This window comes from Rhizobium sp. SU303 (assembly GCF_021052345.1).
Taxonomy (GTDB): Bacteria; Pseudomonadota; Alphaproteobacteria; order Rhizobiales; family Rhizobiaceae; genus Rhizobium; species Rhizobium laguerreae.
This window is the reverse complement of the sequence record NZ_CP088095.1, coordinates 3862789-3917820: the sequence shown is the minus strand read 5'-3', so window position 1 is coordinate 3917820 and position 55032 is coordinate 3862789. Positions and strand designations below refer to the sequence as shown.

The following is a 55032-nucleotide window of genomic DNA, read 5'->3' as shown; positions in this document are numbered from 1 at the left end:
GTCGCCGGCATTGAGGAGGACGATGTTCTTGCCGGATAGCGCCTGACGGCGCTGGTCGATCGTGGTCTTCAGGCGGGCAGCACCACCGAAGCATTCCTTCTTGCCTTCCTCCTCGGCCGAACAAGTGGAGTCGAACTTGTTGATCGATTCGATGCGCGAATGGAAATCGTTGATATGAAGAATATTGAGTTCGTAATCCGCAAAGGCGGCGCCCGCGCTCAGCGCCAGCATGGACGCGGTCAAAAGACCGAAGCTGAAAGACTTCGTCATCCCTGTTCTCCTGATTGAGGCGAAAGATCCCCCTGATCCTCGCCGATCCCTTTTATTATGCGCCGGGGCGGTTTCCCGGCCTGCGGATGTTCCATCAGACGATGCACGACCGCAAGAGAAAGCTGGGCCAGGTGCGGCGCTTTCCAAGGGGGCAGGGTAAAAAAGCCGGGTTGCTTTATTCCCGGCATTCGCCGTCGGCGGTGTTTCGATAGAGTTCGTGCACGGCCTCCGCAATATTCGGAACCGTGGCGAGCGCGATGATCAAGCAGAGAAGGGAAACGAGGCGATGAAAGCGCCGGCCGGCCCGATAGGCAAGGAGCGCGCCTGCACCATAGATCAGAACCGCCGGTACGACGAAGATCAGCACCTGCAGCGGCCCGTCGCAATCGGGAGCGGCGATGCCCGCATGGTGTGCTCTAGCCTATCGCCCCATCTCTCAGCCGCGGCGGGAAAGCGTGAACTGCGCGCCGGAATCGGAGGTGCAATTGAGCTGGCTCGGGTTGACGAGGGCGCAATTGACCTTGGACTGGGTCTTGCGCACCAGCGAGGTCATGTTGATCTCCACCAGGGTCGGTGAGGTATTGATATAGGTGCCCGAGGCAAGAAGCTGGTTGCTGTCGGTCGTGCGGGTGGTGAAAGTACCGCCTTGGAAGGTGGAAACGATGCCGTTCGGATCGCTCCAGTTGCCTTCGACACCGGTGGCGGCGGGCGAGGTTGCAACCGGCAAACGACGCGGCTCCGATGAAACGCAGGCGGCAAGAGCGGCCGCTGCACCGACAAGAACAAGACCAGTTCTGATTTTCATAAGGCTTCTCCCGGCGAATCGGCGCGGCGGACAGCCGCCAAGTTCGGGCAAAACATGGCGCGCGCCCGGCGCGAAGGCAAGCCTTGGAGGGGTGGCGGGCGCCAATTATACAGCCGGCGTTACAAAAATGCCCGCCTTGCGGCGGGCATTGTCAAAGCCGTGCAGGCGATCTCAGCGAACCAGAATGTTCCTGAACTGCCACGGATCCTTGGTGTCGATATCCTCCGGGAAGAGGCCCGGACGGCCGTCGAGCGGGGTCCAGTCGGTGTAGTGGCCTTCGACCGGGCCGAGATAAGGCATCTGCACTTCGAGGCAGCGCTTGTAATCGATCTCGTCGGCTTCGACGATGCCGGCATTCGGGTTTTCCAGCGCCCAGACCATGCCGGCGAGGACGGCGGATGTGACCTGCAGGCCGGTGGCGTTCTGGTAGGGCGCGATGCGGCGGGTTTCTTCCAGCGACAGGCGTGAGCCATACCAATAGGCATTCTTCTCATGGCCGTAGAGCAGGACGCCGAGTTCGTCGATGCCGTCCTCCAGCTCGTCCTCGTCGAGAACGTGATGGACCGGCTGCGGCGTGCCGCCATTGCCGAACATCTCATGCAGCGAGAGAACGGCGTCGTTGGCCGGGTGGTAGGCATAGTGGCAGGTCGGGCGGAAGGTCACTTCGCCGTCCTTGTCGCGGACCGTGAAAAAGTCGGCGATCGAGATCGACTCGTTGTGGGTGACGAGGAAGCCATATTGCGGACCAGGCGTCGGGCACCAGGTGCGCACGCGGGTGTTGGCGCCCGGCTGTTCCAGGTAGATTGCCGCCTTGTTGCCCTTCTTGTGCTTCTTGGCGTTCTTCGGCATCCATTCTTCATGTGTGCCCCAGCCGAGTTCGGCCGGCTGCAGGCCTTCAGAGATGAAGCCTTCGACGGACCAGGTGTTCCAGAAGACGTTGAGCGGCTTCGGATGCTTGGTGCGCTGGGTGTCGCGCTCGGCGATGTGGACGCCCTTTACCCCGAGCTTCTTCATCAGCTTTGCCCAGCCTTCGCGATCGTGCTGGTCCGGTTCCTCGAACTTGAGGCCGATGTCGTTGGCGAGGTTGACGAGCGCCTGCTTGACGAACCAGGAGACCATGCCGGGATTGGCGCCGCATGTGGAGACGGCGGTGGCGCCGCCCGGATTCTTCGCCTTTTCCTTGCGCATGGTTTCGCGCAGCGCATAGTTGGTGCGGTCGGCATTGCTCATGCTCTTGTCGAAATAGAAGCCGAGCCAAGGCTCGACGACGGTGTCGATATAGGGAACGTCGAGCTTGCGGCAGAGCTTGATGATGTCGAGCGAGGAGGTGTCGACCGAAAGGTTGACGCAGAAACCCTGGCCCTCGCCTTCCGTCAGCAGCGGCTTCAGCAGTTCCTTGTAATTGTCCTTGGTGACATATTCCTTGATGTGGCGAACGCCGTGCTTCTTCAGGATCTCCATGTCGGAGGGTTCTTCACGAGGGTCGATGACGACCATCCGGCTCTTGTCGAATTTGAAATGGCGCTCGATCAGAGGCAGGGTGCCGCGACCAATGGAGCCAAAGCCGATCATCACGATCGGACCGGTAATTTCGGCATATACCGGATAGTTCTGTTCCGTCATTCTTTTCTCCTGTGGAAGAGGACGAAGGCGTTCAGCCCGAAGAATTGTTTTGAAATTGCCGCAGAGAGTGCGAGGTGACCGGCTCTAACCATAAAACGGCGTCACAATAAAGAGCGTTGACGGGGAAAGGCCAAATATCGAGCGGCGATAGAGGCCGGCGAGGCCGTCCTGGGGATCGGCAGCCCGTCTGGATTGGCTTAACCGATGACGGTGCCCTGGTGGAAGAGCATACGCCAGTGCCCGTCCTCTTCCAGCCGCCAGATGGAACTGCGCAGCGTTCGCCTTTCGCTTCCGTCGGTGTCTGTGTAAATGGCGCGGTAGGTGACGAGCGCGATGTGCTCGGCAAGTCTTTGGGTTTCGAAATGCTCGCCGTGGGACGTTCCCGTCCGTTGTTCGGCCAAAAGACTGGGCACAATGACGTCGAAGGTATAGAGCCGTCCGGAACTGCCGATTTCACGGAAATCGCGCGAGAGCAGCGTAGTCAGCATCTCCCGCGAGGCGCGAACGGACGGGTCGAAGAGTTTTTCTTCGAGCTCTTTCAGATGGGCTGCGAGATCATCCATGATCGGCTCCTGCTAATTCAGCGCTTCAGGATTTCCAGTCCTTCGACCGCAGTCGTTACGGCAAGCTCGGTGATATCGTATTCGGCAACGCCATGGATGATGAAGGGATCGGCGGCGACATAGGTCTCGATTGCGGTGCGATCGCCGATTGCGAGGATGACGCCGCCGGTGCGCGGTACCTTGCGGCCTGAGGCGAGGAACCAGCCCTTGGCATAACCCTCCTTCACCCAGGCCATGTGCGGCTCCATGTGCCTGTCGGCTTCATCGTTGGGTTTCACATAGGTGAGCGAGAGAATGAACATGGTCAGCTCCTGACGAGGTTTGCGAGGATAAGACCGCGCAGCGAATTGCCGATATAAAGCGTGCCGGCATCGAGATCGGCAAGCGTGATACGGCCGACGCGGGCCTGTCGCCGGCAGATGAGTTCGGTGCGCAGCACGCCGGCGAGCAGGCCGCAGGAGATCGGCGGGGTGCGCAGGATGCCGGTTCCATCGTCCAGGAAGATCGAGGTGATGGTGCCCTCGCAGACTTCGCCGCACTCGTTCAAAAGCATGACTTCATCGGCTTCATCAGGCCTGTATTCGGCGCGCGCGGCCTCGTAGACGGCGCGGCGCGTGGTCTTGAGGCGCAGCAGTCTGTCGGCGGAATTTAGGCGGGTCTCGGCGAGGCGGACGGTCCAGATGGTATCGGGCGCCAGGGGCACGAAAGCGGCGCGCGTCACCTCGATCCGGCCTTGCGCGTCGAAGGTCAGGCGGATGCGCAGTGGACCGGCAGCACCCGCAACGGCTTCGTCGAGCTTGGCCGCCGCCTCGATCGGTTGTGGGAAGCCAAGGCGACGGGCGGAGCGGGAAAGCCGGGCGAGATGCAGCCGCAGCCGGATGAAGCCCTCGCCGGGCTGCCAGCGCAGCGTCTCGATCAACGAAAAATCGATCATCGCGCAATCCATTGGTCGCCGACAGCGAAGCGGGCCTTGAGCAGGCATTCCTCATATTCGGCCTCGGCGGTCGAATCGAAGACGATGCCGCCGCCGACATTGAAGACGGCCCTGCCGCCGTTAAAAAGCGTGATCGTGCGGATGGCGACGGAAAAACGCATGGCGCCGGTGGGTGAGATCATGCCGATCGCGCCGCAATAGGCGTCGCGCGGGATATCCTCGAGCGCGTGGAGGATTTCCATTGCCCGCATCTTCGGGGCGCCGGTGATCGAACCGCAGGGGAAGAGCGCGGAGAAGATGTCGCGGATCGAAAGATCGGGGCGGAGCCTTGCCTGGACATGGCTCACCATCTGGTGGACGGTCGGATAGGTCTCGATGTCGAAGAGCTTCGGAACGTCGAGCGTGCCGACCTCGGTAATGCGGGAGATATCGTTGCGCAGGAGATCGACGATCATGCGGTTTTCCGCCTGCGTCTTGATATCGCGGCGCATGGCCTTGATGATTTCGGCATCCTCGGCGGTGGTAGCGCCGCGTTTCGCCGTGCCCTTCATCGGATGGGTCTCGATCCAGCCCTCTTCATCGGTGCGGAAGAAAAGTTCGGGCGACCGCGAAAGGATGATCGGGCCGCCGAGATCGACCAGCGCGCCGTATTTGACCGGCTGGCGTTCGATCAGCGACCAGAAGGCGGCACGAGGATCGCCATTCCAGCGAGCCTCGACCGGCATGGTGAGGTTCGCCTGATAGGCGTCGCCGAGCCGCAGGTGCTGGTGGAGACGGTCGAAGCGCTCTTTATATATAGGGAAATCCCAGGCAGCTTTCGGAGCGGTGAGGAATTCCTCGTTTTCGATGCGCTGTTTTGGCTGGGCAAGCGGATGCGTATCGGCCTGCGGAGCGTCGAACACGCCGAAACAGATGAGCGGGGTCTCGCGATGTTCCCCGGCGAAGGGAGCAAGTTTTTCTTCGAAGAGGTATCCGGCCTCATAGGCCATGTAACCGGCAAGCCATTTGCCTGCGGCCTTGGCCTGCTCCATCCGGGCAAGGCCTGCAAAGAACTCGGCGCGCGTCCTGGCAACGATGATCTCCGCCGGCTCGGCAAAGAGCATCACCTGTCCGGTCACGTCGTCGCGGAAGAGAATGTAGGGGTCAGACATGGTTGCGCCGCATCTTGCCTGGTTATCCGATGCTTGCGACGGTTTTGTTCTCTGCAATGGCGGGCGATGCGAAGCTCGTGGTTTCGCTGCAGGCCGAGACCGCAGCAATACCCGCATCCCTCATTCCTGTGCTTGTCACAGGAATCCAGCCACGGCGCGTCCGCGCTGTGAATGACTGATTTCCGACAGATAAAAAGTCTCCGGCACCCAAGGACTTGGGCGCGCTAGATTCCTGTGACAAGCACAGGAATGAGGGAGAGGGGGCTGCCGTCATGGTTCCTCATAGACGTTGCAGAATGCGGTTGGTAAATCAAACCGTTACAATGCCGATCATGACCCCGCTTGTTTCAAGTCTTGGCCGGGCCTAGCCCTTATCCAACGCTTCCAGTTCGTCGATCAGTCCTTCGATCATCGACAGGCCCTGGCTCCAGAACGACGGATCGGTGGCGTCGAGGCCGAAAGGCTTCAGCAGTTCCGAGTGATGCTTGGTGCCGCCGGCCCTCAGCAGTTCGAAATACTTCTCCTGAAAGCCCTTCTCCGCCTTCTGGTAGACGGCATAGAGCGAATTCACCAGGCAATCGCCGAAGGCATAGGCGTAGACATAGAAGGGCGAGTGGATGAAGTGGGGGATATAGGCCCAATAGGTCTCGTATCCCTCGGAAATGCTGATCGCCGGCCCAAGGCTCTCCGACTGGACGGAGAGCCAGAGTTCGCCGATGTCGTCAGCTGTGAGTTCGCCAGCCTTGCGGGCGGTGTGCAGCTTGCGCTCGAATTCGTAGAAGGCGATCTGGCGCACGACCGTGTTGATCATGTCCTCGACCTTCTGGGCGAGCATCGCCTTACGCTCGCGCGTATCGGTGGTCTTTTGCAGAAGCGCGCGGAAGGTCAGCATCTCGCCGAAGACGGAAGCGGTTTCGGCAAGCGTCAGCGGCGTCTGGCACATCAGCGCCCCTTGCGCACCGGCGAGAACCTGATGCACGCCGTGCCCGAGTTCATGGGCAAGGGTCATCACATCGCGCGGCTTGCCCATATAATTGACGAGCACATAGGGATGGGCGGAGGGAACCGTCGGATGGGCGAAGGCGCCGGGCGCCTTGCCGGCACGGACCGGAGCATCGATCCACTGTTCGTCGAAGAAGCGCCTGGCGATATCAGCCATCTCGGGGGCAAAATTGCCATAGGCCGAAAGCACCGTGTCCTTCGCCTCCGGCCAGGAGATGATGGCGCTGGAGGTTTCCGGAAGCGGCGCGTTGCGGTCCCAGAAATTCATCTGCTCCATGCCGAGCCATTTCGCCTTCATCTTGTAATAGCGATGCGAAAGGCGGGGATAGGCTTCGCGGACGGCTGCGGCCAGCGCATCGACGACCTCGCGCTCGACGCGATTTGCTAGGTGGCGGCTGTCGGCGATGTCCTCGAAGCCGCGCCAGCGGTCGGCGATCTCCTTATCCTTGGCAAGCGTGTTGGTGATCAGCGTGAAGATGCGAATATTCGCCTTGAAGGTTTCGGCAAGCGCCATGGCTGCCTTGCGGCGCACTTCCGGATCCTTTTCCTGCAGCTTGTTCAGCGCGACTTCGAGCGGCACTTTCTCGCCATCGATGTCGTAGCGAAGTTCCGCCATGGTTTCGTCGAAGAGGCGGTTAAAGGCGGCGGCCGATGTCATCGACTTCTCGAGGAAGAGCTGTTCCAGCCTGTCGTCGAGCTGATAGGGCTTGTCCTTCCTGAGGTCGAGCAGCCAAGGGCGATAGTGTCCGGCGGCGGGATCATTCGCCATGCAGGCGTCGATCACCGCGTCGTCGATGCGGTTCAGTTCCAGCGCGAAGAACAGGAGATGGCCGGAAAATTCGGTGATCTTGGCCTGTACGTCGCCGTAGAGCTTGCCATTTATCGGATTGGTGGTGTCGGAGAAATAAGTGAGGCCGGCAAAGGAGCCGAGACGGCCGATGATGTCGTCCAGCGCCTCATATTCCTTCAACGCCGCGCCGATGCCCTCAACGCCGGTCTTCGTTGCGGCCTCAGTGAGTGTGCCCTTCCACTTTTCTTCAAAGGCGATCGCTGCCTTGCCGGCCTTTTCCATGTCGGCGACGAAGGCGGTGGAGGTAGCGGAGGGATAAAGATCCTGCAGCTTCCAGACCGGCAGATCGCCGAGCGCCGCATCGGCGGCCCCAGCTGGCACTGCTGCCGATAAAAGAAGGCCGGCATGCGGGAGCTTGATTTTCATGGGCGCAATTCCTCTCCACTTTCATAACAGTCTGCTTGTCTACCGCATCGGCCCGAAAATCGGAATCGATTTTCGGAAGCACGATGCGTAGGTTCAAAGTGTTACAGCGTCCTTTGCGCGCCTGAAAAGACGGCGGCGCTGTAAGCGCGGGAAGGCCCGGCATCAAGGGGCTTTCGGCGCATGAAAGGCCTCGCTTCGGCACGAAAACGACGCGTGGCAATCGTTAAAATGCAATTGTTTCTCAAAACTGGATGTTCAAGCCTTGCTGTCAGAGTGCGCTTTATGGTTTCGCATGAAGTGAGGCGACAATGACCGGTTACAATGAGCTCAAGGGAGCAGGGCAGATCCTCGTGGTCGAAGACGACCCCGTGCAGCGCCGCCTGCTCAAGAACGCAATCGAGCGTCACGGCCATGTCGTGCACCAGGCGGAAAACGGCCGCATCGGCCTGGAAATGGTCAAACGCGACAGCGGCCTTTTCAACGTCATCGTGCTCGACTTGATGATGCCGGAGATGACCGGCCTCGAATTCCTCGACGCGCTTCACGAATTCGGCACGCAGATCCCTGTCATCGTGCAGACGGGGCAGGGCGGCATCGAAACGGTGGTGCAGGCGATGCGCGCCGGCGCCTTCGATTTCGTCGTCAAGCCGGTCTCGCCCGAACGCATCGCCACCTCGATCTCGAACGCGATGAAGCTCGACCAGCGCGAAGTGAAGGCGCGGGCCGGACGCCGGTCGCGCTCAGGCTCGGTCGGCTTCGACGATATCGTCTCGGCAAGCCCGGCGATGCTCCGTGTCATCGATCTCGCCCAGCGGGCGGCTCAGTCCAACATTCCCGTCGTGCTCGAAGGCGAGTCCGGCGTCGGCAAGGAGCTGGTGGCGCGCGCCATCCAGTCCGGCGGCGACCGCTCGAACAAGCCCTTCGTCACCGTCAATTGCGGGGCGATCCCGCATAATCTGGTCGAAAGCATTCTCTTCGGTCACGAGAAGGGCGCGTTTACCGGCGCGACCGAGCGCCATATCGGCAAATTCATGGAAGCCGATGGCGGCACCATCTTTCTCGACGAGATCGGTGACCTGCCGCTTGAGGTGCAGGTGAAGCTGTTGCGTGCCGTGCAGCAGGGCGAGATCGAGACCGTCGGTGCGCGCACCGCGCACAAGGTCAATGTCCGACTGATCTCGGCGACCAACAAGGATCTGATCGAGGAGGTCAAGAACGGCCATTTCCGCGAGGATCTCTACTATCGCCTCAACGTCTTCCCGATCACCATTCCGGCGCTGCGCAAACGCAAGGAAGACATTCCGCATCTGGTGCGCGTCTTTGCCGACCGCTTCTCCAGCGAGCAGAAGAACGGACGCCGCATGACGGTGAATGCCGGCACGCTGGCTTTGCTGACGGCCTATGACTGGCCGGGCAATATCCGCCAGCTCGAAAACGCGATCTTCCGCGCGGTCGTGCTGGCCGAAGGGCCGGAGCTGACCGAGGCTGATTTCCCGCAGATCGCCGCCCAGCTTCCGGAATATGACGTGGTGGATCACCTGGCACTCGTTGCCGACAATACCGGCCTCGATCCCGACAGCGGCTATGGCGAGGACTTCAGGGCGTCGATCTCAGGAGAGGTGCACCACCACCGGCTGTCCGAGGCCCCGGAAAACGCCATCGCCAGCGTCAATCCTGCCGGAGACGTGCGTAGGCTTGCCGATGTCGAGGAGGAACTCATCCGATTCGCACTCAAATTCTATCGCGGGCAGATGAGTCAAGTAGCGCGCAAGCTCGGCATCGGCCGATCCACACTTTATCGCAAGCTCAAGGACTACGGCATAGACCCCGACAATCCCCAGAAAGATGCGGCTTAAGCGCTTTTCATTAAGATTAAGGCAACCACGTTTTGTTACTAGTCATAAACCACTTGTTAGTGGCGCGTTCACTATGTAAAGAAAAGGTTGATCATGTGTGGCATTTTTGCCATCGTGTGACCGCATTTGACAGTCATCTGAGACAGTACGGGACATTGTCTGTCTGACGGGGATCGAGTTGCCGAATCTGAATGGGAATTCCAAGCCTTCGCGCTTGAGCTGGCGTTTGTTGTGCGCCGACATTTGCGGAAAGGCAATAAGGACGGTAGCGGCCGCCCTTCTTGCGCTCGCGGTTTCCTCACCGGTATTCGTTGGTACGCCTTCGCAGGCAGCGGGCGACACCCGCAGCCTCAAGCTCTATTTCATTCATACCGGCGAAAAGGCCGTCATCACCTACAAGCGGAACGGCAAGTTCGACCCCAAGGGTCTGGAGCAGCTGAACCGCTTCCTGCGTGACTGGCGCAAGAACCAGCCGACGAAGATGGACCCGCGCCTGTTCGACCTGATCTGGGAAGTCTATCGCCAGAGCGGTTCGAGGGATTACATCAACGTCGTCTGCGGTTTCCGTTCGCCGGGAACCAACGAGATGCTGCGCGGCCGCTCGCGCAAATCCGGCGTCGCCGAAAAGAGCCAGCATATGCTCGGCAAGGCGATGGATTTCTTCATTCCCGACGTCAAACTGGCGACGCTGCGCGCCATCGGCATGAAGATGCAGGTCGGCGGCGTCGGCTTCTATCCGAAATCGGGCTCGCCCTTCGTGCATATGGATGTCGGCGGCGTTCGCGCTTGGCCGCGCATGAGCCGCGACGAGCTCGTCCGGCTCTTCCCCAACGGCAACACCATCCATATTCCGGCCGATGGCAAGCCATTGCCGGGCTACCAGCAGGCGATGGCCGACTACAAGCGCCGCGGCAGCGGCCCGCAGATCCAGATCGCCAGCGCTTCCGAATCGGCGCCGAAGCACAAGACGCTGTTTGCCGCGCTCTTTGGCGGCGGAGCGGACGAGCAGGAAGACGAGTCGGACGATTCCACGCCTGTCGCCGTCGCCAAGGCGACGCCGCCGAAGGCCGAGCCCGTTCCTGCCGAGCCGCAGCAGGCCGAAGTTGCCGATCTGAACGCGCCGGTGCCGCAGGTTCGCCCGGCATTCAGCAATCAGCCGACGAGCAGCGAAGTGGCGAACGCGCTCGTAGCCCCGCCTTCGGGTAATGCCGCACAGCAGGCCCTTGCTGCGGCCCTTCCGGCCGACCAGGCCCAGCCGCAGCAGTTCGCCGATCTCAGCGCATACAGTATTCCGGTTCCCTCGCTTCTCGGTCAGCGCCGCGCCCCTGGCGACGCCGAGGTTGCATTGGCCGATCCCATGTTGACGGGCGCGAATGCACTGCCGGTTCCGACGCCGATCGAACGCCCCGCCGTTGCCGAGAACCTTCTTGCCGCGGCCGATGCCGATCCGGAAGCAGAGGCCGACGAAGCCGATCAGGACGCGCTGTCTCCTGCCCTTGCCGATGCGCTCGACCAGCAGCGAAACGAAGGGGAAAGCCAGATCGCGTCGAATGCGCCGCCGCAGACGGTCGAGCAGGCGATCAAAGCCGCGATGACGCAAAAGGCGCCTGCCGCAAAGCCGCCGCTCGAACTCGCCGCATTGGCGCCGATGACCAAATCGGCAAGCTTTGGCGACGGCTTCGACGAACCGGCTGTCGAAAGCGCCGTGGCGCAGGGGCTTCCTGCCAAGGGTGGTCGCCCGACGCATAAGGAAGCCGCGGCAGCGGGTGCCAGCCGTACGACGGTGCGCACCGAACCGAAGCTGACGGAAAAGATGATCTCGCAGTGGGCGCTCACCAATGCCCGCCTCGAAATGGCCTCCAAGCAGGTCAAGGCGCCGCGGTTCGTCAGCCAGACGATGCGTGCCCAGCCGATCGCCGTCTATGCCGAGGGCTTCAACGTCAAGACCGCTTCGGTCGACCCGGCCCGCTTCAGCGGCACGGCTGTGAACTTCATGGAAGTGCGCAAGTTCAACACGAACTGAGCCTGCCAATCGAGGAAAAGTCGAAAACCGCCGGAGCGATCCGGCGGTTTTTCTTTTTTATTTCGATCCGGCAAGCTGGCTGTTTAGGCAGTTGTTTCCACAGCAAAAGAAAAGCCGCCGGGAGGCCGGCGGCTTGTCGACATCGGTAATATGCCGGAAGGATCAGCCTTCTGGCGGCGACTCGATCATGCCGAGCGCGAGCAGGTAGGTGTCGAGGATTGCTTCCTCTTCCATGCGTTCCTGCTCGTCCTTCTTGCGCAGCGCCACGACCTTCTTCAGGATCTTGGTATCGAAGCCCATTCCCTTGGCCTCGCCATAGACGTCCTTGATGTCGTCGGCGATGGTCTTCTTTTCTTCTTCCAGCCGTTCAATGCGCTCGATGAAAGCGCGAAGCTGATCGCGGGCGACGCCATGAGCATCAGACATCGTGTTCTCCTGATTTTTCGGTGATCAATTTTGGATGCCAGTGACTGCCGCGAAGCGGCGCCACGGTCAAGCCTGTTCGCGGCCGGGCAGGTTATTTGTGTGGATTGTTCAGGTCAAAAGCAGCCTTTTGCACAGGCGAGGCCTCGTTCTGGTGAAGATTCTTCCAGTCCTCATAGGGCATGCCATAGACCATCTCGCGCGATTCGTCTCTGGTCACCGGGACACCTTCTGCCTCGGCGGCTTCCCGATACCAGTTCGACAGGCAGTTGCGGCAGAAGCCGGCCAGATTCATTAGATCGATGTTCTGAACGTCGCTGCGTTCGCGAAGATGTGCGACGAGGCGGCGGAAGGCGGCAGCTTCGAATTCGGTTTGTTGTTCCTTGCTGAGCGCGGTCATCTCGCTTTCCTCTCGTTAAGTGTAGCCTTCGTTCAATAGGGGCCGGTGCGCGACAGGCGGACATCGTATTCGTGCAAGGCGGGATCGGCATTCATCGCCGCAAAGATCGGCGCCAGGCGTTCGGCCCATGCTGATATGCCGGTCTCGTCTCCGATCAGGTCCTGCCGCACCTCGAGCAGCGCATGCGGAATGCCGGTGATCATGCAATGGCGGTACATGGTATCGCCCTTCAGCGCGCCGTCATAGGGTTCGTTGTCGCCAACGGCGAGATCGGGATCGGCGCGCAGCATGTCGAGCAGCGGGCCGACGGCGCGATGGTCGCTATCCCAGAGCACGGCAGCGTGCCAGGGACGGGGGATGCCTTTCCAGGCTGGCGTGAAGGAGTGCAGCGACAGCACCAGCGGTGCCTTGCCGGTGGCATTCGCCACGCTGTCGATCGTTGCGGCGACAGCGTCGTGATAGGGGCGATGGAAGGTTTCGATCCGGTAGTTCCATTCCTGCGGCGTGATCGGATGATTGCCTGATATGACGGCGCCGTCGGAGATCTTCATGATCAGTGTCGGATCGTCTTCACCGCGATTGGGATCGATCAGCAGACGCGAAAAGCCACCGAGCACGGCGGGAACGCCGAGTTTTTCCGAAAGCTGCCGCGTCAGGCCCTCGATGCCGATGTCATAGGCGATGTGGCGGGCGAAGGCCGCGTCGGGCAGTCCGAGCCGGCCATATCGCGCGGGAAGGCGGTTCATCGCGTGATCTGCGAGGATCACCATGCCTTTGTCATGTTTGCCGGATAGGATTTCGAAGGATTGGAAGTCGTCCATCAGGGAATTGCCGTTCGTCATTGCGCCGTCGGGCGCAGTGATCGCATGCACCTGCGGCAGGTTCAAGCGCGGCAGGGTGGGGAGAGGTTAAGTCGGACCCTCGACGGTGGTTATGAAAGGAAATATAATCGATTAGCATTGCGTTGACTTTCGCTTGACGGCGGCGCAAGAAGACACGGATACGAATAACCGTGGAGCTATTTGGGAGCCGTGTTGATCCAAGCCGCGCCAAGTTTCCTCACGCGGTCCAGACCTCTGGTCCGTCTCGCTCTGTTCGCTCTTGCAGCCGCCATGCCATTTTTCATCGCAGATGCCGCACGCGCCGATTTTCGCGTCTGCAACGGAACACAGAATCTCGTCGGCGTTGCGATCGGATACCGGGCCAAGGATGGCTGGGTGACGGAGGGCTGGTGGCAGGTGCCGGCAACGACCTGCGCCACGCTGATCGAGGGAGAATTGCAGTCGCGTTATTATTACCTCTACGCAGAGGACGCCGCCCGGGGAGGACGATGGACGGGTGACGTGCAGATGTGCGTGGCGGAAAATGAATTCAAGATCTCGGGTGTGCAGGATTGTTATGCCCGCGGTTACCAGAAGATGGGATTCAAGGAATATGATACGGGCCGCCAGGGTAGCTGGATGGTTCAACTCTCCGACACCCCAGGGACGCAAGAAAGCCAGAATTGATGAAGCGTAATCGCAAAGTTAAAATCCTCGCCACCCTCGGGCCAGCCTCCTCCGAGGAATCGATGATCGAGAAGCTGCACCAGGCTGGTGCCGATGTCTTCCGCATCAATATGAGCCATGCGAGCCACGACATGATGCGTATGCTCATCCAGCGCATCCGCTCGGTCGAGGCGCGCTCCGGCCGGCCGATCGGCATTCTCGCCGACCTGCAGGGACCGAAACTGCGTGTCGGCAAGTTCGTCGACGGCAAGGTGGATCTGAGGCCCGGCCAGACCTTCACGCTGGACAACAACGAAGCCCTCGGCGACCAGAACCGCGTCTATCTGCCGCACCCCGAGATCCTGGAGTCGGTACAGCCCGGCCACCGTCTGCTGATCGATGACGGCAAGCTCGCCCTGCGCGCAGAAAAATGCGACGGCAAGAGCATCGTCACGACTGTTATTTCGGGCACGCGCATCTCCGACCGCAAGGGCGTCAGCCTTCCCGACACGCTGCTCGGCGTCGGCGCACTGACGGACAAGGATCGCGCCGACCTCGACGCCGTGCTTGCCACCGACGATGTCGACTGGGTGGCGCTTTCCTTCGTCCAGCGTCCCGACGACCTTGCCGAAGTGCGCAAGATCGCCCGTGGCCGCGTCGGCCTGATGTCGAAGATCGAAAAACCGCAGGCTCTCGAGCGCATCGAGGAAATCATCGAACTGTCCGACGCATTGATGGTCGCCCGCGGCGATCTCGGCGTGGAAATGCCGCTCGAATCGGTTCCCGGCATCCAGAAGCAGCTGATCCGCGCCTGCCGCCGTTCGGGCAAGCCGGTGGTCGTTGCCACGCAGATGCTGGAATCGATGATCTCCGCGCCGGTGCCGACACGCGCCGAAGTTTCCGACGTCGCGACCGCCGTGTTCGAAGGTGCGGATGCCGTCATGCTCTCGGCGGAATCGGCCTCGGGCGACTATCCCGTTGAAGCCGTGACGACGATGGCGTCGATTGCCACCGCCATCGAGCGCGAGCCGCATTATCCCGGCATCATCTATGCCCAGCGTGCCCAGCCGGAAGCGACCGGTGCCGATGCGATCTCGCTGGCCGCCCGTCAGATCGCCGAAACGCTGAAGCTGTCGGCGATCGTCTGTTACACCTCGTCGGGCACGACAGGCCTTCGTGCCTCGCGCGAGCGTCCGCAGGTGCCGATCCTGGCGCTGTCGCCGATCATCAAGACGGCGCGCCGTCTTGCCGTCGTCTGGGGCCTGCATTGCGTCGTCACCCATGACGCGACCGATCTCGATGACATGGTCAACCGCGCCTGCCGCATCGTCGCGGACGAAGGCTTCGGCAAGCCGGGCGATCGCATCATCATCTCGGCCGGTGTGCCGCTCGGCACTCCCGGCGCCACCAACATGATCCGCATCGCCTATATCGGCTCCGACGGCCAGAGCGGCGTCTGATCCGATCGCATCTCTTCGAACGCCCGCTGCCTGAAGAGGCGGCGGGCTTTTTCGTTGATGGGGCGGTATTGCCAAGGGCTGCGGTGCGTGCAAGTTTCGATTCCCTGGGTTCGGAGGAGCATCATGGATATCGTCACGCTTCTGGCTTTTGCGGCCGTTTCCTTCGTTGGTATCGCGACGCCGGGGCCGACAGTGCTGCTGGCGTTGACCAACGGCTCTCGGCATGGTCTGCGCCGGGCAATTGCCGGCATGATCGGCGCGGTGCTGTCCGATTTCGTGCTGATCGGCGCTGTCGCGATCGGGCTTGGTGCGCTGCTCGCTGCATCGGAATTCTGGTTTTCGATGCTGAAATGGGCGGGTGCCGCCTATCTCGCCTTTCTCGGTATCATGCTGCTGCGCTCCAAGGGCACGATCGATGCGGCGTTGAAGTCCGGAGCGCCTGCGGGCGCGACATCATCCTTCTCGATCGGGCTGAAGAGCTTCATGGTCGCGGCGACCAATCCGAAGGGCTACCTGTTCTTCTCGGCCTTCCTGCCGCAGTTCATCGACCCGACCCTGTCGCAGGTAACGCAATACACGTTGCTCGCGCTGGTCTTTGCCGCGCTCGATTTCCTCATCATGTTCGGCTACGCCTTCTTCGGTTCGCAGGCCGTGCGTTTCCTCAAAACCTCCGGCGCCATGTGGCTGGAGCGGGCCTGCGGTGGCGCGCTGCTGGCGCTTGCCGGCTCGCTGGCCTTCTATCGCCGGGCAACCGTCTGAGTTCAGGGTCTAGGCAGGGACAGGTGGCCAACGTGATAAGCCTGCGTATGCTCGCCGATTTCCGGAACCTCGCGCCATAGCTTGAAGCGTATTCGCGTCCATGTCGTCGGTTCGAAGCCGGAGACGGAGGCGAGCGCGCCTGTTGCCATATCGGCATCGGCCTCTGCGCTGTTGGCCCCGCGGAGATCGATGAGCGGCGCATAGGGTTCCGTCTGCTGGATATCGCAGGTGGCGAACTTGGCTGCGGCGATATCAGGCGAGATTTCCGCCTGCCAGACGATCCAGGTTTTGACCTGCGGCCAGCCGAAGGCGCCTGTTAACGCCTCAAACCCAGGACCGCAAAGGAAGTCGCTTACCCCTTCCGGCGTCTGCCAGAGGTAGAAGGGCGCGTAGAGGTTTTCGCGACTGCCGAATTCACCTTTGCGCGCTCTGAGATAGGCCTTGAAACCGAGATTGGGAAAGCCGTCGAGCAACGGTCCCTTGTCGCGGATGCGGCGGTCGATGATCGACATGTCGTAATCGGCTGGCAGGGTGAAGCTGTACTGCATGGCAATCATTGCCGATCTCCGATCGCACGAAGCCGCCAGTCGGGGTCGGTCATCTGGGCAATGCCGTCGCCGAAGGACCAGTCTTCCGGTGCGCTGGTGCTGATGACGATCATTACATCCTCGGGCCGGAGGCCGGTCGATTGCGCCAGGAGATCGGCGAGCCGCCGATAGAGCGCCGCCTTGATCTCGACGGTGCGAGGCCTGCCGATCGTGATCGAGATATAGACGAAGTCGTCCGAGCGCGGGCCGGCGAGATAGCTGCGGTCGAAGATCAATTCGTTGCCGTCATGCTGGTGGATGGCCTGGAAGCGGTCGTTTTCGGGCACGTCGAAGGTCTCGACCAGGGCGCGCTGGATGTTGTCGGCCAGTGCCATGAGGTAGTCCGGCGACTTGCCTTTGCGAAGGGAAATGCGAACGAAGGGCATCGGGATCTCCATGGTTCAGGCCGTCGGTCGGCCTTGACAGCAGAACCATCGCACGGCACGATGATGCTGAAAATCAGAATTTTATGGATGAATTATCCTGAAAAATGGGATTATGCAATGCGACGGACGATCTTTGATCTCGACGTGCTTCGAACCTTTTCGACCGGCATGGAACTCGGCAATTTCGCCAAGGCGGCCGAGCGGCTCGGGCGTTCGACCTCGGCAGTGAGTGCGCAGCTGAAGAAGCTGGAGGAACAGGCGGGCACGCCGATCTTCCGCAAGGCGGGGCGCGGACTGGCGCTGACCGATGCCGGCGAGACGATGCTTGGCTATGCCAGGCGGCTGCTGGAGCTCAACGACGAGGCGGCTGCGGCCGTCAACAGCGTCGAGCTGGAAGGCTGGGTGCGGCTCGGCCTGCAGGAGGACTTCGGCGAGACACTGCTGCCTGATGTGCTCGGCCGCTTCGCGCGAGCACATCCGAAGGTCCGCATCGAAGCCCGGGTGGTGCGCAATGCCGAACTGCTCGAGCGCGTCACATCGGGCAAGCTCGATCTCGCGCTTGCCTGGAGTGACGGCACGCTGACGGCGCATTGTGAGCGGATCGGCGAAGTGCCGATGCGCTGGATCGGACCTTCCGAGGAGCAGCCGGCCTGGCAAGCCGCAAGCGGTGAGCCGATGCCGCTCGCTTCGCTGGAGGCGCCGTGTCTGTTGCGCAGCGCCGCGACCAAGGCGCTGGATGAGGCGGGCATCTCCTGGCGGCTCGCCTTCGTCAGTCCCAGTCTCGGCGGTCTCTGGGCCGCGACCGCGGCAGGCCTCGGTCTCACCATCCGCACGCCGATCGGCCTGCCGGCGAAGGTCCGGCCGTTGGCGCCGGAGACGATCGGCCTGCCGGATTTGCCGAAGCTCGGTCTGGTCCTGCATCGGGCGGAAGCCGAACCGCAGCCGGCTGCCGCCCGGCTTGCCGAGCTCGTGCTTCAGTCGGTGCATGGCGCGCTGCGCGAGGTGTCGGCTTGACATCTCCGGATTGACCCCTCGGGCGCAAGCCTGTAGCCTCGAACTGCTATGAAGATGTTCACCCTCAATATCGCTTCGGTCTTCTTCTTGAGCCTCTAAGGGCTCTGCCTTCGGGCATCAGAAGATGCGGCCGCTGACAGCCTTCGTGGCTGTGCGTTGCCGTGAACTGTAACCACCCTGCATCTGGCCAAGGAAAGAGCCGGCAGGTTTGGCGATAGAGAGATGTTTCATGACAGCAGATGTTTACCCGCCGGCACTGAGTGCCGCGCAGATCGAGCGATTCATCGAGGACGGTTTCGTCAGGATCGACGACGCTTTTCCCCGCGAATTGGCCATGGAAGCTCGTGCCATCATGTGGCGCGATATTCCTTTCGATGCGGATGATCCAAGGACGTGGACGCAGCCAGTCGTGCGGCTTGCCGGTTATGGCGGCGGACCATTCGAGAAAGCCGTCAATACGCCGGTGTTGCATTCGGCCTTCGACCAGCTCGTCGGAAAGGGTCGCTGGGAGCCGCGCAGTGGGCTTGGCAGTTTCCCGGTCCGCTTTCCCCATCCCGATGATCCCGGCGATGCCGGTTGGCATGTCGATCTGAGCTTTCCCGGCGAGGATTCCAATCCGGATGAGCAACGGGACTTTTCCGCCTGGCGGGTGAACATCACCTCGCGCGGCCGGGCGCTGCTGATGCTCTTCCTGTTCTCGGATGTCGGGGAGGAGGATGCGCCGACCCGTATCCGCGTCGGATCGCACAAGGATATCGCCCGCCTCCTGGCGCCAGCGGGTGAGGCGGGGATGGCTCACCTCTGGCTGGAGCATGTCGGGGAGGAGCGGCCGCTGGCCTTGGCGACGGGACGGGCGGGCACGGTCTATTTGTGCCACCCATTCCTCATCCATGCAGCGCAGATGCATCGCGGCAAGCAGCCGCGTTTCATGGCGCAGCCTGGCCTTGCGCCTTCCGAACCTCTTCGGCTCGAACGGGAGGACGGTGCCTATTCAGCGGTCGAGACGGCGATCCGGCGCTCGCTTCAGGAGCAGTAGCGAAGGCAGGATGCATCCGTAGCCGCCGGTGCGTCACGTCTGCAGTTCCTGCAGGGCGGCGCGCCGGATTGCCTGCGGCGGTTGGCCGAAAGCGCGCAGAAAGGCACGGCGCATGCGCTCTCGATCGGCAAAGCCGGTCTCGCGGGCGACCACATCGATGGGGTGGCGGCCCTGTTCCATCATCAGGCGGGCCGCTTCCAGCCGCAGGTTCTCGACGGCCTTGGCCGGCGATTGCCCGGTTTCGGCGCGGAAGGCGCGGCTGAACTGGCGGGGGCTGAGATGGGACGCTTCCGCCAGCTCCTCGACCGAAAGCGCCGCTTTCAGATTGCTGCGGGCATAGGCAAGGGCCTTCTGAATGCGGTCCGATTTGGGCTCCAGCTCCAGCAGGGCGGAAAACTGCGACTGGCCGCCGGCGCGGCGATGATAGACGACGAGCATGCGGGCAACGGCGCGCGCCACCTCGAAGCCGTGATCCTTCTCGACCATAGCCAGCGCCAGATCAGTACCGGCGGTCATGCCCGCGGATGTCCAGACGGAGCCGTCGATGATGAAGATTCGGTCCTCCTCCATCTTTACGCGGGGATATCGGCTTTGCAGTTCGCGGGAGACATACCAGTGCGTCGTCGCCCGGCGACCGTCGAGGACGCCGGCTTCGGCAAGAAAGAAGGCGCCGGTGCAGATCGACGCCAAACGACGTGCGACCGGCAGGGCGGCGCGGATAAAGGCGGCTTCTACGACATTCGGCAGGCGGATGCCTGGGGCTCCTGCCACAATCAGCGTGTCGAGGGCCGGGTCGCCAAAGGCCTCCGTTTCCATCACCATGCCAAGAGAATTGGCAATCGGCCCACCATTCTCGGAAAGATAGCGGATGTCATAAACCTTTTCCTCAAGCTCGATATTGGTGAACTCGAAGGCCGAGACGGCCGCCAGGCTCATGATTTGGAAGCCGGGATAAACAAGAAAGCCGATTTGCTGCATGACCATCGTCCTGGCAAGAGGATGTCCTGAAAGGTGGCATATACGACATTCAGGCCATTCGCAATTGGGAGTAAGACTTTCCTCAAGCGCAAGGCATCGGGCTGGCGCGCATGCAAGGAGACGAATCATGACACAGGACCATAAGGGTACGGCGCTGGTGACCGGCGCATCCTCGGGCATCGGCGCAGTTTATGCCCACAGGCTGGCAAAGCAGGGTTACAATCTCATCCTCGTTGCCCGCAACGGTGAGCGGCTGCAGGCGCTGGCAAGTCGGTTGAGTGATGAGACCGGACGGACGGTCGAGACCGTCGTCGCCGATCTTGGCAACAAGGCCGGCCTTGCTCGCGTCGAAAGCGTGCTGAAGGAAGACCGGAGCATCACGCTTCTGGTCAACAATGCCGGTGTCGGTGGAACGGCGCCGCTGCTTTCCGCCGATGTCGAAAAGATGCAGGAGATGATCGAGCTCAACGTCACGGCGCTGACGCGGCTGACCTATGCCGCCGTGCCGGGGTTCGTCGCACGCGGCGGCGGCACGATCATCAATATTGCGTCCATCGTCGCGATCGCGCCGGAGCTGCTGAACGGCGTTTACGGCGGTACGAAAGCCTTCGTGCTTGCCTTCAGCCAGTCGCTGAAGCACGAACTGGCGGAGAAGAACATTCGCGTGCAGGCCGTGCTGCCCGGCGCCACCGCCACGGAATTCTGGGACATCGCCGGCACGCCGGTCGAACATTTGCCGAATGAGATCGTGATGTCGGCAGAAAATATGGTCGATGCGTCGCTCGCAGGTCTTGAGCAGGGCGAATTTGCAACGATCCCCTCGCTTGAGGATGCAGGCCTGCTTGCCGCCTACGAGCAGGCGCGTCAGGCATTGATGCCGAACCTCTCACGCACCGCGCCGGCGAAACGCTACAAGGTCGCGTAATTATAAAAAGATAGAAACCATCCGCGGCTGCTGCTGCGGATGGTCGATGGCGTTCACTTGCACGATGTTCAGCCGAAACGTTCCAGAGCCATGGCGAAGATATCGGCATCGACATTGCCGCCGGAGGTGACGGCGACGATCGTGTCGCTTTCCAGCGCCTCGCCATGGAAGAGCGCGGCGGCGAGCGCCACGGCGCCGCCGGGCTCGACGACGATCTTCAACCGCGTGAAGGCAAGCGCCATGGCGCGCAGCGCCTCCTCGTCAGTGACGACGATGCCGGCGCCGGCGAGACGCTTGAGGATCGGGAAGGTGATGTTGCCCGGCTGCGGCGTGACGATCGCATCGCAGATCGAGCCTGACACCGCCGCGTTGCGTTCGATCTTGCCAGAGGCGAGCGAGCGGGTGGTGTCGTCGAAATCCTTGGGCTCGCAGGGGCGGACGCGAAAGCCGGGGGCGCTCGCTTCGAGGGCGAGCGCAATGCCAGAGGTCAATCCGCCGCCGCCACAGGGAACGAGGACTTCGGCTGAAGTCACGCCTTCCTCTTCCGCTTGCTCGGAGATTTCGAGACCGGTCGTGCCCTGACCGGCGATGACCAGCGGTTCGTCGAAGGGCTTGATCAGCGTCAGGCCGCGCTCGGCCGAAAGTCTCGCGCCGATCTCGTCGCGATCCTCGTTGACGCGGTCGTAGAGCACCACTTCGGCACCGAAGGCGCGGGTGTTGGCGATCTTCAGCTTCGGCGCATCGCTCGGCATGATGATGACGGAGGGGATATTGTGCAGCTTGGCCGCCAGCGCAACGCCCTGGGCGTGGTTGCCGGAGGAGAAGGCGATGACGCCCTTCGAACGTACCGCAGCATCGAGGCCGGAGACGGCCGACCAGCCGCCGCGAAACTTGAACGAGCCGGAATGCTGCAGACATTCCGCCTTCACGAATAGGCGCCGGCCGGCAATCTCATTCAAAAAAGGAGAGGAGAGAAGCGGCGTGCGCCTTGCATGACCGCGCAGACGGGCGCGGGCTGCGACAATCATTTCAATGCTGGCCATTCGGGAATCTTTCTGCTTGCGGGTTCGCCCATGCATAGGGCGAGGTAAGCCAATTGTGAACGGCGACTTTGTCACGGTGACATGAATGGTGCCACCGCTGCTTCTTGAGCCGCGTTGCGCTTTGCACCGACTGTTTGACCAGGCGATCCCCGAAGCGTCAGTAGCCGCTTGCCGACCCCTCCGTTGCGCGGCTGTCCATGGCGCCGTTATAGCGGGCGCCGCCCCCCTTTTCGATGGCCGCAAGGCTTTTGCCGCCGACGAGGATGCCGGCGGCCTGGCCCCATTGCGGCGTGTCATTGCCGCCATCGAAGCTGTAGCCCATGGCGGCAAGCGTCTTTTCCGTATCCGGCGAAAGTGCATAGGGTTCGAGAAAGACCTTGTCGGGCTGCCATTGATGATGGATGCGCGGAGCATTGACCGCCTGGCTGATGTCCATGCCGAAATCGACGACGTTGAGGATCGCCTCCAGCGTGATGGTGATGATGCGCGAGCCGCCGGGGCTGCCGATCACCATGAAGGGCTTGCCGTCCCGAGTGACGATCGTCGGGCTCATCGAGGAGAGCGGCGTCTTCTTCGGGGCGATGGCATTGGCCTCGCCCTGCACCAGTCCGTAGAGGTTCGGCACGCCGGGCTTGGAAGTGAAATCGTCCATCTCGTTGTTGAGCAGCACACCGGTGCCGGGCGCTACGACGGCGGCACCGAAAGAGCCATTCAGTGTATAGGTGACGGCGACCGCATTGCCCTCGTCGTCGATGATTGAATAATGCGTGGTCTCGGTGCTTTCCTTGCCGCCGAGCGGTTTCAGGTTCGCCGAGGTGCCGGCCTTGTAAGGGTCGATCTTGGCGGCGATCTCCAAAGCATACTTCTTGTCGAGCAGCTTTGTGACCGGGTTCTCGACGAAATCGGGATCGCCGAGTGCAGCATTGCGGTCGACGTAAGCATAGCGCATCGCCTCGGCCATGATGTGCACGGTTTCGGCCGAGTTATAGCCGAGATAAGAGAGCGGATAGCCTTCGAGAACGTTGAGGATCTCGCAGATGATGACGCCGCCGGAAGAAGGCGGCGGCGAGGAGATGATGTCGTATCCGCGGTAATTGCACTCGATTGGCTTCAACTCGCGCACGGCATATTGCTCGAAATCCTCCTTGGCGAGGATACCGCCTTTGGCCTGGCTCGCCTTGACGATCGCCTCGGCGGGCGCGGCCTTGTAGAAGGCGTCGGGGCCTTTTTCGGAGATGGCTGCCAGGACGGTGGCAAGGTCCGGCTGCTGGAGTTTTTCGCCGGAAGCATAGGGTTTGCCGTCCGCTTTCAGGAAGATCTTCGCCGTGGCTTCATCCTTGGCGAGGCGTTTGGAGTTGCTGGCGAAACTTGCGGCGTCGCCCTGTTCCAGCGTGAAACCTTCCTTGGCGAAGCGGAGTGCCGGCGCGATCAGTTCTTCGCGCGACTTGGTGCCGTATTTCTCGCGCGCGGTCTCGAAGCCCATGACGGAGCCCGGCACGCCGACGGCAAGATAACCGTCGAGGCTGGCACGCGGCACGATATCGCCATTGGCGTCCAGATACATGGCTTTGGTGGCGGCAAGCGGTGCGCGTTCGCGGAAATCGAGGAAGGTCTTGGTGCCATCCTTCAGGCGGATGGTCATGAAGCCGCCACCGCCGAGATTGCCGGCCGAGGGATAGACAACCGCCAGCGCATAACCGACGGCGACCGCCGCATCGACAGCATTGCCGCCGCCTTTCAGCACCTCGACGCCGACATCGGTCGCCAGATGCTGGGCGGTGACGACCATGCCGTGCTCGGCTTCGACGGGCGCAGGCGAGGCGGCAAAAACCGAGGTCAGGCTCAGCGACAATGCTGATATGACGGAGATCGTCCCGATATGCAGGCGGCTCATGATTTCCCCTCCTATGGACATGATGGAAAAACATATGGGACTGCCTGGGCCCGAGGCAATGCAAGGGGTTGGCTTTAAATCATGTCGCGCAAAACTGTGCAGCGCTTTGCGACGACGACATGCGTAAAAACAAAACCTAAAGCGTGAGGAGTTCGGCGAGTTTCCGGTTGGTGTCGGCGTTATCGAGCGGCGTATCGACGATGATTTTTATCTTCGCCGGCTGGGTTGGCGTCAGGCCGCCGGTCGAAGGACATGCGGCCCTTGGCCGGATAGTTATACAATTCAACGTGCTACAGGATCCTTTGTGCGTCGGAAAAGACACGCGGCGCTGCAGGCGCCAGCGACGGCGCGGTTGCGACCGTCCGATCGCGTGAGGTGGCGGCAAGCCTCTCCTCGGCCTTGCGGGCGATCGCCTGCAGGTCGCGCGGCTTGCCGGCGATTTTCTCCATGGCGGCGATGGCGACATCGGTTGCGAGGTAATCCGGCTTGTGGCCGACGCCGCTGACGGTAATGAGCTCGGAGCCTGATATATCGCGGGCAAGGCCGCGCGAATGCAGGTGTTCCCAGACGATCTCGTCGCGGTCGCCTGTTATGATCACGGTCCGCGCGGTGATCTGCGAATAGAACAGCGACTGCTCCTTCACATAGGCGAGCAGTCTTTTGAAATCGGCAGCATTGTTGTAGAAGGCGCTGGGGCGCAGCACCAGCGACGGACCGGTTTTTTCGATGTAGTCGGCCGGGCGCGGATTGGGGCGGAAGACATTCAGCGTGCCGCGCTCCAGCCGTCTCAGCCCGAGCGGCACGACGATTGCGTGAGTGAAGAGCCAGCCGACGACCGGTGTCGTGGCGACATGATAGTACCAGTCGATGCCGCCCGGCCAGGGATGGGTGGCGGGTGCGAGGAAGAGCAGGCCGGCGGTCTTGTCAGGATGGCGCAGGCCAAAGGCGGCGGCGATCGCGCCGCCGAAGGAATGGCCGACGATGATCGCCTTCTCGATGCCGCGCTTCTCCATCAGTCTGGCGATCGCATCGGCCTGGCCGGAGGGGATGGCGTTCTCTGGTCCGCCGCGTTCGGAATAGCCATGACCGGGACGATCGACGAAGAGCATTTCCGCCCGGCCTTCGAGCGCGGCACGAAAGGCGACGACCTGATCGAGCAGATTGCCGCTGGCGCCGTGGATGAAGACCAGCGCCGGCAGATCCGCATTTTCGGGACGCTTGATGTGGACGGCATTCATGCGATAGCCGCCGACATCCGTCAGTTCGCCGATATTCGGATAGGCGTGTTCGAATTGCCGCGCCTTGTAAGTGGAGTAACCGATGGCGGCGGCGACCGGGGCGAGAAGAGCGGAAACTTCTGCAAGCATGATCTCAACGAGCGATATTTGCGGGACGTCCTGCGGCGGACAACCGCCACATCGTTCCCTCTAAAGTCTAAAATTGTGCAGCGTGATCCGGCGTCAAGATCGCTTACCGGGAAATCAGGTGCGGTTGCCGGCAAGTTTTTCCGCAAGCGTGTTGGCCTGTTCCTGGGCGGTGCGTTCGGCGGGATAGATATCGAGAAAACGCTCCCAAGCCTTCAAGGTCAGCTGGTCGTTGCCGGAATTGCTGAGGATCGCCGCCATGCCGGAGAGCGCGCCGAAATGGCGCGGCTCGAGATCGAGCACACGTTCGATGTCGGACATCGACTTGCGATAATTTCCCATGACGAAATTCAGCGTGGCGCGGCGGTTCCAGCTTTCGGCATAATCGGGCTTCAGCGCGATCGCCTCGTCGAGGAAATCGAGGGCCGCCGGATTGCGCTTTTCCTCAATCGCCTTGTCGGCCCACTGCATCAGCAGATTGACGGTAGCACTGCCGGAATCGTTCCATTCCATGCGGATTTCATTGGCGATGCCGCTGGCCTTTTCGGGATCGCGTTCACGCTTCAGCTGGCTGAAGAGCTGGTCGAGGTGCTGCTTCGGCGAATTGTTGGCATCCGTCTGCTCGATGATGACGTCCTTTTTCGCCGTGGCGGCCGGCTGCTCCGCGGCGGCGGCCGGAAAGGAGGAGGTGAGCAGAATGAGGGCGAGCGGCAGCGCCGCTGATGTCAAAGCAAAAAAGCGCATGGCGGACATATTAGCCCGCCAACGCCGAAGATCAAACAAATTTGACGTGATCACCGCAGCGACCCACCGGATATATCTGCCGGCGCAAGCTCACGCGGCAAGGCGATCCGGATGCGCGAAATCAGCCCTGACGAGCCTTGAAGCGCGGGTTCAGCTTGTTGATGATGTACATGCGGCCCTTGCGGCGAACCAGACGGTTGTCACGGTGACGAGCCTTGAGCGACTTGAGCGAATTCTTGATCTTCATTTTTCTGATCCGCGATCTCTATGGGGGAATTCACATTCGCCCGTATCTTTAACAATCAAAAGCGCGCCATCGGGCGCGCTGTTTAGGTGGGGGAGCAGATACCCCGTCACCTTTTCCGTGTCAACCACATGCAGGTGTTTTTCCCAAGGCACAGGGGTGTTTTCTCAGGCCAAAACCGGAGATTTCGGCGTCAACGCGGTGATGTGGCCCATCTTGCGGCCGGGGCGCCACTCGGTCTTGCCATAGAGATGAACCAGCGTATCGGGGCGACGCAGCCAGTCGGGAACGGCAAGGATATCGTCGCCGATCAGGTTCTGCATGACGCAGTCGGAATGCCGCTCGGCATTGCCGAGCGGCAGGCCGGCAACAGCGCGGATATGCTGCTCGAACTGGCTGACGACGCAGGCGGCTTCCGTCCAGTGACCGGAGTTGTGGACACGCGGCGCCATCTCGTTGGCGATCAGACCGCCATCGGCAAGTACGAAGAATTCGATGCCGATGACGCCGACATAGTTCAATGCGGCAAGGATTTTTTCGGCCGATTGTCGCGCGGCGTCCGCTGCCGGCGCCGAGATCGCAGCGGGAACCGTCGAGGTGTGGAGAATGCCGTTGCGGTGGACATTTTCGGCGGGATCGAAGCAGACGACCGTACCGTCGGTGGCGCGGGCGGCGATGATCGAGACCTCACGCTCGAAGGCGACGAAGCTTTCGAGGATGAGCGGCACGCCGCCAAGTGCTGCATAGGCGCCATCCGGGCTGTCTGCGGCCGAGCGGAAAACCTTCTGGCCCTTGCCGTCATAACCGAGACGGCGGGTCTTCAGCACGCCCTGGCCGCCGAAATCCTTCAGTGCCGTCTCGAGATCGGCCTGGCTGTCGATCGCATGGAAGCGGGCAGTGGTTATGCCGCAGCCATTGAGAAAGCGTTTTTCGACGAGACGGTCCTGGGCGGCTTCCAGCGCCTTCGGCGGCGGATACACGGACACGCTCGCCGAGAGCGTTTCGGCGGCTGCGACGGGCACGTTCTCGAATTCGTAGGTGACGACGTCGCAGATATCGGCGAGCTCGGCCAGTGCCGCCGGATCGTCATAGGCGGCGGTAATCTGCCAGTTGGCGAGCTGAGCGGCCGGACAGTCCGCCTGCGGCTCGAGGATGACCGTGCGAAAATTCAACCTGGCGGCGGCAATGGCCAGCATGCGGCCGAGCTGGCCGCCGCCGATAATGCCGATCGTTCTCGCCGTCATAGATCGTCCATCGGGTATTCGGCGACGGCAGCACTCTGGCGCTCGCGCCATTCGTCGAGCCGGTCGGCGATTTCTTCGTCGGAAAGGGCAAGCACGGCGGCGGCGAGAAGGGCGGCGTTGACTGCGCCGGCCTTGCCGATGGCGAGCGTGCCGACGGGAATACCGGCCGGCATCTGCACGATGGAAAGGAGGCTGTCCTGGCCGGACAGAGCTTTCGACTGGACCGGCACGCCGAAGACCGGCAGCGGCGTCATTGCGGCGGTCATGCCCGGCAGGTGGGCGGCGCCGCCGGCGCCGGCGATGATGACCTTGAAGCCCTCCGCGCGTGCGCCCTTGGCGAAATTGACCAGCCGGTCGACTGTGCGGTGGGCCGAAATGATGCGCGCGTCATAGGGAATTTCCAGCGCCTCCAGCGTGTCGGCGGCGTTTTTCATGGTCTCCCAGTCGGACTGGCTGCCCATGATGATGGCGACGGGTGGTCTGTCTGTCATCGTTGCTGCTATTCCCTCTCAGGCGATGATGTCAGGGATGATCTGATCTTCCAGCTTGGAGAGCCTGTCTTTGATAACGAGCTTCTTCTTTTTCATGCGCTGGATCCGCAGAGCGTCGCATCCGGTCTGGATCATGGCGTTGATCGCGGCGTCGAAATCCTCATGCTCCTGGCGCAGACGCGCCACTATGAGCCTGATTTCCGCCTGTTCCTGATCGGCCATATACATTCCCCGTTATCGTCCTTGGACCTTGTCCGATCTGGCGATGATTTCCGCAAGCTCCTATCACCAAATACAGGTAACGGCTAGTTAGTCTTGATCATGAAATTGCCGTGCAGTCTTCATCTTTTGGCCTTCGACAAGCCGTCAAAAATATGTCACAGTCCCGCCCGTTGACACCTTGATCCCCGACGATGTTGGCCGGGGAGGGTAAGAGGAAGGAAGGGTCATATGACTGTTCAAGCTCATCTTGAGTCACTCCAGAAAAAGCATGTCGCTCTCGAGGAGGAGTTACACGCGCTCAGAACATCTCCCTCTATTTCCGATACGGAACTTGCCGAATGCAAGCGCCGCAAGCTGCGCATCAAGGACGAGATTCAGCGTCTTAAGTCATCCGTCCACTAGTCTTCCCAAGGGTCGCCGGGCGATCATCTTGCGCAACAAGGTAAATCCATCCATTCCGCCAAAAATTTGCAAGAACCGGTGATTTGACACCATATTTGCGCCAGTCCGATGCATCCGGCATCGTGGCTGGCGCTTTTGGGTCTGTCACGTCTCACATCGCATTCTTATGATTCGCATCGTATCCCCAGATCTTACGGGAACATGCATCAGGCCCAGAACTGATCCAGCCACAAATTGAGCTTGTCGAAGCCACGGTTATTGACTGCGTAGATGCGTTTGGTGCCTTCCGAGGTCACGGAAACGAGATTGCTGTCGAGAAGCGCCTTCAGGTGCTGTGAAACAGCGGGACGGCTGATCGGCAGGCCTTCAGCGAGCTCATTGACCGTCCGTGGCGCGCGACGCAGTTCCTCCAGCAGAAACCGCCGGTTCGGATCGGCAATCGCAGAGAAAGGGTCGGTATTCGACATGGCGGCAACGCTACGTCAAACTGGCCGCGCCAGCAAGGAAATTGTGCATTGCAGCGTGTTGCTGCAAAATTCCTTAAATCGAGATCGATCTAAGGAATTATGCAGCAATTCAAAGTGCTACAGCGTCCTTTGCGCGTCTGAAGAGACGCGCGGCGCTGTAGGGCCTCTTACCAGCCAAGGCCCTCGCGCACGATCAGGAAGGCGGCGATCAGCGCCATTGCATACATGAAGGGATAGAAGATCTGTGGCCTCATGCGGCGCACGCACCAGGCGCCGGCAATGGTGGCGAGCGGGGCGAAGGGCAGAAGCGTTGCCGAGGTCGCGAGGTTCTGGGTGCCGAGCTGGCCGAGCGCGAAATATGGGATCAGCTTGATGGCGTTGAGGATCGCGAAGAAGCGTACGCTGGTGCCGGTATATTCGCGTGGCTGCAATTTGAGCGGTAGGGCATAGATCTGGAACGGCGCGCCGCCGGCATGGGCGACGAAGCTGCCGTAACCGGAAAATGTGCCCCAGAGGCTGGCGGCCACCGGCCGCTGGTTGCGCGGCGGGATCAGCTTGCCGGCGGCCGGGCCGAAATTGCTCCAGAAATAGCGCAGGCAGAAGAGGATGGTCACCGCGCCGATGACGATGCGCAGCATGTTGCCCGGAACCAGCGCCGAGGTTGCCCAGCCCAGCGCGATGCCGAAGATGGCGCCCGGCAGCATGATCTTCAGCGTCGTCCAGTCGCCATGCTTGCGCCAGATGACAAGCGAAATCATGTCCATCAAAATCAGGATCGGCAGCAGGATGGCCGCTGCCTCGACCGGCGAGACGACAAGGGCGAGGACGGGCAAGCCGATCAGCGACAAAGCGTCGCCCATGCCGCCCTTTGCGAGGCCCACCAGCAGAACGGCGGGCACGGCGGCGTAGTAGAATGACAAATCCTGCGGCATGCTTTCGACGTCCTCCTCTTGCCAGCCTCGTCTAACGGAACTACTCACACAAAACGAGTGCGGATCCCTCATTTCGAAGGGGAATTCGCAGGAAACGGAAAGACCCCATGACCGAACCGGAAAACCGCTGCCGCCTTGTGCTCATCGTAGCCGATATCGCCGATGCCGATGAACAGGCAAAGATCGTCGCCGACGCGCTGAAGGGTGGCGATGTCGCCTCGGTGATCGTGCCGCAATACGGGCTCGACGACGGCACCTTCCAGAAACATGCCGAAAAGCTGGTGCCGTTGATCCAGGGCGTTGGCGCCGCCGCGCTGATTGCAGGCGACAGCCGTGTCGCAGGCCGGGCGAAGGCCGACGGCCTGCACCTTTCCGGCAATGCGGAGGCCCTTTCGGAGGCGATCGACAAACATGCACCGAAGCTGATCGTCGGCGGCGGCAACGCGGCCGACCGGCACCATGCGCTGGAGATCGGCGAAGTCAGGCCGGACTATATCTTCTTCGGCAAGCTCGACGGCGACATCAAGCCGGAGGCGCATCCGAAGAACCTGGCGCTCGGCGAATGGTGGGCCTCGATGATCGAGATTCCCTGCATCGTCATGGGCGGCACCGATCCAGCCTCGGCGCTCGCCGTCGCCGAGACCGGAGCGGAGTTCGTGGCGATGCGGCTGGCGGTTTTCGCCGAGCCCGCCCGGGCGCCGTCGGTCGTCGCCGAGATCAATGCGTTGCTTGACGAAAAAGCGCCACGGTTTGAGGATTGAAATCGCGCTCATGCCGATCCCGCCCGCCCGTCTTTTGAAATATCTCCTCGCCGGTATGGCCGCCTTCCTTGCGGCCGGGCCGAATATTGCCTTGGCGCAGGCGCCGGACAGCGTCATCAGCCAGCCGGGCACGGGGCCGGCTTCGACCTTCCGCACCGACCGGCCTTCCAGCCCGGGCGTGCAGCCCTCCGATGGCGTCGGCGTATTCGACCGCATGGGCGCGAAGCTGCCGGACCTGCCGCCGGAGAAGGATTACAAGGGGCCGACCGACGAGGCTTACGGCGCCTTCCAGCGCGGTTATTATCTGACGGCAATGGACAAGGCGCTGCCGCGCGCCCAGCTCGGCGACCCAGCGGCGCAGACGCTGATCGGCGAAATCCTCTCGCAGGGCCTCGGCGTCAAGAAGGACGTGAAGAACGCTGCCTTCTGGTATGGCAAGGCGGCCGAAGGCGGCGATGCGGCGGCGATGTTCAAATATGCGCTGATCCTGATGGAAGGCGAGGGCGTGCCGCGTGACAAGGTCAAGGCCGACGACTACATGCACAAGGCGGCCGAGGCGGGCAATCCTTCGGCGGAATTCAACTGGGCACAGCTTCTCATCGCCGACAATCCCGGCGAGAAGGGACTGAGGCTCGCGCTGCCATTCTACGAGAAATCGGCTGAGCAGGGCATTGCCGATTCGCAATATGCCGTGGCGCAGATCTATGCGACGCTGAAGGACCTGCCGGAGGAAAAGAGGAAGCTCGCCCGCGAATGGATGGTACGCGCGGCGCGCGCCGGCTTCGACACGGCCCAGCTCGATCTCGGCATCTGGCTCGTCAACGGCGTCGGCGGGCCGAAGGATTACGTCAAGGGCTTCGAATGGCTGAAACTTGCCGCCAATGGCGGCAATGTCGCCGCGCAGAACAAGCTCGCCCATCTCTATATCAATGCGATCGGCACGGCGCCCAATCCGATCGAGGCGGCGAAGTGGTACGTGCTGTCGCGCCGGGCCGGGCTCGCCGATCCGGCGCTCGAGGATTTCTATCTCGGCATCGAGGACACCCAGCAGAAGGCGGCGATCGATGCCGCCAACAAGTTCCGGCGGCGATAGCGGCCGTTTGTCGACCCGGCCGACGACAGGCGTTTCAACCTAAAAAAGCGCATCGGCGAAGAGGTCTTCATCGTTTTCGGCTTTGGCGGTTTCGGCGGGAGCGGAGGTGCTGTCCTCGCTTGCCGGAATGATGCCGCGATGAATGCTGCGCTCCTGGACCATCGTGTAGTGCTTGAAGATCTTGCGGTCGAGCGGCGCGATCGTCTCGGCGAGATCGGAGATATCGGCGATATCGGTGCCGGCGACGCCTTCGAGCATATCGGCGCAGCCGGCAAGGACTTCGCCCAGATTATGCTGGAAATCGAGCTTGCCGATCAGCAGGCTGATCTTGGTGGCGACCTCGCGACCGTTCTCGGCGAGCACCTTTAGCTCGTTTTCCATCACGTTGGCTGCGGAGCGGATATTGCCGACGGCCGACGTCAGGCTTTCTCCGAGATTGCCGGCTCCGGCATCCGTGGCGGGGGCGACGCGCCCGGCCGCAGCTTCGAGCGCCGGTAGGCCGTTGACGATGGCGTCGGCGGAATCGTCGAGCTTGCCGGCGAAGATGCGCAGCTCGGCGGTGACGACGTTGATCGACCTGCCTTCCTCGCCGAGCCGGCTGCAGCGCAGGTTGGTGTTCAAAGCCATATAGTGAATGTCGGTCTTGACGGCGCGGATGTTGCCGATCGCTTCGGAGAGCTTGGCTGCCGTACCGATCGTCGACTGGCTCACCTCGTCGGCCTGGCGGCTTGCCGTGTCGACCTGCTTGACGATTTCATGGGCGGCCGAAACGCTGGATTCCAACGCGCGCATGAAGTTGCCGCCGGCCTCGCCACTCTCACCGCTCATCTGATCGCGCAGCTTGAGAATCTCCCGCATGTCGTGGTCGAAACTTGCGATTGTCTTGATGACGTTTTCGGAATCCCGCTGGAAATTTGCGCACATGTCGCTCATCTGTGCCGCTGTCAGATGGTGAATGACGTTCTGGAGGCGCTTACGCGCGCCGGCGTCGAGTCTGGCGCCATCCTCGCCGGCAAAGAAATCTTCAAGCAGAGAAAAGGTGGCCTGAACATGCTCGATGCGCTGACGGGTGATATCGCCGATCTGCAAGGCAGACAGGGTCGAGGCGACCTTGCTCTGGACGGCGCGGGCGATTGCGCCGACCTCGCGGGCGATGACGCCGAGATCCTTGCGATGTCCGGCGATCTTGGCGGCATCATCGCGCAGGGCTCCGGCGACGGCCGGAACAGTATCGGCATAGCTCTTGGAAACACCGGCGCCAAAGGAGGCGGCGAGCTTGACCTCCTTGTCGAGACTGTCGAGGTGCGTGGCGAAACGGTTGACCTCATCGGTGCCGGAATAGATGCGCTCCAGGATCTCCTGGGCGAAGCCGGCGAATTCGGCAAGGCCGGCACCGGTAATCTTCACGGTCACCGCGAAGGTTCTCAGATAACGCATCGTCTCCTGCATGTCGGCGACGTGCTTGCGCAGTTCCCTGCCGGTATGCGCCAGAGAGACGAGCGCCTGCTGCCGGTTTTCCGCGGTGACGGGCAGTGCCATCAGGCTCTCCACCGTGGCGCGGAGATCGGCGCTGGTGTCGCTCGCCTCCTTGTTATCGAGCGCCGTGGTGACACTCTCGAGCGAGTTCAACAGACGGTTGAGGACATCCATTACCGAGAGCAGCACGGTGCCGCCTTCGAGGAAACGTTCCTCGACCTGGCTACGAGCAGATTCCAGGGTCTGGCTGATGTCCCGCCCTGACGTGTAGGCTACAGCGTTCGATAGTACCAGAGCGTGTGCCAATTTTATACCTTTTCTCAAAATACAGGCAATTCGACTCTATTTTTACGAGCAGGATGGAAACGTCCGGTAAACGCGCCGGGACTCGCCAGCGTTGTGATTAACGAAAGATGTCGATGGGGTGCCGGTGAAAGCGTCACTGTCGCGCGGGGTAGTTCAACATACTGTTTTTACATTATTTATTTCTAAATTTTGAGGAAAAAATATAACTTATCCCGGATGAGAATTGGGAGTCGCGGAACGCGCTATACGGCAGTTTCCTACAACCGCTGTTTACTCTGCATTAACGCTGCCGTGAGAGTCCTTTTAGGGTCATCAAGTATTTCCCTGGCCCAGGAGGCTGCATTGGATACTCAAAAACAATATTACGAATCTATAAATTTGCCGGACGTCCTCAGTATTCGCAACGTATCCGAACTATATTCAAAATTTACTGATGAATTTCACAGCAATGATACAATCATCATCAGCATTCCCGAAGGCGCGGAAGCGGATCTGAGTTTCGTTCAACTCATCGAATCCTCGCGCCGCCAAGCAAAAGCCAAGGGAAAGACGTTCAAACTTTCTTCGCCGGCCAGCGGCTCTGTCCTGAAGGTACTTGAACGCGCAGGTTTCATTGAATCCTTCAATCACGAAGACGCAAATTTCTGGTTGCATAAAGAGGTGACGTTATGAGTGCAAATATCCTGACTGTCGACGATTCCGCCAGCATCCGTCTGACCACCAAGGTCACGCTGACCAATGCCGGCTATAGCGTCACCGAGGCGGTCAACGGCGCAGAAGGCCTCGCGACGGCCAAGGGCAGCAGCTTCGATCTGATCGTGACCGATCTCAACATGCCTGTCATGGACGGGCTGACGATGATCGAGGAACTGCGCAAGCTGCCGGCGCAGGCCGGTGTTCCGATCATCTTCCTGACGACGGAATCGGACGCCGATCTCAAGGCGCGTGCCAAGGCCGCGGGTGCGACGGGCTGGCTGACCAAGCCGTTCGACCCGGAAAGCCTGGTGAAGATCGTGAAGAAGGTTCTCGGACGATGAGTACGCTCGATCCGGTTGCCGTATTCCGCACCGAAGCCGCCGAATGCCTCGAAGCGATCGAGGCCGGTCTTCTCGACCTGACCCACCAGCTCGACAACAAGGATCTCGTCGACGCCGTGTTCCGCGGCCTCCACACGCTCAAGGGCTCCGGCGCGATGTTCGGTTTCGAGGCGCTTGCCGCCTTCACCCATCATTGCGAAACAGCCTTCGACCGTGTCCGCAAGGGCGAGGTCGCGGCGACCAGCGAACTGGTCGCCGCCGTTCTCGCTGCCCAGGACCATATGCGTGCTCTCGTCGACCAGCCAGACGCCGATCACGGCGATACCGGACATAAGCTTCTGGCGCAGCTGCAGGCTGCCGTCGGCGGCAAGGAAGCGGCGCCAGCAGCAGCGTCGGCCGCTATTCCCGTCACCGCAGCCGTGCCCGAGGCATCGGCGAAAAAGAAGAACAGCTGGCGTATCCGCTTCAGCCTGCCCGCCAATTCGATGGCGAACGGCACCAATCCGCTCGGCCTGCTGGACGAGCTGCGTGATCTCGGCGAATGCACCGTGCGTGCCAACAGCTCGGCCATTCCGCCGCTCGACGAGTTCACTCCAACGGAACTCCACATCTCCTGGGACGTGACGCTGACCAGCGAGCAGGACCGCTCGGCGATCGACGACGTCTTCATCTTCGTACTCGACGACATGGAACTCAGCGTCGAGGAGATCAGCGGGCAGGCAGCGGCAACCGCCGCTCCGGTCGAGGAAAAGGCTGCACCTGCCCCTGTCGCCGCAGCATCGGCGGCCCCCGTTTCATCGACCACTGTCGCGGAGTTCCGTCCCGTCGAGGCGGTTCCGGTCAAGCGCGAAGTGCTCGCCGCCGTCAGCCAGGCGAAGGCGGCTGAGAATGTCCGCGTTCCGGCCGAACGTCTCGATGAGTTGATGGACCGCGTCGGAGAGCTCGTCATCGCGCAATCGCGCCTCAGCCAGCTCGCCAGCGCCAGCACCGATATCGCACTGCGCTCCGTCTCGGAAGAGATCGAACGTCTCTCCGGTGAATTGCGCGACACGATGATGGTGCTGCGCATGGTGCCGGTCGCCACCCTCTTCTCCCGCTTCCGCCGCCTCGTTCACGATCTCGCTCGCGAGACCGGCAAGGTGATCGAACTGGTGACGGAGGGCGAGAGCACCGAAGTCGACAAAACCGTCATCGAACGTCTGGCCGATCCGCTGGTGCATCTGGTGCGTAACTCGATCGATCACGGGCTTGAAACGCCCGCCGACCGGCTTGCCTCCGGCAAGACCGAAGCCGGCACGGTGACGCTTTCGGCCCGCCAGGCCGGCGGCGAGGTGATCATCTCGATCAAGGACGACGGCCGCGGTATCAATCGCGAACGGGTTCGCGCCAAAGCGGAATCCTCCGGCCTCATCCAGCCCGGCCAGCCGCTTTCCGACTCCGAGCTGCTGCAGCTGATCTTCGCCCCCGGCTTCTCGACGGCCGCCGCGATCACCAATCTGTCCGGCCGCGGGGTCGGCATGGACGTGGTCAAGAAGACGGTTGAGGCGCTCCGCGGCGCGATCGACATCGTCAGCGTTCCGGGACAGGGTTCGGAAGTGTCGCTGCGCATCCCGCTGACGCTCGCCATCATCGACGGCCTGCTGGTGCGCGTCGGTTCCGGCCGCTACGTCATCCCGCTCTCGGCGGTCGAGGAATGCCTCGAACTGTCGCTCGAGGAAGATCTTCGCTCGCGCGGCCGCAGCTTCATCTCGCTGCGCGACAGCCTGGTGCCGTTTCTGCGCCTGCGCGACCTCTTCCGCACCGGCACCAAGCCCGACGTGCATCAGAAGGTCGTCGTCATCTCGACCGGCACGGAGCGCGTCGGCCTCGTCGTCGACCAGATCATCGGCGATCACCAGACAGTCATCAAGTCGATGTCGAAGCTGCACAATAACGTCGCGACCTTCTCGGGCGCGACCATTCTCGGCGACGGCAGCGTCGCTCTCATTCTCGACGTCGGGCACCTGGTTGCCGCGGGTCAGCAACAGGAGGCGCAATTGCGTGTAGCAGGATGAGTGCAACAGCAGCAGCCGAACGATTTGACAACCACTGGAACTATGCCGAGGAAGTCGAGGTCCTGACCTTCGATCTCAACGGCGAAACCTTCGCGCTGGAAGCTGTCATCGTCCAGGAAATCCTGGATCTGCTTCCCGAGACCGCGGTGCCGGGCAGCCAGCCCTTCGTCGCCAGCGTCATCAACTTTCGCGGCAAGGTCATTCCGCTCGCCGATCTGCGTCTCGCCTTCGGGATGGAAGCAGCAGAGGCGACGATCGACAGCCGGTTCATCGTCATCGAGATCGATCTGCAGGGCGAGCCGACGCTCGTCGGCCTCAGGACCGATAAGGTGAACGAGGTGACGACGCTTGCAAAATCCGCCAGCGAGGCGCCACCGAGCGTCGGCATGCGCTGGCGCGCCGATTACATCAACTGCCTGGTGAAGAGGGGCGGAGAATTCATCATTCTCCCCAATCTGCAGGCGATCTTTTCATCGAGGCACGACGCGGCGGGAGCCGCCAGCTGATGTCGGCTGAGTTCAAATTGGGGTTAGACCGATGCGATTGACAATCAAGACAAAACTGGTGACGGCGTTCACTTTCATCATCCTCATGCTTATGGGCACCGCTGCCTACGGCATTTTCAGCCTAGGATCGCTGAACGACACGATTGGCAATCTTCTCGCCGGTCCCGCAGCCCGTCTCGACCTCGCCCAGCAAATCAACATTGCTCAGCTCGAGGCCATCCGCCAGCAGAAGAACCTGCTCGCTGCCCGCACTGCCGACGAAACCGCAGGTGCGATCGCCAAGGGCAATCAAGCCCGCAAGGACTTCACAGATGCCTTCGGCCAGGTACTGGCGTTGGCAACCGAAGAAGGCAAGGCGCGCTGGGCGCGCATTGCCGAACTTTCCAAGACCTTCACGGCAGCCGACGATCAGATCCGTGACTTTGTGAAGGCCGGCAACGCCGAAGGCGCAAATACCGTCTCCGTAACCGCGGCGCGGGCCGCTGCCAACGACATCGACTCGACGCTTAGCGAAATCCTGGCACTTGAAAAGCAGCGCATGAAGGCCGCCGACGATGACGCCGACGCGCAGTATGCGGCCACACGCACCATGATGATGGCGGTGGCAGCCGTTGCGCTGCTGGTTGCTGCGATTACCGCATTCTGGATCGCCAGCACGATCAGCAAGGGCCTTAGCCGTGCCAACGCCGTGGTTCGCGAAGTGTCGGAAGGCGATCTGACGAAGATGGCCGACATCACAAGCCGTGACGAAATCGGCGAACTTCTGGGCAACGTCAACACCATGATCGAACGTCTGCGCGGCGTCGTTGCCGACGCACTGTCGGCCGCCGACAATGTCTCTTCCGGCAGCCAGGAACTTTCGGCGAGTTCGGAACAGGTATCGCAGGGCGCCACCGAACAGGCCGCGTCGGCCGAAGAGGCTTCCGCTTCGATGGAGCAGATGGCCGCCAACATCAAGCAGAACGCCGATAACGCCGCCCAGACCGAAAAGATCGCCCGCCAGTCGGCCAAGGATGCGGAGATGAGCGGGGAAGCGGTGACGCGTGCCGTCGACGCCATGCGCACGATCGCCCAGAAGATCGGCATCGTCCAGGAAATCGCCCGCCAGACCGATCTCTTGGCGCTCAACGCTGCCGTTGAAGCTGCTCGTGCCGGCGAGCACGGCAAGGGCTTTGCGGTCGTCGCTTCGGAGGTGCGCAAGCTTGCTGAACGCAGCCAGTCGGCTGCCGCCGAAATCAGCTCGATGTCGAGCGATACGGTCAAGGCTGCCGCCGAAGCCGGCGACATGCTCGGCCGGCTGGTGCCCGATATCCGCAAGACGGCGGAACTGGTGTCCGAGATCAGTGCGGCCTGCCGCGAACAGGATATCGGCGCCTCGCAGATCAACGAAGCGATCCAGCAGCTCGACAAGGTGACGCAGCAGAATGCCGGCGCTTCCGAGCAGATGTCGGCAACCTCCGAAGAGCTCGCCTCCCAGGCGGAAGAACTGCAGACTTCAATCGCCTTCTTCAAGGTCGATACGGCAGGCAGCGCGCGGTCCGGTGCCTACAAGGCGCAGCCAAAAGCTTCGGCCAAGGTGATCAAGGCTCCGGCCGCTGGCCGCAAGCCCGGCCCGCAGGCTCACAGCCAAGGCCGCGGCCAGACGGTTTCGGCGCAACAGCAGCGCCTCAAGGGCTTTGCTCTCGATATGTCGATGGGCGGTCCAGACGCCAGCGACGACGATTTCAGGGAGAGCGCATAAGCGTCTCCTGGGGAGAGGCTAAGCTCTCCCGGGAAAGCGCTTGAGCTCCTTCGCCTCAAACTGATCCCTCGGGCTGCTCCGGCGGCCCGAGGCGGGAATATCCCCCAACGCATGTAGGCGTTGGCGCTGCGATCGATAGATGTCCGGCTGCCGGGAAGTGAATGTAGTCGCTTTCCCCCTTTTCAGACACATCACTCTCAAGCTCGACGTCCCGCTGACGGGACGTGTCTCTATCCATTCGTTTTGACCGCAAATAGGGGGTATCACATGCGTTTCACCATCAAGCTCAAACTGGGTCTCGCCTTCGGCATCATGACGCTGCTGCTGATCGGCATCGCGGTTTATGGAAGCCTGAGCCTCGGCACCTTGAACGAGGCGAGCGGCAAGATGATCGACGGCTCTGTGCGCCGCCTGGAACTGGCGCTGAACGCCAATATTGCCGAAGTCAACGCCATCCGCGCTCAGAAGAACGCTCTGCTTTCCACCGATCCTGACGCGGCTGCCGGCTTCTACAAGGAAGCCGACCAGAACCTGCAGGTCATGTTCGATGCCGTCGATGCCGGCTTTGCCATCGCCTTGCCGGAAGGCAAACCCCATTGGGAGAAGCTGCGGACGGTCGGCGGGAAATTCCGTGAAAAATCCGCCGAGCTGCAGCAGCTTGACGCCAAGGGCGACAAGGCCGGCGCGCTGGCACTTTCACTCGGCGACCTCCGGGCAATGACCGGCGACATGGGCGATGCGATCTCCGCCCTTACCGAGATCCAGCGCAAGGGCATGCAGGCGACCAACCAATCGAACACCAATCTCTATAACTCAACTAAGCTGATCCTCACCACCGCGTCCGGCATCGCTGTGCTCGTGGCGCTCGGTGCTGCGTTGTGGATCACGCTCGGGATCAACAATGGCCTGAAGAAGATCACGACCGTCGCAAACGCCGTCGCAATCGGTGACCTCAACCAGAAGGTCGATGTCAGAACCAATGACGAGATCAAGGATCTGATCAATACGGTCAATACCATGACTGCCAATCTGCGCGCCACGGCAGCACTTGCCGATCAGATCGCCATGGGCGACCTCAGCACCGATGCCAAGCCGCTTTCGGACAAGGATACGCTCGGCATCGCGATGCAGAGCATGATCTCCAACCTGCGGACCACCGCCGGCATCGCCGATCAAATCGCGAACGGCGACTTGACGGTGTCTCCAAAGCCGCTCTCCGACAAGGATGCGCTGGGCATCGCGCTCGAACAGATGGTCGAGCGCCTGCGCGGCGTCGTCGCCGATGCGATCTCGGCCGCCGAGAACGTCTCATCCGGCAGCCAGGAACTTTCGGCAAGCTCGGAACAGGTGTCGCAGGGCGCCACCGAACAGGCCGCTTCCGCCGAAGAGGCGTCCGCCTCGATGGAGGAGATGGCGTCGAACATCAAGCAGAACGCCGACAACGCCGCGCAGACGGAAAAGATCGCTCGTCAGTCGGCGAAGGATGCGGAAGCCAGTGGCGAGGCTGTCTCCCGCGCTGTCGACGCCATGCGTACGATTGCCCAGAAGATCGGCATCGTCCAGGAAATTGCCCGCCAGACCGACCTTCTCGCCCTCAACGCTGCCGTGGAAGCGGCTCGTGCGGGTGAGCACGGCAAGGGTTTTGCAGTCGTTGCATCCGAAGTGCGCAAGCTTGCCGAACGCAGCCAGTCGGCTGCCGCCGAGATCAGCTCGATGTCCAGCGATACGGTGACCGCAGCCCAGGAAGCGGGCGAAATGCTCGGCCGGCTGGTGCCCGATATCCGCAAGACGGCCGAGCTGGTTTCCGAGATCAGTGCTGCCTGCCGCGAACAGGATATCGGGGCGGCCCAGATCAACGAGGCGATCCAGCAGCTCGACAAGGTGACGCAGCAGAATGCCGGCGCCTCCGAGCAGATGTCGGCAACCTCGGAGGAACTCGCCTCCCAGGCGGAAGAGCTGCAGACATCGATCGCCTTCTTCAAGGTCGACATGGCAGGCGGGAGCCGCGAGCGCGCACCGGCTACAAAACTCACCGCCCGCAGCCGGGCTCCGGCCGCACCGCGCAAACCTGTCAGCAAGGCGCCTGCCAATACGGTCGCCGGCCAGCAGGCCCGCGTGAAGGGCTTTGCCCTCGACATGTCGATGGGAGGGCCGGATACGGCCGATGACGAGTTCCGTGAAAGCGCATAGGGCTTTTCCGATGCAGAAGCTGGGGGCCGCGGTGGATAGCGGCCCTCGATTGAACCGGTGCATGGACGCACCTGGTCATGCCGGCTCCGCTGGTGACGCATGAAGCGTTTTTACGACGGCACGATGTGCGATCTGGCGGAATATCCGCCGCGGTACTAACGGGGGTTTGAAATGCGCTTCACAATCAAATTAAAACTGAGCCTAGTGTTCGGTTTCATCGTTCTCCTGACCTGTGCGATGGCCGGTCTTTCGATCTATAATCTCTCGTCGCTGAACAGCGAGATCTCGATCATGGTTGCCGGTCCGGTCGCCAATCTGCGCGATTCCGGCGATCTCTCCGAAGCCGTGATGCGCTCGATCCGCGCCGAAAAGGATGCGATCATCAACACCGATCCGACCAAGATCGCCGGTTATGTCGATGAGATCTCGCAGCAGCGCGAGCAGATCAAGACATTGCAGGCTCGCCTCGCTGCTTCGGAAGACCCTGATATCAGGAATGGCATGGGCCAGTTCGGCGATCTCTACGGCAAGTGGACAGCGCTGCAGGATCGCGTCGCCGGTCTCGCCACGCAGAACACGACGGAGTCCAACGCTCAGGCCGGCGTCATCTCGATGGGCGAAGGTCAGCAGGTGACGACCCAACTGCTCGGCATCCTCACCAAACTGAACGACACGGTGACCGGCAACGTCGCCGAAACCGACGCCGCCACCAACGACCAGTATGCGCACTCGCGCAATCTGCTGGTCATGATGACGATCGGCCTGATCATCGTCTCGTCGGCAGCAGCGATTTGGATCCTGCTCAACATTTCGCGCGGCCTGAAGCGCGCCGTCAACCTTGCCGATGCCGTCAGCATCGGCGACCTCGAACAGACTATCGAGCACAAGAGCAACGACGAAATCCGCGATCTCGTCAATTCGATGAGCCGGATGACGGCGAACCTGCGCACTACCGCAACGATCGCCAACCAGATCTCGAACGGCGACCTGACTGTCTCTCCGAAGCCGCTTTCGGAGAAGGATATGCTCGGCATCGCGCTGGAGCAGATGGTCGAGCGCCTGCGCGGCGTCGTCGCCGATGCGATCGCCGCCGCTGAGAATGTCTCGGCCGGCAGCCAGGAACTGTCCTCGAGCTCCGAGCAGGTGTCGCAGGGCGCAACCGAACAGGCCGCGTCCGCCGAAGAGGCTTCCGCTTCGATGGAGCAGATGGCCGCCAACATCAAGCAGAACGCCGATAACGCCGCCCAGACCGAAAAGATCGCCCGCCAGTCGGCCAAGGATGCGGAGATGAGCGGGGAAGCGGTGACGCGTGCCGTCGACGCCATGCGCACGATCGCCCAGAAGATCGGCATCGTCCAGGAAATCGCCCGCCAGACCGATCTCTTGGCGCTCAACGCTGCCGTTGAAGCTGCTCGTGCCGGCGAGCACGGCAAGGGCTTTGCGGTCGTCGCTTCGGAGGTGCGCAAGCTTGCTGAACGCAGCCAGTCGGCCGCTGCCGAAATCGGCGCGATGTCCGGTGATACTGTCAAAGCCGCCCAGGAAGCGGGCGACATGCTCGGCCGCCTGGTGCCCGACATTCGCAAGACGGCGGAACTGGTTTCCGAGATCAGTGCTGCCTGCCGCGAACAGGATATCGGGGCGGCCCAGATCAACGAAGCGATCCAGCAGCTCGACAAGGTGACGCAGCAGAATGCCGGCGCCTCCGAGCAGATGTCCGCAACCTCGGAAGAGCTCGCCTCCCAAGCGGAAGAACTGCAGACGTCGATCGCCTTCTTCAAGGTCGATATGGCGGGCGGCCGCCGTGACCGCACGCCAGCTGCCAGGATGACGGTGCGCAGTCCGGCTCCGGCCACCGCCCGCAAGCCGGGGGCCAAAAAACCAGCCGCCAACAGCGTCGCCGGTCAGCAGGCGCGGGCGAAAGGCTTCGCTCTCGATCTCTCCATGGGCGGTCCCGATGATGGGGACGCCGAATTCAAGGAAAGTGCATGATCATGGCCACGACCTCCCTGGAAGCGCAATTCGTGACCTTCAGCCTAGGCGAGGAGATTTTCGCCGTACCGGTTGAGGTCGTACGGGAAATCCTCGACTATGCGGAGGCCTTCAAGATTCCGAATGGTCCTGACTATCTGCTCGGCCTGCGCGATGTGCGCGGGCAGGGCGTGCCGACGATCGATCTTCGCTTGAAGCTCGGCATGATGAAGACCGTGCCGACGCCGCACACGCGCGTGCTCGTCCTCGACGTGCCGATGGAAAGCCGGCTTCTGACCCTCGGTCTTGTCGCCGATCGCGTCTTCGAGGTCACGCCGTTCCGGCGCGAGCAGATCGAGGCGGCGCCCGATATCGGCGTGCGCTGGCGCTCGGACTATATCGCCGGTGTCGTTCGCCGTGAAAACGGCTTCGTCGTCATCATCGATCTTGCACGCTTGCTGTCGCGCGAGGACGCCTCGGCATTGCAATCGGCGGCCTGACCGCGCATCAACTCGGAGTACTGCATTCTATGAGTATGGCAGCAGCGGTGGAAACCCAATTGCCGGGCGACCGGATCAGCAAGCGCAATTTCGACAAGCTTGCCCGGTTCATCTACGACTATAGCGGCATCAAGATGCCGCCGACCAAGCTGACGATGCTCGAAGGGCGGCTGAGGCGCCGCCTTCGCGCAACCAACCACGCGACCTTCGACGATTATTGCGACTTCCTGTTCAATGAGGATGGCCTCGCCCAGGAAACCGTCTACCTGATCGACGTGGTGACGACCAACAAGACCGACTTCTTCCGCGAAGCCAAGCATTTCGACTATCTTCAGAGCGTGGCGTTGCCGGCGATCTCCAACAGCGGCGTGCGGACCATCCGCACCTGGAGTGCGGCTTGCTCGACGGGGGCCGAACCCTACACGATGGCGATGGTGCTGGCGGAATTCGCCGAAGGCCGCAACGACGTCTCCTACAGCGTATTGGCGACCGATCTTTCCACCGACGTGCTGCAGACGGCGCGCCGCGGCATCTATCCGGAAGACCTCATCGCACCCGTGCCGCGCGACCTGCAGCGCAAATACGTGCTGACGGCCAAGCAGCCGGGCCGGCGGGAGGTGCGCATCACGCCGAAACTGCGCAGCAAGGTGGGTTTTGCCCGTATGAACCTGATGGACGAGAAATACGCGATCGGCGAACCGATGCACGTCATCTTCTGCCGCAACGTGCTAATCTATTTCGACAAGCAGACTCAGGCCGGCGTGCTCAACCGCCTCTGCAACTGCTTGGCGAAGGGGGGGTACATGTTCATCGGCCATTCCGAATCGATCACCGGCTTCGATCTGCCGTTGAAACAGGTCTCGAATACGGTGTTTCAGCGTATCTAAAGCGCATCGCGTCATCCCAAAACCGCTGTGCACTTCTGGACGACATGCATTAGGGGCACTCATGGCTAAGAAAATTCGCGTTCTCATCATCGACGATTCCGCCAGCATCCGCCAGACGCTGACCCATGTGCTGGAGCAGGATCCCGATATCGAGATCATGGCGGTCGCATCCGACCCCTTCATGGCGGCGCGGAAGTTGCAGGAAGAGATCCCCGATGTCATCACGCTCGATGTGGAGATGCCGCGCATGGATGGCATCACCTTCCTGCGCAAGCTGATGTCGCAACGACCGATCCCCGTCGTGATGTGCTCGTCGCTGACGGAGGCGGGATCGGAAACGCTGCTCCAGGCGCTGGAGGCCGGCGCCGTCGACGTCATCCTGAAATCGAAGATCGGCGCCGCTGACAGCCTTTCCGACGATGCGATGCGCATTCGCGAAGTCGTCAAGAGCGCCTCGCATGCACGGCTTTCCAACGTGCGCCGCGCCGCCGGAACCATCCGCTCTGCCTCAGTGGAAGGGCCGGCCAAGAAGCTGACGGCGGATGTGATGCTGCCGCCGCCGACGGGGCGGGCCATGGCGAAGACGACGGAGATGGTCGTCTGCGTCGGTGCCTCCACCGGCGGCACCGAAGCGCTGCGCGAGTTCCTGGAGGAACTGCCGGCCAATGCGCCTGGCATGGTGATCGTCCAGCATATGCCGGAGAAATTCACCGCAGCCTTCGCCAAGCGGCTGAACGGGCTCTGCGAGGTCGAGGTCAAGGAAGCCGTCGATGGCGATCCGGTGCTGCGCGGCCATGTGCTGATCGCGCCAGGCGACAAGCACATGCTGCTCGAACGCCAGGGTGCGCGCTACTATGTGAGCGTCAAGACCGGGCCGCTGGTGTCGCGACACCGGCCTTCCGTCGACGTACTTTTCCGCTCAGCGGCGCGCTCGGCCGGCTCGAACGCCATGGGGATCATCATGACCGGCATGGGCGACGACGGCGCGCGCGGCATGCTGGAAATGCATCAGGCCGGCGCCTACACGGTGGCGCAGGACGAGGCGAGTTCCGTTGTTTTCGGCATGCCGAAGGAGGCGATCGCCAAGGGCGGCGTCGACCGTATTCTGCCGCTCGATCAGATCGCTCGCGAAGTGCTGATGACGCAGCAGAAGTTTTAAGTCGGCTTCAACGGAACCGGCTTTTGATCATAGCCGTGCCGGGTTTCTATTCAGGCAAGATAGCCGCCGTCGATCGTCAGGCTGGCGCCGGTGACGAAGGCGGCCTCGGCACTGGCGAGATAGGCGGCGAGGCCGGCGATCTCACGGTCCTCACCCAGGCGGCCAAGCGCCATCAGCGGCTTGAGGCGCTCATGATCGTCCTCATTGGGGTTCATGTCGGTCGCCGTCGGGCCGGGCTGGATGTTGTTGACGGTGATGCCGCGTGGGCCGAGATCGCGGGCGAGGCCGCGGGTCATCGAGGCGATCGCGCCCTTCGTCATGCTGTAGACTGCGGAGGTCGGAAAGCCGCTGCGATCGGCGGTGACGCTGCCGATGGTGATGATGCGGCCGCCTTCCTTCATATGTCTTGCCGCTGCCTGGATGCCGACGAAGGCAGCGCGGACATTAACGGCGAACATCCGGTCGAAATCTTCGAGCGAATAGTCGTCGAGCGGGTTGAGGATGAGAATCCCGGCATTGCTCACGAGAATGTCGAGACCGCCGAAGGTCTCGGCTGTAAGCACGACGGCATCCTGTACGGCTTTCGCATCGGCACTGTCGGCCCGGATCGCCAGCGCCCTGCCGCCGGCAGCCTCCAGCTCGGCGACGATCGCCTTCGCCTTGTGCTCCGAACTGGAATAGGTGAAGGCGACCGCGGCGCCATCAGCGGCGAGCCTTCGGACGATGGCGGCACCGATGCCGCGCGAGCCGCCGGTAACGAGGGCGATCTTGGTGGAAAGAGGTTGAGGCATGCGGATTTCCTTCTGTTTTTTTGGATCGATCAGTCTAGAATTACTCATGGAAAAATCAGCTCGGAGTTGTTCTCGTCAGCGGAGGCTTCTGATTGCCATGCGTGCGATAGCGCGGAGCGTCGCGGGTGGGGCGCCGTTTCGGGCGCTGACTTTCATGCCCGACAAGGCAGCGCCGAGAAACCGAATGGCGTCGGCGATATCGATATCTGTTGCGAGTTCTCCGGTCCTGCGAGCCTCCCCGAGAAGGCTCTCGATCGCCGCGTGAAGCGCGTGGCCGGCGCTGTCGGTAAGAGCTGCGACCTCGGCATCGGTGCGGCCGAATTCACAGATGGCGCTGACACCGAGGCAGCCGCGCCGCGCCTCGGCAGCGGGACGTGAGGCGAAAGCGAGGAGAGCGCCTTCCAGCGCCTCGATCGGCCGGCCTTCGCGGCGAAGATCGGCGATGATCTTGTCGATGCTCTCTATATTGTAGCGCTTCAGCGCTTCCAGATAGAGACCGCGCTTGTCGCCGAAGGTGTCGTACATGCTTTGCCGGCTGATCTTCATCGCCGTCAGCAATTCCTCGGTCGAGGTGCCTTCATAGCCGTGCTCGGAAAATACGCCGATGGCGGCATGAAGGGCGGTGTCGCGATCGAATTCCTTGTGTCGTGCCATGACGAGGCTTCTACTGTTATTGGACTGATCTGTCCAGAATAAAATTAATGGTTTCCGGCACCGCAGGGCAGCCATGCACGCCTCCCCTTGAAATTTCCCTGATTTTGTGGTCTTGAGGCCGCCAATCTTTGCAGCGCTGCCTGTCATGCATGTTCAGGGACACTTCCCGCCCCTGGCAGCGCGCGCGCCCCGTATCAGTCCCAAGGAAAAATGCGCCGATGGCCCGTTCAGCTCTTCTCAATGTCATGGTTCAGGCTGCCCTCAAGGCAGGAAAGTCGCTGGGACGTGATTTCGGCGAAGTGCAGAACCTGCAGGTTTCCGTGAAGGGACCGGGCGATTTCGTTTCCACCGCCGACCGCAAGGCCGAAAAGATCGTCAGGGAAGAGCTACTCAAGGCGCGTCCGACCTATGGCTTCCTCGGCGAGGAAAGCGAGGAAATCAAGGGCACCGACGGCGCGCATCGCTGGATCGTCGACCCGCTCGACGGCACGACGAACTTTTTGCACGGCATCCCAGCCTTCGCTGTCTCGATCGCGCTCGAACGCAATGGCGAGATCGTTGCCGCCGTCGTCTTCAATCCGGCGACCGACGAACTCTATACCGCCGAGCGTGGCGGCGGCGCCTTTCTCAACGACCGGCGCCTGCGCGTCGCTGCGCGCCGGGCGCTGTCGGATTGCGTCATCGGCTGTGGCGTGCCGGCGCTTGGCAAGCGCAATCACGGCAAGTTCCTGGTCGAGCTTCGCCACGTGATGGGCGAAGTGGCGGGCATCCGGCGCCTGGGCTCGCCGACCCTCGATCTTGCCTATGTCGCGGCCGGGCGTTTCGACGGTTTCTGGGAGGTGGAGCTTGCGCCGTGGGACATGGCGGCCGGCATTCTGCTCATCCGCGAAGCCGGCGGTTTCGCCACCGACTGGGATGGTGGCGCAACGATGCTGGAGAGCGGCACAATCGTCGCCGGCAATGAGATTATCCACAAGGCGCTGATCGAAGTCGTCAAGCGGCCGGTTCCCGCCAAGTGACCGAACGAAAATCTGGCTGTTGTAAAGTCACGGTTTTCTCCCCGGCATACTTCAATTCGGCACAATGTTGTTCTAGTCTCCGCCAGCAGGGAATCCGGAGGCTGCGTAACCTATGGAAAATGTGAATGTGGCGGAGATCGGCTCCACCGAAAAGACGGCGGGCATTTATGCCAACAGGCTTTCGAGCCCCATGCCCTTCCTCTGGACGATGCTGCTTTTCCTCGTCATCGTCGGTTTTATCGCCGCCATCCTCTTCCGGCAGACGCAAACCGCCTTCATGCACAATCCGGGCCTCAACGGCCTGATCGTCGGCGTTCTCGCGGTCGGAATCATCCTTGTTTTCAACCACGTACTGGCGCTTCGCCCCGAGGTGCGCTGGTTTAATTCGTTCCGCGCCGCCGGCAGCGTCGACAAGGTCAACCGCAATCCGCGGCTGCTTGCGCCGATGCGGGCGCTGCTCGGCAGCCGCAAGTCCGCAGTGTCGCTGTCGACGACGGCGCTGCGCTCGATCCTCGATTCGATTGCCAGCCGCCTCGACGAATCGCGCGACGTTTCACGCTACCTGATCGGCCTCTTGGTCTTCCTCGGCCTGCTCGGCACCTTCTGGGGCCTCATCGGCACGATCGGTTCGATCAGCATTGTCATCCAGTCGCTCGATGCCGGCTCGAACGGCACCGGGGACGTGCTCTCGGCGCTAAAGGAAGGGCTTTCCACGCCGCTTTCGGGCATGGGCCAGGCCTTCTCCTCCTCGCTGCTCGGCCTTTCCGGTTCGCTCATTCTCGGCTTCCTCGACCTGCAGGCTGGCCGCGCGCAAAACCGCTTCTATATGGAGCTGGAAAACTGGCTCTCCTCGGTCACGGATGTCGGCTCCGATCATCTTGCCCCGGCTCTCGACGCCGTTTCCGGCGCTTCGTCGGACGACATGCGCGCGCTCTCCGATTATCTGCGCAAGGTCTCTGAAGAGGGTGGTGCCGGCAGCCAGCGCTCCGTCGCCGCCATGGCAAGCCTTGCCGAAGGCATTCAGGGCCTCGTCAAGAACATGCGCAACGAGCAGCAGATGCTGCGCGACTGGATCGAGGCGCAGCAGGACGAGGCCAAGGCGATGCGTCGCACGCTCGACCGGCTTGCCGAACGCATCGGCGTGCAGGAGCGCGGCGGCGAGAGGGGCGAGCGCTTGCGCGACCGCGCCAGCCAGGCAGAAAAGAGCGAGGGCAAGTAAGCCATGGCTCTTGCCCGCAACCGGCGCCGCGAACGCTCGGTGGATTACTGGCCGGGTTTTGTCGACGCGCTGTCGACGCTGCTCATTTCCATCATGTTCCTGCTGACGGTCTTTGTCGTCGGGCAATTCATCCTCAGCCGCGAGATTAGCGGACGCGATGAGGTGCTCAATCGTCTCAACAGTCAGATCAACGAGCTGACGCAGCTTCTTGCGCTTGAAAAGGGCAGCAATCAGGATCTCCAGGATTCGGTCGCCAATCTGCAGGCCTCGCTTGCCAGCGCCGAAGGTGACCGGTCGCGGCTGCAGGCGCTGCTGAATGCCGGTTCGGGCGGTCAGGATGCGGCGCAAAAGCGGATCGGCTCGATGACGCAGGAGCTCGACGAGCAGAAGCAGGTGAGCGAGCGGGCGCTCAGCCAGGTCGAATTGCTGAACCAGCAGATCGCAGCGCTTCGCAGCCAGATTGCCGCCGTCGAAGCAGCCCTTCAGGCCTCGGAGGAGAAAGACCGGGTCTCGCAGACCAAGATCGCTGACCTTGGCAGCCGCCTCAACGTGGCGCTCGCCGCGCGCGTGCAGGAGTTGAACCGCTACCGTTCCGACTTCTTCGGCCGGTTGCGCGAGATCCTTTCGGACCGCGAGAATATCCGCATCGTCGGCGATCGGTTCGTCTTCCAGTCGGAAGTGCTGTTTCCCTCGGGCGGCGCCGATCTCAACCCGGAGGGGCAGACCGAGATGGCGAAGCTTGCTAGCGCCCTTCTCGATCTCGCCAAGGAAATTCCGCCCGAGATCAACTGGGTGCTGCGCGTCGATGGCCATACCGACAATGTGCCGCTTGGCGGAACGGGCCGCTATCGCGACAATTGGGAACTCTCCTCGGCGCGCGCGATTTCGGTCGTCAAGTTCCTGATCGCACAGGGCGTGCCGGCCGACCGGCTGGTTGCCGCCGGCTTCGGCGAATTCCAGCCGATCGCACCGGGCGATACGCCGGATGCGCGCTCTACCAACCGCCGCATCGAGCTGAAGCTGACCGAGAAGTGATTACAGCGCCGCGCGTCTTTCGGACGTGCAAAGGACGCTGTAACACTCTGAATTGCTGCATAATTGCTTAAATCGGCTCCGATTTAAGCAATTATGCAGTGGCCTCATATCGCCTGCCGCGCGTCCTTTAGCCGGCCGGTGAGAAAATCGCGCACGGCGGGGCTGTCGCTGAGGCCGATCGCTGTCATATAGGCATCGGCTGCCGCGGTATCATCGCCGGCCTGGGTCAGGAGAAAGGCACGCACCGCCCAGTAGGGCTGGTAGCTTGCGATGTCGCACGGATCGAGCTTGTCGAGCTGCTCCAGGCCGGCAGCGGCGCTCAAGGCCCTGCCGATCACCGCAGCCTGGCTGACACGCGCACCCAGCATCGGCTTCATCATCACCAGCGCCGCATAGAGTGTCATCAGCGCCTGCCAGTCGGTCGTTCCCGACAGCCGGCGCGCTGCATGCACGGATTGGATCGCCGCTTGGCACTGGAAGGGGCCGAAACGGTCGAAGCCGCCGGCCTTGCGCAGCAGTGCATCCGCCTCGGCAATCATGATCGCGTTCCACGCGGCCGCGTCCTGCTCATCCAGCGGCACATATCGGCCGTGATCGTCACGCCGGGCGCTGCGGCGGGCTTCGCAGTGGAGCATCAGCGATAGCAGGCCGATCGCTTCCGGTTCGTCCGGCAGCACCGTCAGAAGCGCACGGCCGAGCCAGATCGCCTCGCCGGCGAGCGAATGGCGTTCGTTCTCCCCATCAAGACCGTCCCAGCCGAGACCGTAAGCCGCGTAGATCGCCGAAAGCACCGCGGCGAGCCGCCCGGGCAAGGCGGGGCGAGGCGGGACGGCGAAGGGAATGCCGGCATCGCGGATCTTCACCTTGGCCCGCACCAGCCGCTGGCTCATCGCCTCCGGTGAGACGACGAACGATCGGGCGATGGTCTTTGCCTCGATGCCGAGAACGGTCTGCAGCATCAGCGCCGTATGCACGAAGCTGTCGATGGCGGGATGAGTGCAGGCGAAGAGCAGCTTCAGCCGCTCATCGGGAAAGACGGCACTGCCGGCCTCGTTCATGCGTTCTTCCGCCTCCTCGAAGGCGACCGATATCGTTGTTTGCGCATTGGCCTCGACGATGCGGTGGCGGGCCGCCTGCATGAGGTTGCGGCGGGCAGCCACCAGCAGCCAGCCTTCCGGATTGCCGGGAATGCCGCGCTCCGGCCAGACGCGAAGCGCCGAAGCCAGCGCTTCCGACAATGCATCTTCTGCCGCCGGCACGTCGCGCGAGCGGGCGGCGAGAAAGGCGATCAGTTTGCCGTAGGACTGACGCGCCACCTTTTCGGCAGCGCGTCCGGCATCGGGCGGCATGACCACCTCACATCTGCAGGCGCGGGCGCACCTCGACCGAACCCTTGTCGGAGATCGGAACCCGGGTTGCCCATTCGAGCGCGGTGTCCATGTCGGGGACGTCGATCAGATAGAAGCCGCCGAGCTGTTCCTTGCCGTCCGGATAGGGGCCGTCCTGCACATCGTGGTCCTCGCCTTTGCGGCGCACGATCGTGCCGGTTTCCGGGCCCGTCAGCCCGGCGCCGCCAGTCATGATCCCTGCCTGGGCGAGCGCCTGGCTGTAGGCGACCCAGCCGTTGCGATAGGTGGGATCGCCACGGCGAGCGAAGTCCTCGGGGGCTTCGCGAATGATGAGAGCATATTGCATGGAAAACTCCTGATCTCGTTGTTGCGTTGATCCGGGCGTGCCGATAGCGGGGATCGAGATCCCGAAAACCGTAAAGCCCGGCGGAGCGGCATGGCCGTTCCGAAACAATGAGGCGCGGCCACCGGTCGTTTCGACATGGTTTTCAAAAAAATATGCGTAAAAGAAAAATGGCGCCGAAAATCGCAAGCGGGCCGGGCTCAAGGGCGCCGGCGCTGCTCAAGGGCGCGAAAGGGCAGGGCGGCAATCACGCCGCCGCTGCCGGTCTGCTCAGGACTCGGCCTTCGTCTGATCGACGATCTCGGCGCTTGGCGTGTTCTTCTTGATGGATTCGATGGCACTCATGGCGGACGCCTTCGCCTTGTAGCCCTCGGAGGAGAACATGGCTTCCCCGTTCGATGCTTTGAAGCGGAAGCGGAACTCCCCGCCCTTATCCTTATAGACTTCGAATTTATACATAGATGTCTCCCGAAATCCCAAAACGCTGAATTGCAACCATCAGCTTAGCGGAGGCTAGATCAAAATGGCGAGCTTTTCCACTGCCTTAATCAGGATTGGGTTGCTTAGCGTCCAATCACCGTTTCCATTGGGCGCAAGCGAATGAGGGCGCCGGCGCCTATGCCCCGAGAACAGGATGATTTCAGGCCGGGTCGGCCTAAAATCCGAATCCTGTTCTCAATTGAAGAGTAGAGCATGATGTCATCCGAAAACTGCTCACGCTTTTCGGCATCGTGCTTTGGCATCACTCCATCTGGATATTTGCGCCCTTGACGACCGGTCCCCATTTGGCGAGTTCGGCCTTCACATGGGCGGCGAGTTCCTCCGGCGTCGAGCCGACGATGGTGGCGCTGAATTCTTTCATCCGTTCCGCGACGGCGGGGTCGGCGAGCGCCTTTTTAGCCGAGGCGTTGAGGCGCGTCACGACCTCGCTCGGCGTCTTGGCCGGGGCGAAAAGCGCGTTCCAGGTGTAGGTCTCGTAACCTGGAATGCCTGACTCGGCGACGGTCGGCACGTCGGGGAAGGAGGGCGCGCGCTCGGCCGTGGTCACCGCCAGCGCCCGCAGAGTGCCGGCCTTGATGTGGCTCGACGAGGAGGGCAGGTTGTCGAACATGATCGGCACCTGGTTGCCGATGACGTCGTTCAATGCCGGACCGGCGCCCTTATAGGGGATGTGCTGCATGCTGACGCCAGCCATGGACTTGAAGAGTTCGCCGGAAAGATGCAACGGCGTGCCGTTGCCCGACGAAGCGTAGCTGTATTTGTCGGGCTCGGCCTTCAGCAGGGCGACCAGCTCCTGCACGGTCTTTGCCGGCAGTTCCGGGTTGACGACCAGCACATTCGGCACGACGACGAGCAGCGAGATCGGTGCGAAATCCTTTTCGGCGTCATATGGCGTCGACTTCAGGATCAGCGGATTGAGGGCGTGGGTCGCGACCGTGCCCATCAGGATGGTGTAGCCGTCCGGTTCGGCGCGGGCGACGTTACCGGCGCCGAGATTGCCGCCGGCGCCGGCGACGTTCTGGACGATCACCTGTTGGCCGAGATCCTCCGACATCTTCTGCGCGACGATGCGGGCGACGACATCGGTCGAGCCGCCGGCCGCGAAGGGCACGACCATGGTGATCGCGCGATCGGGAAAATCTGCAGCGGTGGCAGAGGCGCCGACGGCAATGGCCGCAAGCATACCGAAACCGAGCGCAAGGCCCGCACGTCGCGTCATATCGGAAAGCGCCATTCCTATCTCCTCCCAAGGATTTCAGCAGCAATATCCCCACCCGGGGAATGAAGAGCTTAGGGCAGGACGCGCGAAAGACAACCGCAGAGAAGCGCGGCGGGTTCAAACTTTAGTCGCTGTTGGCGGGAGAAGTGCGCGCCCGCTATTTCGCGGCAGCGAGCACATCCTCGTTGGCGGCGTCGAACTGCAGCCGCGCCAGCCGCGCATAGATGCCGCCGTGGCGGATCAGGCTCTGATGCGTGCCCTCTTCGACAACCCGGCCCTGATCTATGACGAGAATGCGGTCGGCTTTCAGCACCGTTGCCAGGCGATGGGCGATGACGAGCGTCGTGCGGCCGTCCACCAGACCGTCAAGCGCCTTCTGCACCAGCGCCTCGCTTTCGGCGTCAAGCGCGGAGGTTGCCTCGTCAAGCAGCAGCACGGGCGCGTTCTTCAGGATGGCGCGGGCAATGGCGATGCGTTGGCGCTGGCCGCCGGAGAGCGTGATGCCGCGTTCGCCGACTTCGGTCTCATAACCCTGGTCCAGCCGGGCGATGAATTCGTCGGCCTGCGCGGCAAGAGCTGCAGCGCGGACCTCGTCACGCGAGGCGCCGGGACGGCCGAAGGCGATGTTGTCATGGATCGAGGCGGCAAAGATGGTGACGTCCTGCGGCACGATGGCGATGCGCTGGCGCAGCTCATTAGGCGTTGTCAGCTGCGCGTCGACACCGTCGATCTTCACGCTGCCCTGCTGCGGATCGTAGAAGCGCAGCAGCAGCGAGAATACGGTGCTCTTGCCGGCACCGGAAGGGCCGACGATGGCGACGGTCTCACCTGGCGTGATCGCGAAGCTTAAGCCATGCAGCGCCGATTTGCCGGGGCGCGAGGGATAGGCAAAGTGCACGCCGGAAAATTCGACACGGCCACGGCTGGGCGACGGAAACGGCTCAGGGCTGGCGGGGGCTGCGATCGGCGAGACCTCGTCGAGAAGCTCGGTCAGCCGGTCTGCGGCACCGGCTGCCTGCGAGAGTTCGCCCCAGACTTCCGACAGCGCACCCAGCGAACCGGCGGAGATGACGGCATAGAGCAGGAACTGGCCGAGCGTGCCGGCCGAAAGCGTGCCGGCAAGCACGCTGTGGGCACCGACCCAGAGCACGGCGACGACGCTGCCGAAGATCAGCGTGATGGCGATTCCCGTCAGCAGTGCGCGCGAGCGGATGGCGGCGCGGGCGGCCTCATAGGCAGATTCGACGGCGGTGCCGTAGCGCGTCGCTGCGGCATCCTC

The 55032-nt window shown here is 62.0% G+C and carries 56 protein-coding genes and 1 pseudogene (2 of these 57 cut by a window edge); 24 read left to right on the top strand and 33 right to left on the bottom strand.

Annotated features, from left to right (window positions below; all coding sequences use genetic code 11):
* From RlegSU303_RS19455 to RlegSU303_RS19415, 9 genes and pseudogenes are all read right to left on the bottom strand, one after another.
* Nucleotides 1-270 carry the 5' portion of a bifunctional metallophosphatase/5'-nucleotidase gene (locus RlegSU303_RS19455; RefSeq protein ID WP_131718827.1) on the bottom strand. It extends 1731 nt beyond the left edge of the window, so only the first 270 of its 2001 coding nucleotides appear in the window; the start codon lies at nt 268-270; its stop codon lies beyond the left edge, outside the window.
* Nucleotides 271-445: 175 nt separating this feature from the next.
* Nucleotides 446-673, bottom strand: a pseudogene (locus RlegSU303_RS19450) (hypothetical protein); the annotation flags it as partial.
* Nucleotides 674-706: 33 nt separating this feature from the next.
* Nucleotides 707-1075 (bottom strand): outer membrane lipoprotein Omp10, encoded by a 369-nt coding sequence (omp10, locus tag RlegSU303_RS19445; RefSeq protein WP_025395995.1) that lies wholly within the window; start codon nt 1073-1075, stop codon nt 707-709.
* Nucleotides 1076-1246: 171 nt separating this feature from the next.
* Complete coding sequence (locus tag RlegSU303_RS19440) at nt 1247-2698, bottom strand: homospermidine synthase (RefSeq protein WP_094087431.1); 1452 nt, start codon at nt 2696-2698, stop codon at nt 1247-1249.
* A gap of 197 nt (nt 2699-2895) precedes the next feature.
* Nucleotides 2896-3261 (bottom strand): nuclear transport factor 2 family protein, encoded by a 366-nt coding sequence (locus RlegSU303_RS19435; RefSeq protein ID WP_017962067.1) that lies wholly within the window; start codon nt 3259-3261, stop codon nt 2896-2898.
* A 17-nt stretch (nt 3262-3278) separates the two neighbouring features.
* A complete protein-coding gene (locus tag RlegSU303_RS19430) occupies nt 3279-3563 on the bottom strand; it encodes a YciI family protein (RefSeq protein ID WP_017962066.1) in 285 nt (94 codons plus the stop codon).
* Nucleotides 3564-3565: 2 nt separating this feature from the next.
* Nucleotides 3566-4195 (bottom strand): aminotransferase class IV family protein, encoded by a 630-nt coding sequence (locus RlegSU303_RS19425; RefSeq protein ID WP_094087730.1) that lies wholly within the window; start codon nt 4193-4195, stop codon nt 3566-3568.
* Complete coding sequence (locus RlegSU303_RS19420; protein WP_017962064.1) at nt 4192-5346, bottom strand: aminodeoxychorismate synthase component I; 1155 nt, start codon at nt 5344-5346, stop codon at nt 4192-4194. The genes RlegSU303_RS19425 and RlegSU303_RS19420 overlap by 4 nt, the downstream gene beginning before the upstream one ends.
* 364 nt (nt 5347-5710) lie before the next feature.
* Nucleotides 5711-7564 carry a M3 family oligoendopeptidase gene (locus RlegSU303_RS19415; RefSeq protein WP_131718828.1) on the bottom strand — a complete coding sequence of 618 codons (1854 nt, stop codon included), beginning with the start codon at nt 7562-7564 and terminating at the stop codon, nt 5711-5713.
* 308 nt (nt 7565-7872) lie between these two features.
* Between RlegSU303_RS19415 and RlegSU303_RS19410 the strand changes: the two genes are divergently transcribed.
* Complete coding sequence (locus tag RlegSU303_RS19410) at nt 7873-9420, top strand: sigma-54-dependent transcriptional regulator (RefSeq protein WP_017962060.1); 1548 nt, start codon at nt 7873-7875, stop codon at nt 9418-9420.
* 178 nt (nt 9421-9598) lie between these two features.
* The gene (locus RlegSU303_RS19405) at nt 9599-11443 is read left to right on the top strand and encodes a DUF882 domain-containing protein (protein WP_131718829.1); all 1845 of its coding nucleotides are present in this window, start codon (nt 9599-9601) and stop codon (nt 11441-11443) included.
* Between the two features lie 162 nt (nt 11444-11605).
* Here RlegSU303_RS19405 and RlegSU303_RS19400 read toward each other — a convergent pair whose 3' ends face one another.
* The 3 genes from RlegSU303_RS19400 to RlegSU303_RS19390 all read right to left on the bottom strand — a co-directional run bounded on the left by RlegSU303_RS19400 (nt 11606) and on the right by RlegSU303_RS19390 (nt 13087).
* Nucleotides 11606-11869, bottom strand: coding sequence for a DUF2312 domain-containing protein (locus tag RlegSU303_RS19400; protein ID WP_003542853.1), 264 nt, complete (start codon nt 11867-11869; stop codon nt 11606-11608).
* Between the two features lie 91 nt (nt 11870-11960).
* Nucleotides 11961-12266, bottom strand: a complete 306-nt coding sequence (locus tag RlegSU303_RS19395; RefSeq protein WP_017962058.1) for a DUF1244 domain-containing protein — start codon at nt 12264-12266, stop codon at nt 11961-11963.
* A 32-nt stretch (nt 12267-12298) separates the two neighbouring features.
* On the bottom strand, nt 12299-13087 hold the full coding sequence (locus tag RlegSU303_RS19390) for an N-formylglutamate amidohydrolase (RefSeq protein ID WP_025395987.1): 789 nt from the start codon (nt 13085-13087) through the stop codon (nt 12299-12301).
* A 201-nt stretch (nt 13088-13288) separates the two neighbouring features.
* Here RlegSU303_RS19390 and RlegSU303_RS19385 point away from each other — a divergent pair, with 201 nt between their 5' ends.
* The 3 genes from RlegSU303_RS19385 to RlegSU303_RS19375 all read left to right on the top strand — a co-directional run bounded on the left by RlegSU303_RS19385 (nt 13289) and on the right by RlegSU303_RS19375 (nt 15972).
* The gene (locus RlegSU303_RS19385; RefSeq protein ID WP_017962056.1) at nt 13289-13774 is read left to right on the top strand and encodes a DUF1036 domain-containing protein; all 486 of its coding nucleotides are present in this window, start codon (nt 13289-13291) and stop codon (nt 13772-13774) included.
* Nucleotides 13774-15213, top strand: a complete 1440-nt coding sequence (gene pyk / locus RlegSU303_RS19380; protein ID WP_094087435.1) for a pyruvate kinase — start codon at nt 13774-13776, stop codon at nt 15211-15213. The genes RlegSU303_RS19385 and pyk overlap by 1 nt, the downstream gene beginning before the upstream one ends.
* A 123-nt stretch (nt 15214-15336) precedes the next feature.
* Nucleotides 15337-15972 carry a LysE family translocator gene (locus RlegSU303_RS19375; protein ID WP_094087436.1) on the top strand — a complete coding sequence of 212 codons (636 nt, stop codon included), beginning with the start codon at nt 15337-15339 and terminating at the stop codon, nt 15970-15972.
* 2 nt (nt 15973-15974) lie between these two features.
* Here RlegSU303_RS19375 and RlegSU303_RS19370 read toward each other — a convergent pair whose 3' ends face one another.
* Together RlegSU303_RS19370 and RlegSU303_RS19365 are read right to left on the bottom strand one after the other, a co-directional pair.
* Nucleotides 15975-16529, bottom strand: a complete 555-nt coding sequence (locus tag RlegSU303_RS19370; protein ID WP_094087437.1) for a DUF4865 family protein — start codon at nt 16527-16529, stop codon at nt 15975-15977.
* Nucleotides 16526-16945, bottom strand: a complete 420-nt coding sequence (locus tag RlegSU303_RS19365; RefSeq protein ID WP_017962053.1) for a tautomerase family protein — start codon at nt 16943-16945, stop codon at nt 16526-16528. Before RlegSU303_RS19365 ends, RlegSU303_RS19370 begins: the two co-directional genes overlap by 4 nt.
* A gap of 117 nt (nt 16946-17062) precedes the next feature.
* Between RlegSU303_RS19365 and RlegSU303_RS19360 the strand changes: the two genes are divergently transcribed.
* Both RlegSU303_RS19360 and RlegSU303_RS19355 read left to right on the top strand, forming a co-directional pair.
* Complete coding sequence (locus RlegSU303_RS19360) at nt 17063-17959, top strand: LysR substrate-binding domain-containing protein (protein ID WP_026158871.1); 897 nt, start codon at nt 17063-17065, stop codon at nt 17957-17959.
* Nucleotides 17960-18188: 229 nt separating this feature from the next.
* The gene (locus RlegSU303_RS19355) at nt 18189-18995 is read left to right on the top strand and encodes a phytanoyl-CoA dioxygenase family protein (RefSeq protein WP_017962051.1); all 807 of its coding nucleotides are present in this window, start codon (nt 18189-18191) and stop codon (nt 18993-18995) included.
* A 33-nt stretch (nt 18996-19028) separates the two neighbouring features.
* Here the strand turns inward: RlegSU303_RS19355 and RlegSU303_RS19350 are convergent, their stop codons facing one another.
* Nucleotides 19029-19973, bottom strand: coding sequence for a GlxA family transcriptional regulator (locus RlegSU303_RS19350; RefSeq protein WP_131718830.1), 945 nt, complete (start codon nt 19971-19973; stop codon nt 19029-19031).
* Nucleotides 19974-20100: 127 nt separating this feature from the next.
* Here RlegSU303_RS19350 and RlegSU303_RS19345 point away from each other — a divergent pair, with 127 nt between their 5' ends.
* The gene (locus tag RlegSU303_RS19345) at nt 20101-20898 is read left to right on the top strand and encodes an SDR family NAD(P)-dependent oxidoreductase (protein ID WP_062941528.1); all 798 of its coding nucleotides are present in this window, start codon (nt 20101-20103) and stop codon (nt 20896-20898) included.
* A gap of 68 nt (nt 20899-20966) precedes the next feature.
* Here RlegSU303_RS19345 and RlegSU303_RS19340 read toward each other — a convergent pair whose 3' ends face one another.
* The 8 genes from RlegSU303_RS19340 to RlegSU303_RS19305 form a co-directional block, all read right to left on the bottom strand.
* On the bottom strand, nt 20967-21941 hold the full coding sequence (locus tag RlegSU303_RS19340) for a threonine ammonia-lyase (protein ID WP_131718831.1): 975 nt from the start codon (nt 21939-21941) through the stop codon (nt 20967-20969).
* 157 nt (nt 21942-22098) lie between these two features.
* Nucleotides 22099-23835 (bottom strand): gamma-glutamyltransferase, encoded by a 1737-nt coding sequence (ggt, locus tag RlegSU303_RS19335; protein WP_131718832.1) that lies wholly within the window; start codon nt 23833-23835, stop codon nt 22099-22101.
* Nucleotides 23836-24125: 290 nt separating this feature from the next.
* A complete protein-coding gene (locus RlegSU303_RS19330; protein ID WP_131718833.1) occupies nt 24126-25202 on the bottom strand; it encodes an alpha/beta fold hydrolase in 1077 nt (358 codons plus the stop codon).
* 114 nt (nt 25203-25316) lie between these two features.
* On the bottom strand, nt 25317-25952 hold the full coding sequence (locus tag RlegSU303_RS19325) for a hypothetical protein (RefSeq protein ID WP_094087441.1): 636 nt from the start codon (nt 25950-25952) through the stop codon (nt 25317-25319).
* 112 nt (nt 25953-26064) lie between these two features.
* Nucleotides 26065-26190 (bottom strand): type B 50S ribosomal protein L36, encoded by a 126-nt coding sequence (ykgO, locus tag RlegSU303_RS19320; RefSeq protein ID WP_003542835.1) that lies wholly within the window; start codon nt 26188-26190, stop codon nt 26065-26067.
* A 164-nt stretch (nt 26191-26354) separates the two neighbouring features.
* Nucleotides 26355-27431, bottom strand: coding sequence for a 5-(carboxyamino)imidazole ribonucleotide synthase (locus tag RlegSU303_RS19315; RefSeq protein WP_131718835.1), 1077 nt, complete (start codon nt 27429-27431; stop codon nt 26355-26357).
* Nucleotides 27428-27922: a 5-(carboxyamino)imidazole ribonucleotide mutase gene (gene purE, locus RlegSU303_RS19310; protein ID WP_011653459.1), complete on the bottom strand. Its 495-nt coding sequence runs from the start codon at nt 27920-27922 to the stop codon at nt 27428-27430. Before purE ends, RlegSU303_RS19315 begins: the two co-directional genes overlap by 4 nt.
* A gap of 18 nt (nt 27923-27940) precedes the next feature.
* On the bottom strand, nt 27941-28144 hold the full coding sequence (locus RlegSU303_RS19305) for a YdcH family protein (RefSeq protein WP_003542832.1): 204 nt from the start codon (nt 28142-28144) through the stop codon (nt 27941-27943).
* A gap of 228 nt (nt 28145-28372) precedes the next feature.
* Here RlegSU303_RS19305 and RlegSU303_RS19300 point away from each other — a divergent pair, with 228 nt between their 5' ends.
* A complete protein-coding gene (locus RlegSU303_RS19300) occupies nt 28373-28546 on the top strand; it encodes a YdcH family protein (RefSeq protein WP_003542831.1) in 174 nt (57 codons plus the stop codon).
* Between the two features lie 206 nt (nt 28547-28752).
* Here RlegSU303_RS19300 and RlegSU303_RS19295 read toward each other — a convergent pair whose 3' ends face one another.
* Entirely contained in the window at nt 28753-29013 is a 261-nt protein-coding gene (locus tag RlegSU303_RS19295) for an ArsR/SmtB family transcription factor (RefSeq protein WP_003552646.1), read from the bottom strand.
* 167 nt (nt 29014-29180) lie between these two features.
* Nucleotides 29181-29945: a sulfite exporter TauE/SafE family protein gene (locus tag RlegSU303_RS19290; RefSeq protein ID WP_131718836.1), complete on the bottom strand. Its 765-nt coding sequence runs from the start codon at nt 29943-29945 to the stop codon at nt 29181-29183.
* Nucleotides 29946-30052: 107 nt separating this feature from the next.
* Between RlegSU303_RS19290 and RlegSU303_RS19285 the strand changes: the two genes are divergently transcribed.
* Complete coding sequence (locus RlegSU303_RS19285) at nt 30053-30706, top strand: thiamine phosphate synthase (RefSeq protein ID WP_131709789.1); 654 nt, start codon at nt 30053-30055, stop codon at nt 30704-30706.
* Between the two features lie 10 nt (nt 30707-30716).
* Complete coding sequence (locus RlegSU303_RS19280; RefSeq protein WP_131718837.1) at nt 30717-31799, top strand: tetratricopeptide repeat protein; 1083 nt, start codon at nt 30717-30719, stop codon at nt 31797-31799.
* A gap of 39 nt (nt 31800-31838) precedes the next feature.
* Here the strand turns inward: RlegSU303_RS19280 and RlegSU303_RS19275 are convergent, their stop codons facing one another.
* Nucleotides 31839-33581, bottom strand: coding sequence for a chemotaxis protein (locus tag RlegSU303_RS19275; protein WP_131718838.1), 1743 nt, complete (start codon nt 33579-33581; stop codon nt 31839-31841).
* A 342-nt stretch (nt 33582-33923) separates the two neighbouring features.
* Between RlegSU303_RS19275 and RlegSU303_RS19270 the strand changes: the two genes are divergently transcribed.
* The 10 genes from RlegSU303_RS19270 (at nt 33924) to RlegSU303_RS19225 (ending at nt 45623) form a co-directional block, all read left to right on the top strand.
* Nucleotides 33924-34253, top strand: a complete 330-nt coding sequence (locus RlegSU303_RS19270; RefSeq protein ID WP_131718839.1) for an STAS domain-containing protein — start codon at nt 33924-33926, stop codon at nt 34251-34253.
* Nucleotides 34250-34618, top strand: a complete 369-nt coding sequence (locus tag RlegSU303_RS19265; protein WP_003552634.1) for a response regulator — start codon at nt 34250-34252, stop codon at nt 34616-34618. Before RlegSU303_RS19270 ends, RlegSU303_RS19265 begins: the two co-directional genes overlap by 4 nt.
* Complete coding sequence (locus RlegSU303_RS19260; RefSeq protein ID WP_131718840.1) at nt 34615-36672, top strand: chemotaxis protein CheA; 2058 nt, start codon at nt 34615-34617, stop codon at nt 36670-36672. Before RlegSU303_RS19265 ends, RlegSU303_RS19260 begins: the two co-directional genes overlap by 4 nt.
* Nucleotides 36669-37178: a chemotaxis protein CheW gene (locus tag RlegSU303_RS19255; protein ID WP_017962036.1), complete on the top strand. Its 510-nt coding sequence runs from the start codon at nt 36669-36671 to the stop codon at nt 37176-37178. Before RlegSU303_RS19260 ends, RlegSU303_RS19255 begins: the two co-directional genes overlap by 4 nt.
* Before the next feature lie 31 nt (nt 37179-37209).
* Nucleotides 37210-38919, top strand: coding sequence for a methyl-accepting chemotaxis protein (locus tag RlegSU303_RS19250; protein ID WP_131718841.1), 1710 nt, complete (start codon nt 37210-37212; stop codon nt 38917-38919).
* A gap of 267 nt (nt 38920-39186) precedes the next feature.
* A complete protein-coding gene (locus RlegSU303_RS19245) occupies nt 39187-41109 on the top strand; it encodes a HAMP domain-containing methyl-accepting chemotaxis protein (protein ID WP_131718842.1) in 1923 nt (640 codons plus the stop codon).
* 171 nt (nt 41110-41280) lie between these two features.
* Nucleotides 41281-43098: a methyl-accepting chemotaxis protein gene (locus RlegSU303_RS19240; protein ID WP_131718843.1), complete on the top strand. Its 1818-nt coding sequence runs from the start codon at nt 41281-41283 to the stop codon at nt 43096-43098.
* Complete coding sequence (locus tag RlegSU303_RS19235) at nt 43095-43577, top strand: chemotaxis protein CheW (protein ID WP_205928051.1); 483 nt, start codon at nt 43095-43097, stop codon at nt 43575-43577. Before RlegSU303_RS19240 ends, RlegSU303_RS19235 begins: the two co-directional genes overlap by 4 nt.
* A gap of 29 nt (nt 43578-43606) precedes the next feature.
* A complete protein-coding gene (locus tag RlegSU303_RS19230) occupies nt 43607-44464 on the top strand; it encodes a CheR family methyltransferase (RefSeq protein ID WP_131718845.1) in 858 nt (285 codons plus the stop codon).
* A gap of 61 nt (nt 44465-44525) precedes the next feature.
* Nucleotides 44526-45623, top strand: a complete 1098-nt coding sequence (locus RlegSU303_RS19225) for a protein-glutamate methylesterase/protein-glutamine glutaminase (protein ID WP_003542816.1) — start codon at nt 44526-44528, stop codon at nt 45621-45623.
* A 50-nt stretch (nt 45624-45673) separates the two neighbouring features.
* On the opposite strand, the gene RlegSU303_RS19220 is transcribed toward RlegSU303_RS19225, so the two are convergent.
* Nucleotides 45674-46414 (bottom strand): 3-oxoacyl-ACP reductase family protein, encoded by a 741-nt coding sequence (locus RlegSU303_RS19220; protein ID WP_017962030.1) that lies wholly within the window; start codon nt 46412-46414, stop codon nt 45674-45676.
* Between the two features lie 75 nt (nt 46415-46489).
* A complete protein-coding gene (locus RlegSU303_RS19215) occupies nt 46490-47068 on the bottom strand; it encodes a TetR/AcrR family transcriptional regulator (protein WP_017962029.1) in 579 nt (192 codons plus the stop codon).
* 218 nt (nt 47069-47286) lie between these two features.
* Here RlegSU303_RS19215 and RlegSU303_RS19210 point away from each other — a divergent pair, with 218 nt between their 5' ends.
* The 3 genes from RlegSU303_RS19210 (at nt 47287) to RlegSU303_RS19200 (ending at nt 50341) form a co-directional block, all read left to right on the top strand.
* Nucleotides 47287-48087, top strand: a complete 801-nt coding sequence (locus tag RlegSU303_RS19210) for an inositol monophosphatase family protein (protein ID WP_017962028.1) — start codon at nt 47287-47289, stop codon at nt 48085-48087.
* A 112-nt stretch (nt 48088-48199) separates the two neighbouring features.
* Nucleotides 48200-49306: a MotA/TolQ/ExbB proton channel family protein gene (locus RlegSU303_RS19205; RefSeq protein WP_017962027.1), complete on the top strand. Its 1107-nt coding sequence runs from the start codon at nt 48200-48202 to the stop codon at nt 49304-49306.
* 3 nt (nt 49307-49309) lie between these two features.
* Nucleotides 49310-50341 (top strand): peptidoglycan -binding protein, encoded by a 1032-nt coding sequence (locus RlegSU303_RS19200; RefSeq protein WP_017962026.1) that lies wholly within the window; start codon nt 49310-49312, stop codon nt 50339-50341.
* Between the two features lie 104 nt (nt 50342-50445).
* On the opposite strand, the gene RlegSU303_RS19195 is transcribed toward RlegSU303_RS19200, so the two are convergent.
* The 5 genes from RlegSU303_RS19195 to RlegSU303_RS19175 all read right to left on the bottom strand — a co-directional run.
* Nucleotides 50446-51690 (bottom strand): RNA polymerase sigma factor, encoded by a 1245-nt coding sequence (locus RlegSU303_RS19195; protein ID WP_131718846.1) that lies wholly within the window; start codon nt 51688-51690, stop codon nt 50446-50448.
* A 7-nt stretch (nt 51691-51697) separates the two neighbouring features.
* Nucleotides 51698-52036 (bottom strand): YciI family protein, encoded by a 339-nt coding sequence (locus tag RlegSU303_RS19190; protein ID WP_026158866.1) that lies wholly within the window; start codon nt 52034-52036, stop codon nt 51698-51700.
* A 267-nt stretch (nt 52037-52303) separates the two neighbouring features.
* Nucleotides 52304-52492, bottom strand: coding sequence for a YegP family protein (locus RlegSU303_RS19185; RefSeq protein WP_003542808.1), 189 nt, complete (start codon nt 52490-52492; stop codon nt 52304-52306).
* A gap of 283 nt (nt 52493-52775) precedes the next feature.
* Nucleotides 52776-53768, bottom strand: coding sequence for a Bug family tripartite tricarboxylate transporter substrate binding protein (locus tag RlegSU303_RS19180; protein WP_017962023.1), 993 nt, complete (start codon nt 53766-53768; stop codon nt 52776-52778).
* Nucleotides 53769-53910: 142 nt separating this feature from the next.
* A protein-coding gene (locus tag RlegSU303_RS19175; protein ID WP_231283287.1) for an ABC transporter transmembrane domain-containing protein crosses the window boundary here: on the bottom strand, nt 53911-55032 show its 3' portion. Its footprint extends 681 nt past the window's final position; only the last 1122 of its 1803 coding nucleotides appear in the window; the start codon falls outside the window, past its right edge; its stop codon occupies nt 53911-53913.

Bases quoted from the DNA above. Each gene is read 5' to 3' on its own strand.
- omp10 (WP_025395995.1), bottom strand. From the start codon at position 1,075: ATGAAAATCAGAACTGGTCTTGTTCTTGTCGGTGCAGCGGCCGCTCTT.
- RlegSU303_RS19440 (WP_094087431.1), bottom strand. From the start codon at position 2,698: ATGACGGAACAGAACTATCCGGTATATGCCGAAATTACCGGTCCGATC.
- RlegSU303_RS19435 (WP_017962067.1), bottom strand. From the start codon at position 3,261: ATGGATGATCTCGCAGCCCATCTGAAAGAGCTCGAAGAAAAACTCTTC.
- RlegSU303_RS19430 (WP_017962066.1), bottom strand. From the start codon at position 3,563: ATGTTCATTCTCTCGCTCACCTATGTGAAACCCAACGATGAAGCCGAC.
- RlegSU303_RS19425 (WP_094087730.1), bottom strand. From the start codon at position 4,195: ATGATCGATTTTTCGTTGATCGAGACGCTGCGCTGGCAGCCCGGCGAG.
- RlegSU303_RS19420 (WP_017962064.1), bottom strand. From the start codon at position 5,346: ATGTCTGACCCCTACATTCTCTTCCGCGACGACGTGACCGGACAGGTG.
- RlegSU303_RS19415 (WP_131718828.1), bottom strand. From the start codon at position 7,564: ATGAAAATCAAGCTCCCGCATGCCGGCCTTCTTTTATCGGCAGCAGTG.
- RlegSU303_RS19410 (WP_017962060.1), top strand. From the start codon at position 7,873: ATGACCGGTTACAATGAGCTCAAGGGAGCAGGGCAGATCCTCGTGGTC.
- RlegSU303_RS19400 (WP_003542853.1), bottom strand. From the start codon at position 11,869: ATGTCTGATGCTCATGGCGTCGCCCGCGATCAGCTTCGCGCTTTCATC.
- RlegSU303_RS19395 (WP_017962058.1), bottom strand. From the start codon at position 12,266: ATGACCGCGCTCAGCAAGGAACAACAAACCGAATTCGAAGCTGCCGCC.
- RlegSU303_RS19390 (WP_025395987.1), bottom strand. From the start codon at position 13,087: ATGGACGACTTCCAATCCTTCGAAATCCTATCCGGCAAACATGACAAA.
- pyk (WP_094087435.1), top strand. From the start codon at position 13,774: ATGAAGCGTAATCGCAAAGTTAAAATCCTCGCCACCCTCGGGCCAGCC.
- RlegSU303_RS19375 (WP_094087436.1), top strand. From the start codon at position 15,337: ATGGATATCGTCACGCTTCTGGCTTTTGCGGCCGTTTCCTTCGTTGGT.
- RlegSU303_RS19370 (WP_094087437.1), bottom strand. From the start codon at position 16,529: ATGATTGCCATGCAGTACAGCTTCACCCTGCCAGCCGATTACGACATG.
- RlegSU303_RS19365 (WP_017962053.1), bottom strand. From the start codon at position 16,945: ATGCCCTTCGTTCGCATTTCCCTTCGCAAAGGCAAGTCGCCGGACTAC.
- RlegSU303_RS19360 (WP_026158871.1), top strand. From the start codon at position 17,063: ATGCGACGGACGATCTTTGATCTCGACGTGCTTCGAACCTTTTCGACC.
- RlegSU303_RS19355 (WP_017962051.1), top strand. From the start codon at position 18,189: ATGACAGCAGATGTTTACCCGCCGGCACTGAGTGCCGCGCAGATCGAG.
- RlegSU303_RS19350 (WP_131718830.1), bottom strand. From the start codon at position 19,973: ATGCAGCAAATCGGCTTTCTTGTTTATCCCGGCTTCCAAATCATGAGC.
- RlegSU303_RS19345 (WP_062941528.1), top strand. From the start codon at position 20,101: ATGACACAGGACCATAAGGGTACGGCGCTGGTGACCGGCGCATCCTCG.
- RlegSU303_RS19340 (WP_131718831.1), bottom strand. From the start codon at position 21,941: ATGGCCAGCATTGAAATGATTGTCGCAGCCCGCGCCCGTCTGCGCGGT.
- ggt (WP_131718832.1), bottom strand. From the start codon at position 23,835: ATGAGCCGCCTGCATATCGGGACGATCTCCGTCATATCAGCATTGTCG.
- RlegSU303_RS19330 (WP_131718833.1), bottom strand. From the start codon at position 25,202: ATGCTTGCAGAAGTTTCCGCTCTTCTCGCCCCGGTCGCCGCCGCCATC.
- RlegSU303_RS19325 (WP_094087441.1), bottom strand. From the start codon at position 25,952: ATGTCCGCCATGCGCTTTTTTGCTTTGACATCAGCGGCGCTGCCGCTC.
- ykgO (WP_003542835.1), bottom strand. From the start codon at position 26,190: ATGAAGATCAAGAATTCGCTCAAGTCGCTCAAGGCTCGTCACCGTGAC.
- RlegSU303_RS19315 (WP_131718835.1), bottom strand. From the start codon at position 27,431: ATGACGGCGAGAACGATCGGCATTATCGGCGGCGGCCAGCTCGGCCGC.
- purE (WP_011653459.1), bottom strand. From the start codon at position 27,922: ATGACAGACAGACCACCCGTCGCCATCATCATGGGCAGCCAGTCCGAC.
- RlegSU303_RS19305 (WP_003542832.1), bottom strand. From the start codon at position 28,144: ATGGCCGATCAGGAACAGGCGGAAATCAGGCTCATAGTGGCGCGTCTG.
- RlegSU303_RS19300 (WP_003542831.1), top strand. From the start codon at position 28,373: ATGACTGTTCAAGCTCATCTTGAGTCACTCCAGAAAAAGCATGTCGCT.
- RlegSU303_RS19295 (WP_003552646.1), bottom strand. From the start codon at position 29,013: ATGTCGAATACCGACCCTTTCTCTGCGATTGCCGATCCGAACCGGCGG.
- RlegSU303_RS19290 (WP_131718836.1), bottom strand. From the start codon at position 29,945: ATGCCGCAGGATTTGTCATTCTACTACGCCGCCGTGCCCGCCGTTCTG.
- RlegSU303_RS19285 (WP_131709789.1), top strand. From the start codon at position 30,053: ATGACCGAACCGGAAAACCGCTGCCGCCTTGTGCTCATCGTAGCCGAT.
- RlegSU303_RS19280 (WP_131718837.1), top strand. From the start codon at position 30,717: ATGCCGATCCCGCCCGCCCGTCTTTTGAAATATCTCCTCGCCGGTATG.
- RlegSU303_RS19265 (WP_003552634.1), top strand. From the start codon at position 34,250: ATGAGTGCAAATATCCTGACTGTCGACGATTCCGCCAGCATCCGTCTG.
- RlegSU303_RS19260 (WP_131718840.1), top strand. From the start codon at position 34,615: ATGAGTACGCTCGATCCGGTTGCCGTATTCCGCACCGAAGCCGCCGAA.
- RlegSU303_RS19255 (WP_017962036.1), top strand. From the start codon at position 36,669: ATGAGTGCAACAGCAGCAGCCGAACGATTTGACAACCACTGGAACTAT.
- RlegSU303_RS19250 (WP_131718841.1), top strand. From the start codon at position 37,210: ATGCGATTGACAATCAAGACAAAACTGGTGACGGCGTTCACTTTCATC.
- RlegSU303_RS19245 (WP_131718842.1), top strand. From the start codon at position 39,187: ATGCGTTTCACCATCAAGCTCAAACTGGGTCTCGCCTTCGGCATCATG.
- RlegSU303_RS19240 (WP_131718843.1), top strand. From the start codon at position 41,281: ATGCGCTTCACAATCAAATTAAAACTGAGCCTAGTGTTCGGTTTCATC.
- RlegSU303_RS19235 (WP_205928051.1), top strand. From the start codon at position 43,095: ATGATCATGGCCACGACCTCCCTGGAAGCGCAATTCGTGACCTTCAGC.
- RlegSU303_RS19230 (WP_131718845.1), top strand. From the start codon at position 43,607: ATGAGTATGGCAGCAGCGGTGGAAACCCAATTGCCGGGCGACCGGATC.
- RlegSU303_RS19225 (WP_003542816.1), top strand. From the start codon at position 44,526: ATGGCTAAGAAAATTCGCGTTCTCATCATCGACGATTCCGCCAGCATC.
- RlegSU303_RS19220 (WP_017962030.1), bottom strand. From the start codon at position 46,414: ATGCCTCAACCTCTTTCCACCAAGATCGCCCTCGTTACCGGCGGCTCG.
- RlegSU303_RS19215 (WP_017962029.1), bottom strand. From the start codon at position 47,068: ATGGCACGACACAAGGAATTCGATCGCGACACCGCCCTTCATGCCGCC.
- RlegSU303_RS19210 (WP_017962028.1), top strand. From the start codon at position 47,287: ATGGCCCGTTCAGCTCTTCTCAATGTCATGGTTCAGGCTGCCCTCAAG.
- RlegSU303_RS19205 (WP_017962027.1), top strand. From the start codon at position 48,200: ATGGAAAATGTGAATGTGGCGGAGATCGGCTCCACCGAAAAGACGGCG.
- RlegSU303_RS19200 (WP_017962026.1), top strand. From the start codon at position 49,310: ATGGCTCTTGCCCGCAACCGGCGCCGCGAACGCTCGGTGGATTACTGG.
- RlegSU303_RS19195 (WP_131718846.1), bottom strand. From the start codon at position 51,690: ATGCCGCCCGATGCCGGACGCGCTGCCGAAAAGGTGGCGCGTCAGTCC.
- RlegSU303_RS19190 (WP_026158866.1), bottom strand. From the start codon at position 52,036: ATGCAATATGCTCTCATCATTCGCGAAGCCCCCGAGGACTTCGCTCGC.
- RlegSU303_RS19185 (WP_003542808.1), bottom strand. From the start codon at position 52,492: ATGTATAAATTCGAAGTCTATAAGGATAAGGGCGGGGAGTTCCGCTTC.
- RlegSU303_RS19180 (WP_017962023.1), bottom strand. From the start codon at position 53,768: ATGGCGCTTTCCGATATGACGCGACGTGCGGGCCTTGCGCTCGGTTTC.